This window comes from Ruoffia sp. FAM 20857, assembly GCF_045528645.1.
Taxonomy (GTDB): Bacteria; Bacillota; Bacilli; order Lactobacillales; family Aerococcaceae; genus Ruoffia; species Ruoffia halotolerans.
Window position 1 is genome coordinate 1 of the sequence record NZ_JBGQRB010000020.1, and the last position, 41,531, is coordinate 41,531.

Consider the following 41,531-nt stretch of genomic DNA (forward strand, 5'->3'; position numbering starts at 1 on the left):
TGCAACTGATGAAGAGATACAAGGTTGGGCAACGAAATTAAATACACGTCCCAAAAAATGTTTGAATTGGAAAACACCTTATGAAATCTTTTATAAAACTGTGTTGCACTTAATTTGACAATTTAAGATACAAAAAATAGGTAATAATAAATGAATATAAAAAAAGACTTCCATCCACCAGGATTTTCCATTAAAATGTTACAAAGCTTAAATAGAGACACAAAACGTGTATATATAATAGAAAGAAATATTATTTTGAAGTTTTTTTTAAAAAACTGCGAAAAAAGCTTGCTTCTAAGTGTTGTGTTCGTTATAATATTCGTTGTGTCATAAGTAGATATATTTCTGCTGAACGTAACACAGCCCCCTATATTATAAGGTGGCGAGCTATGAAGCGAGAGGTTGCGACACGCTAGGCTGAGTTGCCAATGACCAGTGTAGTCGGTAATTCTTGCGGAGCAAGTCAATTTAACAAATTTGACGGAGGAGGAAAAACAATGGCAAACCAAAAAATTCGTATTCGTCTGAAAGCTTATGAGCACCGCGCTCTTGATGTATCAGCGAACAAAATCGTAGAATCTGCACAAAGAACTGGAGCACAAACTGTAGGGCCAATCCCATTACCAACAGAACGTTCGGTATATACAGTTATCCGTTCACCGCATAAATATAAAGATTCACGTGAGCAATTTGAGATGCGCACACACAAACGTTTAATCGATATCGTTAACCCAACTGCTAAAACAGTTGATGCATTAATGAAATTAGATTTACCAAGTGGTGTAGACGTAGAAATTAAGTTATAAAATAAAAAATAAAATGGAGGTGTACTCATGACCAAAGGAATCTTAGGAACAAAAGTAGGAATGACGCAATTCTTTACGGAGAATGGTGAGTTAATCCCTGTAACAGTAGTGGAAGCTCAACCAAACGTTGTATTACAAGTGAAATCAAATGAAACAGATGGATATGAATCTGTGCAATTAGGTTTCCAAGACAAACGTGAAGTATTAGCAACAAAACCTCATAAAGGTCATGTAGCGAAAGCAAACGCTACTCCTAAGCGCTTCATTCGCGAATTTCGTGATGTCGAGCTAGGAGAATATGAAGTTGGGCAAGAAATCACTGTAGAAACATTCGCAGTCGGAGACATCATCGATGTAACAGGAACATCAAAAGGTAAAGGTTTCCAAGGGGTTATTAAACGTCACGGCCAATCTCGTGGACCAATGGCTCACGGATCTCGTTTCCACCGTCGCCCAGGTGCGATGGCAATGGCAGCTTCACCATCACGTGTTTTAAAAGGTAAAAAATTACCTGGACAAACCGGTAGTGAACAAGTAACGATCCAAAACTTAGAAATCGTTGCAGTAAATCCTGAAGATAACGTTATCTTAATTAAAGGTAATGTACCAGGTGCTAAAAAATCTTTAGTACAATTTAAAAAAGCAGTTAAATCTAACTAATTAAGAGGGGAGGAACGAGAATGACAAAAGTTACTTTATTTAAACAAGACGGATCGCAAGCTGGAGAAGTTGAGTTAAACGAATCGATCTTCGGTATCGAACCAAACGAAAGTGTTATGTTCGATGCAGTTATTATGCAACGTGCATCATTACGTCAAGGTACACACGCAGTTAAAAACCGTAACGCAGTTCGCGGTGGTGGACGTAAACCTTGGAGACAAAAAGGGACAGGTCGTGCACGTCAAGGATCTATCCGCTCACCACAATGGGTTGGGGGAGGAGTTGTCTTTGGTCCGACACCTCGTTCATACAGTTACAAATTACCAAGAAAAGTACGTCGTTTAGCAATTTTATCAGCATTATCACAAAAAGTTGTTGAAGATAAATTTGTAGTTGTTGATGGATTAAGCTTAGATGCACCAAAAACAAAAGACCTTAAAGGGATTTTATCTAACTTAAACTTAGACACTAAAACATTAATCGTTTTAGAAAATAACAACGATAACGCATACTTATCAGCTCGTAACATCGATAACGTTAAAGTTATTGACGAGAACAACATCAACGTATTAGACGTTGTTAACTATGACAAAGTATTAATCACTCAAGCAGCATTATCAACAGTAGAGGAGGCATTAGCATAATGGAATTTTCAGAAGTAATCCTACGTCCAGTAATTACTGAGCAATCTATGTATAACATTGACGATAACAAATACACTTTTGAAGTAGATCGTCGTGCTAACAAAAACCTTATTAAACAAGCTGTTGAAGCTATGTTTGAAGGCGTTAAAGTAGAGAAAGTAAATACTATCAACGTTGAAGGAAAAGCAAAACGTATGGGTCGTTACCAAGGATTCACACGTAAATACAAAAAAGCAATCATCACATTAAAAGCTGATTCAGCTAACATCGAATTATTCGAAACAGAAGAAGACGAAGAATAATTCACAAAATAAGATAAGTAGGAGGGAATTCGAGTGGCAATTAAACACTACAAACCGATAACTAACGGTCGTCGTAATATGACTGGTTATGACTTCTCAGAGATTACAACAAAAACTCCTGAAAAATCATTATTAGAATCGAAAAAACAAAGAGCTGGCCGTAATAGCCAAGGTAAAATCACAGTTCGTCACAACGGTGGTGGACACAAACGTGCTTACCGTGTTATCGACTTTAAACGTAACAAAGACAACGTTGTCGGAACAGTTAAAACTATCGAATATGATCCAAACCGTAGCGCGAATATCGCATTAATTAACTACGAAGATGGAATTAAAACATATATCATCGCACCAAAAGGACTTAAAGTAGGTCAAAAGATTGAATCAGGTGCTGAAGCAGATATCAAAGTAGGGAATGCATTACCATTAATCAATATCCCAGTTGGTACTGTAATTCACAATATTGAGTTAAAACCAGGTAAAGGTGGACAATTAGTTCGTTCTGCTGGAACAAGTGCTCAAGTATTAGGACAAGAAGGTAAATATACATTAGTACGTTTAGCTTCAGGTGAAGTTCGTATGATCTTATCAACTTGCCGTGCAACAATCGGAACTGTTGGTAACGAACAACACGAATTAATTAACATTGGTAAAGCAGGTCGTAAACGTTGGTTATCTAAACGTCCAACTGTTCGTGGATCTGTAATGAACCCTAACGATCACCCACACGGTGGTGGTGAAGGACGCGCTCCAATCGGACGTCCAAGTCCAATGTCACCTTGGGGTAAAAAGACTCTTGGTCTTAAAACTCGTAATGCTAAGAAAAAATCAAGTAAATTAATCGTTCGTGGACGTAAGAAATAATCGTATATAGATTAAATTTCCGAAGGGAGGCTACACTGTGAGTCGTAGTTTGAAAAAAGGGCCATTTATTGACGCACACTTAATGAAAAAAGTAGAAGCTCAAGAAGATGCTCAGAAAAAACAAGTTATTAAAACATGGTCGCGTCGTTCAACAATCTTCCCAAACTTCATTGGGCTAACAATTGCAGTATATGATGGACGTAAACATGTCCCAGTATACATCCAAGAAGATATGGTAGGACACAAATTGGGCGAATTCGCACCAACTCGTACATATAAAGGTCATGCAAATGACGATAAAAAAACAGGAAGACGTTAATAAAGGAGGGAAATTAGATGTCAGAACAAATTACATCTGCAACAGCAACAGCAAAAACAATCCGCATTGCCCCTCGTAAAGTTCGTCTAGTAACTGATTTAATTAGAGGAAAAAGCATAGGTGAAGCAATTTCTATTCTGAAATTCACACCAAGATCAGCATCACCTGCTGTCGAAAAAGTGTTAATGTCAGCTATTGCTAACGCGGAACACAACTATGATTTAGATTTAGAAAACTTATTCGTAAGTGAAGCTTTTGTTAACGAAGGACCAACTATGAAACGTTTCCGTCCTCGTGCTAAAGGATCAGCTTCACCAATCAATAAAAGAACAAGCCACATCACAATTGTGGTATCAGAGAAAGAGGAGGCATAATACATGGGTCAAAAAGTACATCCAATAGGTATGCGTGTTGGCGTAATCCGTGATTGGGATGCTAAATGGTATGCTGATAAAAAGTATGCCGACTTCCTACATGAAGATTTACGCATTCGTGAGTACATCTACGGTAAACTTTCAGACGCTTCAATTTCAACAATTCAAATTGAACGTGCTGCTAACCGTGTAATTGTTTCAGTTCATACTGCTAAACCAGGAATGGTTATTGGTAAAGGTGGATCTGAAGTTGATGCACTACGTGCACAGTTAAATAAATTAACTGGTAAAAAAGTACACATCAATATCGTGGAAATTAAACAAGCAAACTTAGACGCAAAATTAGTAGCAGAAGATATTGCTCGTCAATTAGAAAACCGTGTTGCATTCCGTCGTGCTCAAAAGCAAGCTATCCAACGTGTTATGCGTGCTGGTGCACAAGGAGTTAAAACACAAGTATCTGGTCGTTTAAACGGTGCTGATATGGCACGTACTGAACACTACAGTGAAGGTACAGTTCCATTACATACACTTCGCTCAGATATCGACTACGCTTGGGAAGAAGCAGACACTACATACGGTAAACTTGGAGTTAAAGTATGGATTTGTCGTGGAGAAATCCTTCCTGAAGTAAATGAAAACAACCAGAGAGGAGGAAATTAATCATGTTAGTACCTAAACGTGTAAAACACCGTCGTGAATTCCGTGGTAAAATGCGCGGAGAAGCTAAAGGTGGAAAAAACATCGACTTCGGAACATACGGATTAAGAGCCATTGAATCTAAATGGATCACAAACCGTCAAATCGAAGCAGCTCGTATAGCTATGACTCGTTATATGAAACGTGGTGGGAAAGTATGGATTAAAATCTTCCCTCACAAATCATACACATCTAAACCAATCGGTGTTCGTATGGGATCCGGTAAAGGTGCACCTGAAGGTTGGGTAGCTCCAGTTAAACGTGGTAAAATCTTGTTTGAAATCGATGGAGTTCCAGAAGAAGTAGCTCGTGAGGCTTTCCGTCTTGCATCAAACAAATTACCTATCAAAACAAAATTCGTAAAACGTGAAGAATATGGTGGTGAATCGAATGCAAATTAAAGAAATTAGAGAATTATCCGCTGCTGATATGGTTAACAAAGAAAAAGAATATAAAAAAGAATTATTCAATCTTCGATTCCAATTAGCAACAGGACAATTAGAAAACACTGCCCGTTTACGTCAAGTACGTAAAACAATCGCTCGTATTAAAACTGTCTTACGTGAACAAGAACTGACTAAATAATAAAAGGAGGCAGATGTTAAATGACTGAAGAACGTAACAAACGTAAAGTTTATCGTGGTCGTGTCGTTTCAGACAAAGGAGACAAAACAATCTCTGTTGTTGTTGAAACTCGTGTAGTACACCCTAAATACGGTAAACGTGTTAAATATTCAAAAAAATATACAGCACATGATGAAAATAACAGCGCAAAAGAAGGCGACATCGTCCGCATTATGGAAACTCGTCCATTATCTAAAACGAAACGCTTCCGTTTATTAGATATCGTTGAAGAAGCTGTAATTATCTAATACATAAAGAAGAAATCGGAAGGAGGACATCGGAATGATTCAACAAGAAAGTCGATTAAAAGTTGCCGACAACTCTGGTGCACGTGAAGTATTAACTATTAAAGTACTAGGTGGATCAGGTCGTAGAACAGCTAACATTGGTGATGTAATTGTTGCAACAGTTAAACATGCAACACCAGGTGGAGTTGTCAAAAAAGGTGACGTAGTAAAAGCAGTAATCGTACGCACAAAAACAGGAGCTCGCCGTAATGATGGGTCTTATATAAAATTTGACGAAAATGCATGTGTCATTATTCGTGATGATAAGACACCTCGTGGAACACGTATTTTTGGACCAGTTGCACGTGAATTACGTGACAACAACTTCATGCGTATCGTATCATTAGCTCCAGAAGTTCTTTAATCCAATTACGAAGGAGGAAACAATTCATGCGCATTAAATCAGGAGATACAGTAAAAATTATTGCTGGTAAAGATAAAGGCGAAACAGGAACAGTTCTTAAAACTTTACCTAAGCAAGATAAAGTGATCGTTGAAGGATTAAACATCCATAAACGTCACCAAAAACCTACTCAAATGGCGACAGGTGGAATCGAAGAATTCCCTGCTCCAATTCATGTATCAAACGTAAAATTAGTAGATTCTAACGGAGAAGCAACACGCGTTGGTTACCGTTTTGAAGATGGTAAAAAAGTACGTTTCTCTAAAAAATCAGATACAACACTTAACTAATCATTTTGGGAAGGAGGACAAAGTTTAATGGAAAGCCGTTTAAAACAAAGATATAATAACGAAATCACTAGCAAATTAGTTGAACAATTTAACTACTCTTCTGTTATGGAAGTACCAAAAATAGATAAAATTGTTGTTAACATGGGTGTTGGTGATGCAGTTTCAAATGCTAAAAACTTAGATAAAGCAGTTGCAGAATTAACATTATTAACTGGACAAAAACCAGTTATTACTAAAGCTAAGAAATCAATTGCAGGTTTCCGTCTTCGTGAGGGAATGCCAATTGGAGCTAAAGTTACTTTACGTGGACAAAGAATGTATGACTTCTTAGACAAATTGATCACAGTATCATTACCACGTGTACGTGACTTCCAAGGTATCTCAAACAAAGCCTTTGATGGTCGTGGAAACTACACTTTAGGTGTTAAAGAACAATTAATTTTCCCAGAAATTAACTACGATAACGTAGATAAAGTTCGTGGAATGGATATTGTAATCGTAACAACAGCAAACACTGACGAAGAATCACATGCCTTACTTAAAGAGTTAGGTATGCCGTTTAAAAAATAATAAAGGAGGCGAATCGTATTGGCTAAAAAATCAATGGTAGAAAAAAATCAACGTACACCAAAATATAAAGTAAGAGAATACACACGTTGTGAACGTTGTGGACGTCCGCATTCAGTTTACCGTAAGTTCAAACTTTGCCGTATTTGCTTCCGTGAACTTGCTTATAAAGGACAAATTCCTGGCGTTAAGAAAGCAAGCTGGTAATTCAAATACTTTTAAACTAAGGAGGTAAATACACATGGTAATGACAGATCCAATTGCAGATTTTCTAACAAGAATTCGTAATGCAAATGCACAAAAACATACATCTGTAACAGCACCATCTTCTAATACTAAAGTGGCAATTGCTGAAATCTTAAAAAACGAAGGTTTCATTAAAGGTTATGAAGTAACTGAAGATAACAAACAAAATGTAATTAAATTAAACTTAAAATACGGACGTAATAACGAAAAAGTTATTACAGGTCTAAAACGTATTTCTAAACCAGGTTTACGTGTTTACGCTAAATCTGAAGATATTCCTAAAGTTTTAAATGGCTTAGGAATCGCAATCGTCTCAACTTCTCGTGGCTTAGTAACTGATAAAGTTGCAAGAAATGAAAAAATCGGTGGAGAAATTTTAGCATACGTTTGGTAATTTGTAGATAAATATTATAAAATATAAGGAGGTGCGGTACTGTGAGTCGTATAGGTAAAAAACCTGTAGTAATTCCATCAGGAGTTACCGTAGAACTAAATGGTACTACAGCAACTGTTAAAGGCCCAAAAGGCGAATTAACTCGTGAACTATCGCCAGCAATTTCATTAGAAATCGCGGATAACGAAATCACTTTCACTCGTCCAAATGACAATAAAGCTAACCGCTCAATCCATGGTACAACTCGTTCATTAATTGCTAACATGATCGAAGGTGTGTCTACAGGATTTAAAAAAGAATTAGAATTAATCGGTGTAGGTTATCGTGCACAAAAACAAGGTAACAAACTTACATTGAGTGTTGGTTTATCACACCCAGTTGAATTCGAAGCTAGCGAAGGTGTAGATTTTGAAGTTCCTTCGAATACACAAATCATCGTTCAAGGATTCAACAAAGAAAAAGTTGGAGAATTAGCAGCAAACATTCGTGCAGTTCGTCCACCAGAGCCGTATAAAGGTAAAGGAATTCGCTATGTTGGTGAATTTGTTCGCCGTAAAGAAGGTAAAACTGGTAAATAATAAATAAAAAATTAAAGAGGTGACAAAATGATTTCAAAACCAGAAAGAAATAAATTACGTAAAAAAAGACATTTACGTATCCGTAATAGAATCTCTGGTACTGCAGAGTGCCCACGCTTAAGTGTATTCCGTTCGAATACTAACATCTACGCTCAATTAATTGATGACGTAGCGGGTGTGACGCTAGTCAGTGCCTCTTCACAAGACGAAGAAGTTAAATCAAATGGATCAAAAGTCGAACAAGCTGCATCAGTTGGTAAATTAGTTGCCGATCGCGCAACAGCTGCTGGACATAAAACAGTAGTATTTGACCGTGGTGGATATGTATATCACGGACGTGTACAAGCATTAGCTGAAGCTGCTCGTGAAAACGGCTTAGAATTTTAATAGAAAGGGGAACATTGTTTAATGGAATTTATTAATCCAGAAACATTAGGCGAAATTGAAGATCGCGTAGTTGCGATTAACCGCGTAACTAAAGTTGTTAAAGGTGGACGCCGTCTACGTTTCTCTGCTTTAGTAGTTGTTGGTGATAAGAATGGTCACGTTGGTTTTGCTACAGGTAAAGCTCAAGAAGTACCAGAAGCAATCCGTAAAGGTATCGAAAATGCTAAGAAAAACATGATTAAAGTCCCTACATCAGGAACAACTATTCCACATGAAATCGTTGGTGAATTCTGTGGAGGACAAGTATTACTTAAGCCTGCAACTGCCGGTTCTGGGGTTGCCGCTGGTGGACCAGTTCGTGCCGTTATTGAGTTAGCTGGTATTGCTGACGTAACAAGTAAATCACTTGGATCAAATACACCAATTAACATGATTTCTGCAACTGTTGAAGGTCTTAAAAATCTTAAAGAAGCCGATGAAGTTGCTGCATTACGTGGCAAATCAGTCGAAGAACTTTTAGGTTAGGAGGACATTCAATGGCCAACTTAGAAATCACATTAAAACGTAGCTTTATTGGACGTAAACAAAACCAAATTCAAACAGCTAAAGCGTTAGGCTTAACAAAACTTAATAAGAGTGTAGTGAAACCTGACAATGAATCTGTTCGTGGAATGGTTCGTACAATAAGCCATTTAGTAGAAGTCAAAGAAGCTTAAGTTTAAAATCTTATATAAGGAGGTGCCGAAGGAATGAAACTTCATACATTACAACCTGCTGAAGGATCACGCAAATTACGTAACCGTGTTGGGCGTGGACAAGGTTCAGGGAACGGAAAAACAGCTGGTCGTGGACAAAAAGGTCAAAAAGCACGTTCAGGCGGTGGAGTACGTTTAGGATTTGAAGGTGGACAAACACCTTTATTCCGTCGTTTACCAAAACGTGGTTTCACTAACATCAATCGTAAAGATTATGCTGTAGTGAACTTAGAAACATTAAATCGTTTTGAAGATGGCACAACAGTTACACCAGCTTTATTAATCGAAACTGGCGTTGTGAAAAACGAATTATCAGGAATTAAAATTTTAGGTGATGGTAAATTAGAGAAAACATTAACAGTTCAAGCTGCTAAATTCTCTAAATCTGCAGAAGAAGCTATCACTGGTGCTGGTGGATCGATTGAGGTGATTTAATGTTTTCCTTCTTGAAAAATGCATTCACTGTTAGAGATATTCGACGTAGAATTTTATATACATTATTTATCTTCGCAGTATTCCGTTTAGGGTCTCATATCCCAGTACCAGGTGTTAATGCTGGTGCTTTACAAACATTAGGCAACACTGGGGTATTAGGTTTATTGAATACTTTTGGTGGAGGTGCACTACAAAGATATTCTATCTTTGCTATGGGTGTATCGCCATACATTACTGCATCAATCATTATGCAATTATTGCAAATGGACTTAGTTCCTAAGTTTACCGAATGGGCCAAACAAGGTGAAGTCGGTAGACGTAAGCTTAATCAAGCTACTACTTACACAGCAATAGTTTTAGGTTTTATCCAATCTTTAGGATTATCATTTGGGTTTAACCAGTTATCTGGTTTAGGTTTAATTAATGACCCTACAATGGCAACTTATCTAACAATTGCTTTAATCTTAACGGCTGGAACAATGTTCTTAGTTTGGTTAGGTGAGCAAATCACGCGTAATGGTGTCGGAAACGGAGTATCTATGTTGATCTTCGCCGGTATTGTTGCAGAAGTGCCAAAAGATTTTTATGGATTTTTCCAATCATCTATATCAGGTGTGACAGGTAATGAACTGACCCAAAATTTACTGATTTTATTAGCCATCGTACTAGTAATCATCGTAAGTATTGTTATTGTTGTTCTAATGGAAAGAGCACAAAGACGTATTCCAATTCATCACTCTAAGAAAGCAACTGGTGCCCGTCATACAGCGCACTTACCATTAAAGATTAACTCTGCTGGTGTTATTCCTGTAATTTTCGCAACGTCGTTTATTACAACACCACAAACAATCTTTTCTTTCTTAAGTACTGACAACGCAGGTCCAGTGATGCAGTTTTTCGGAAACTTGTTTAACTTACAACATCCATTAGGAGCAGTATTCTATACTGTATTACTCATTGCCTTTACTTATTTCTATTCATTAGTACAGGTTAACCCTGAGAAAGTAGCAGAAAATTTACAGAAACAAGGCGCTTATATTCCAAGTGTACGTCCTGGTAATGATACCGAGACATTTATTACACAATTAATTAATCGCTTAAGTGGGGTCGGCGCATTATATCTAACATTAATCGCCGTATTACCGATCGTTGCTGGATTTATCTGGGAAATACCAATGAATATTTCATTAAGTGGAACAAGTATTTTGATTGTTGTAGGTGTTGCTATAGAAACAACTAAACAAATCGAAGGTAGAATGGTAAAACGTCGCTATAAAGGATTTCTTTATCAATAGTTCATCGATATTAAATAAGTAAGGACGATTTATATGAATATTTTATTAATGGGCCTTCCCGGAGCAGGGAAAGGAACACAAAGTGAACATATCTCCACAGATTATTCAATGGTACATATTGCAACAGGGGATATCTTCCGTGAAGCAATTAAGAATGAAACGAAATTGGGATTAGAAGCTAAATCATATACAGATGCTGGTAATCTTGTGCCGGATGATGTCACGAATAACTTAGTTCGTGAACGTTTATCACAATCAGATGTACAAGCAGATGGGTTTATGCTAGACGGGTACCCAAGAACGCTTCACCAAGCACATGCACTAGAAGAGAATTTAAAAGATATGAATTCTGATATTGACGCTGTTATTTATATCGATGTTGATTCAGATGTCCTTGAAAAACGTCTAAGCGGTAGAATTATTTGTCGTGATTGTGGAGCTACGTATCATAAAGTATACAATCCACCTTCAGTTGATGGTGTTTGTGATAACTGTGGTTCTCATGACTTCTATCAACGTGAAGACGACAAGCCAGAAAAAGTTAGACATCGTATTAACTTACAGATGGAATCAATTAAACCGATCTTAGAATTCTACGATGATAAAAACATACTACACCGCATTAGTGGTGAAAATCCGATTGAAGTAGTTTATCGTGAGATACGTAATATTCTTGGAGAATAGATACCAAAGCATTTCACTAACTGGTAAAAAAAGGAGGAAGTATTAATGGCTAAAGATGATGTTATTGAAGTAGAAGGAATTATATTAGAAACCTTGCCAAATGCAATGTTCAAAGTTGAATTAGAAAATGGCCACGAAATTTTAGCTCATGTTTCAGGTAAAATTCGTATGAACTATATCCGTATTTTGCCAGGAGATAAAGTAACAGTTGAAATGTCTCCTTATGATTTGACAAAAGGTCGAATTACATATCGCTTTAAATAGTCGATGGTTAAGAAGTTTAAGGAGGGAAAATGATGAAAGTTAGAGCATCAGTAAAACCAATTTGTGAGAAGTGCAAAGTTATCCGCCGTAATGGTAAAGTAATGGTAATTTGCGAAAATCCAAAACACAAACAACGTCAAGGTTAATTTTAAGAAAAAGGAGGAAACTAGTCTATGGCTCGTATAGCAGGAGTTGATATTCCACGTGACAAACGTATTGTTATTTCATTAACATATATCTTTGGAATCGGGAACACTACAGCAAAACAAATCTGTGCAGATGCTAATGTATCTGAAAACACTCGCGTACAAGATTTATCTAACGATGAATTAGACCGTTTACGTTCTATTGTTGACGGAATCAAAGTTGAAGGTGATTTACGTCGTGAAGTAAGTTTAGACATCAAACGTTTACAAGAAATCGGATCATACCGTGGTAACCGTCACCGTCGTAACTTACCAGTTCGCGGACAAAACACTAAAAACAACGCTCGTACCCGTAAAGGTCCTAAAAAAGCAGTTCAAGGTAAGAAATAATTAATTTAAAAGGGAGGTTAAGACTTCATGGCAAAAAGACAACAAGCTCGTAGACGTCGTCGCGACAGAAAAAATATTGAACGTGGAATCGCACATATTCGTTCAACATTCAATAATACAATCGTTATGATTACAGACGAGAATGGTAACGCACTTTCTTGGTCATCAGCAGGATCATTAGGATTCCGTGGATCAAAAAAATCTACTCCATTTGCTGCTCAAATGGCATCAGAAGTTGCTGCTAAAGGCGCAATGGAACATGGTATGAAATCTGTAGAGGTTGCAGTTAAAGGACCAGGATCTGGTCGTGAATCGGCAATCCGTTCATTACAGGCAGCTGGATTAGAGGTTTCAGCAATTCGTGACGTAACCCCAATCCCACATAACGGTGCTCGTCCACCAAAACGTCGTCGTGTTTAATGATAATTCCTATATTTAAAAACTTTTAATGTTGCTACAAAATTATCATTGAGACATAACGTATTGAAAGGGGAAAATTACTAATGATCGAGATTGAAAAACCAGAGATTACTACGGTTGAAGTCAGTGAAGATGAAAAATTTGGCAAGATCGTGATTGAACCATTAGAACGTGGATATGGAACAACTCTTGGAAACTCATTACGTCGTATTCTGCTATCTTCATTACCAGGTGCAGCAGTAACTAATATTCAAATTGATGGTGTGCTTCATGAGTTTGCTACAGTCGATGGTGTAGTGGAAGATGTTCCTACGATCATTTTAAACTTGAAGAAGTTAGCCCTTAAATTGCACACAGAAGAAAGCAAAGTAATTGAATTAAATGTTGCGGGTCCAAAAACAGTAACAGCTGCTGACATTATTCATGATAATGATGTACAAATTTTAAATCCTGATTTACATATTTGTACCTTAGCCGAAGATGCAGAATTGAACATGCGTATTAGCGTGTCCAACGGTCGAGGTTATGCACGTAGCGAATACAATAAGAGTGATGATATGCCAATTGGTGTATTACCAATCGATTCAATATATACACCAATTGAAAAAGTGAATTATCAAGTTGAAAATACACGTATTGGTCAAAAGAATATATTTGATAAATTGACTTTAGACATTTGGACAGACGGATCAATTAGTCCAGAAAAATCTTTAAGTTTAGCTGCAAAAATATTGACTGAACATTTAAATATCTTTGTTAACTTAAACGATGAAGCACGCGAAGCAGAAATCATGGTTGAAAAAGAAGAAGCAGAAAAAGAAAAAGTTCTTATCATGACAATTGAAGAATTAGACTTATCTGTTCGATCTTACAACTGCTTGAAACGTGCTGGAATTAATACAATTCAAGAACTTACAAATAAAACTGAAGCTGAAATGATGAAAGTTCGTAACTTAGGACGTAAATCATTATCAGAAGTTAAAGGCAAATTAGATGATCTAGGCCTAAGTCTGAAAGACGACGAATAATAGATCATTAGGGTTTATTTTACAAGAAATGGAGGAATCTTAATGGCATACCGTAAATTAGGACGTACAAGTACACAACGTAAAGCATTACTACGTGATTTAACGACTGATGTAATTATCAACGAACGTATCGAAACAACAGAAGCTCGTGCTAAAGAAGTTCGTAAAACTGTTGAAAAAATGATTACATTAGGTAAGAAAGGTGACTTAGCTTCTCGTCGTAAGGCAGCTTCATTCTTACGCCGCGAATTAGCTGATGCTCGTATTGAAGATGACGAAGTAATTATTGAATCAGTATTAGATCGTTTATTCGATAATTATGCTAACCGTTATGAAAACCGTAATGGAGGTTATACTCGTATCCTTAAAAAAGGACCACGACGTGGTGACGCTGCTCCAATGGTAATCTTAGAGTTAGTTTAATAATTTAATAAGAACCAATAGTTTAGTCACTTAATGATGGAGAGTGTTATGATCAATAATTTGGTCTAGCTCTAATGCACAAGCAATGTTTATTGCTTAGATTGGAGGGGATTTTCTCCTCCAATCCATGTGCTTCTATCGTAAGTGCTTTTTTTATAGTTAAGTATATGATTGTTTTGAGAAAAGAATCGAATTAAATGGTATATTTACCTATGAAAAAATCAGAAAGATGTGTCGCGAAAGGAAGATAATAATGAAAAGTCCTATCATCGAGTTAAAAGATATATCATTTCAATATCAAGGCGTAGAGTCTTTTGCTTTGACGAATGTTAATCTGACCATCAATAAAGGGGAATGGGTTGCATTAATCGGACCAAACGGATCAGGGAAGTCAACTTTAGCAAAAATTATGAATGGTCTTTTGGTGCCTGAAAGTGGAAAAGTATTTATCAATGGTAAATTACTAGATGAAGAAACCGTTTGGGAAGCTAGAAGATCTGTCGGAATGGTCTTTCAAAATCCTGATAACCAATTTGTTGGGGCAACGGTTGAAGACGATGTTGCTTTTGGTCTAGAAAACAATGGAGTTGAACGTCTAGAGATGATTCAACGTGTTGATGAAGCACTTCAACAAGTTAGAATGTCTGATCATAAAAAGAAAGAACCCGCTCGTTTATCTGGTGGGCAAAAACAAAGAGTGGCACTTGCAAGCGTCATTGCTTTACGACCAGATGTAATTTTACTAGATGAAGCAACGGCGATGTTAGATCCTTTGGGTCGCGAAGAAGTGATTGAAGCAATTGAGAAAGTAAAAGAACAATATGATTTAACTGTTATCTCTATCACACATGATATCGATGAAGCTTCCAAAGCAGATCGAATTATTGTGATGAAAGATGGCGAAAAGAAAAGTGAAGGTGTTCCTGCCGATATCTTTAATTTAGGTGAAGGTCTCATTGATATGGGACTAGATTTACCATTCACACAGAAGTTGAAACATGCTTTAATGGAGCGTGGAGTAGATATACCGGATGAATATTTTGATGAGGAGGCTTTATTACAATGGATAATCCAATCGTATTTAACAATGTAGATCATATTTATAATGCGGGTAGTCCATTTGCCGTTTCTGCATTAAAAAATGTGAACTTAAGTATTCCTAAAGGAAAGATTACTGCCATTATCGGACATACTGGGTCAGGAAAATCAACACTTATCCAACATCTAAACGTGTTGTTACGACCAACGCATGGTACTGTAAAGATTAATGATGTAGAAATTACTGCTGATTCAAAAAATAAAAATTTAAAAGCACTGAGAAAACAAGTCAGTGTTGTGTTTCAATTTCCAGAGTCTCAGTTATTTGAAGAAACCGTCTTAAAAGATGTCATGTTTGGACCTTTAAACTTTGATGTATCCGAAGAAGAAGCTGAACGCATTGCGCGTGAGAAACTGTCTTTAGTCGGTTTATCTGAGAATCTTTACGACCGATCTCCGTTTGACTTGAGTGGAGGTCAAATGAGACGTGTCGCTATTGCTGGTGTTCTAGCCTTGGAACCAAGCGTTCTCGTTCTTGATGAACCGACAGCTGGTTTAGATCCAGCGGGTCAGAAGTACATGCTAGAGATGTTTGTAAATTTACATCGCGAACAAAACATCACACTCGTTTTAGTAACACATCAAATGGAAGATGTGGCTTTATATGCCGATAATGTCATTGTGATGGAGAATGGAACAGTGGTTAAGACAGGAGAACCATTAGAAATTTTTAAAGATGAGGATAAACTAGACACATTACAATTATCTCTACCTCATTCGCTACAGTTTTTTAAAGATATTGATACTCAGTTAGAAACAACTTATATAAAAGAGACTCAACCGATTACAGTAGAGCAACTAGCAGATGAGATTGTAAAAATTAAACAATCTCGTACTCTAAAGAGTGAGGTGTCAGAAAATGTTTGATAAATTACTTTTAGGCCGCTATTTACAAGGTAATTCAATAATTCATGAATTAGATCCCCGCACTAAGTTATTAGGTAGTTTCTCTTTCATTGTGATTGTTTTTTTAGCAAATCATTGGCTAGCTTACTTACTCCTTGCAGCATTTGTATTTTTTGTCATCAAATTAAGTAATATTTCTATATCTTACTTTTTACGTGGAATTCGACCAATGTTGTGGATTATTATGTTTACCGTTATATTTCAGATGTTATTTACTGTGGGAGGAACGGTTTATTTCCAATTAGGTCCGATAACAATTACATCTTTAGGGGTAATCAATGCGATTTATATCTTTATGCGATTAGTCTTAATTATTATGATGTCAACCATCTTAACTCTTACAACAGCACCATTAGAATTAACAGATGGTATTGAACACTTATTAAGACCGTTGTCTCGTTTAGGTTTTCCATCACACGAAGTGGCGTTAATGCTCTCCATTGCTTTACGTTATGTTCCTACTTTGATGGATGAAGCGCAAAAGATTATGAATGCTCAAAGAGCTCGAGGGGTAGAATTCGATGAAGGTAGTTTCATTGACCGTGTTAAGGCTATGGTACCCATCTTAATTCCACTGTTCGTTAGCGCATTTAACCGGGCTGATGAGATGGCGATTGCCATGGAAGCTCGAGGTTATCGAGGTGGGGAAGGTCGGACAAAATATAGACAATTAAAATTCTCAAAAATAGATGCTTATGCACTCTTAACTTTATTATTAGTAACAACGGCGTTAATTGCGATTCGAATATTTATTTGATAATTTGTAATTGGAGGTAAACTGAATGACGACACGTTATGCGTTAAAAATTCAATATGACGGCACTAACTATGTCGGCTATCAAGTGCAACCAAATGGGCCATCGATACAAGAAGCTTTGCAAAAGGCCTTACATATAATGGCAAAGGCTAAACCCGGGGAATTAATTAAGAATTCAACATCGGGAAGAACTGACTCTGGTGTTCATGCACTCGGACAAGTCATCCATGTCGATTATCCAGCTAAAATACAGCCTAAATCAATGCGTAAGGCATTGAACAGTATCTTAGACCAATCTATTCGAATCGTCGATGTAGCGCAAGTATCGGATGAATTTCATGCTCGCTATCATGCCATCGGTAAAGAGTATCAGTATCGGATAGATATTAATGATTTTCCCGATCCGTTCAAGCGATTATACACGAGTCATCATCCGTATGCTTTTGATTTGGAACGAATTCAAGAGGCGCTTAAGATTATTGTTGGTGAACATGATTTTACAAGTTTTTGTTCTACGAAAACTGACATTGAGAATAAAGTGCGCCATGTGTTAGAAGCTGAAGCTTGGATAGATGAAGCGAAGAACGAATTAGTCTTCCGATTTTATGGAAAAGGTTTTTTATACAATATGGTTCGTATACTGGTTGGAACTCTCCTTCAAATTGGAGATGGCTTAAAGCCAGTGGATGAGATGCAAAGGCTATTAGAAGTAAAAGACCGAAATGAAGCGGGACCAACAGCGCCACCGAATGGCCTGTTCTTAATGCGTGTTGATTATGAAGTGGATCCATTTAAATAACTTTCAAACTGACCTATGAGTGAAGCTCATAGGTTTTTTTATTCACAAAAAAATACCTGACTGAAATATTAGCCAGGAACAAAATTATTTAGAATATTGAAAAACTTCTCTAGGTGTTCCGTCTTCAATGATAATATCACCGCAATGTTGAAAACCAAATTTTTCGATTAAAGCAATCATAGAAGTATTCTTTCGATGGGTATCGATTTTTATATTGTCGTAATGATCTATGACATACTGCATACAAAAGCTTCCGGCACCATTAATCTGTTGATTAGAAGCAATTCGGTGAATAGTAACATAAGGACGATCATTAAGCCACTCGCCATTGATCTCTTGATAGGTTGGATCTTCGCCACTTTGAATACACATTGTCGCAACAATTGTTTCCTCTGGTAAGTCCGTTTGGTCCTGATCGTCTATCACACAAACATAACTATGGTTATTTAAGATATCAGTTTCAATATCACTAGCTGCCGGATAATGATTTGGCCATTGAATATTGTTCCCATTCTTTCTTTGTAATTGTCTGCCGTATTCAATCACTTTCATAACTTCAGGAATTTCATTTTTCTTCGTTTGTCTTATGTACATTATTACCCTCTTTTCGATTTTTGTGGTATGTTTATAAAGTATTTAAATTAATTTAACCATTTAAACATTCAATTAATATTTATTAAATGGTATCATATGAGTAGCTAATTATTAGTATAATTAAGGAGAGAAATTAATGCAATATATTACTGAGAACCAAGCAATCCGTTTAGCCGCTGATTATATCAAAGATCCAGCCCAAAAATATATCGTTTATAATATCCGTCGTCGTAATTACTTATTACACGATTATTATAAATTCTTCTTCCGTTTTAGCCGTCGTGAATCGGTTTGGAATACACCATTGTTTAATATTGAAGACATTGCATCTGATTTAACCAATGAAGAAACAGTTGCGAAAGAAATCTTTGCAACTATCAACAAAAATGTGGATGATACGTTAAGTTTAAAACATAAGAAAGATTTTTCACTTAGAGATTGTGAAGTATTATTAAACTATTACTTTAATGGTAAAACTTATATCGCATTCTACGATTATTATTTAGGTCGCGTTGTATTAATTAAAGAACGTGATAAATCGAATGATTTCGGTGAATTAATTGGAAGTCGATACCAATTAATCGGTAACTTGCATACCATTATTAATAAATCAATTGAACTTTCGGATGGCTTACTAGAAAGATTCATGAGTGAGTTAATCAATGATTTTACACCAATTAGAGAAATTGATGGTTTTGAAGAGTTAAACACAACGCTTCATGCATATATCGTTGAAGAGATTAGTAAAATTGACTCATGGGTTAAAGAAGAAAAAACAAAAGCATAATCATATAAGAAAAGGCAGAAGAACATGAAGTACTTCTGCCTTTTGTGTATCTACGATTACTTATTTTGCAATATTTCGAACAAATTCGCGCATGTCAGAAACCTCTATAGTAGTATCGTGTAATCTTTCTGCCTCTAGTAAACCTTCAATTGCTGGTGGATACGGGATATTTGATAATTCATTTAATTTATCTAAAAGTTCTCGATCTGTTAACGTTTCAGCTTCAACACCAAGCGCAACTAAAACAGCCTCAGGAAATTTGTAAGGGCTGGCAGTTGAAACAATAACAGCAGGGTTCGTTGAAAGTCCTTCTTGGTTGAGATTGCGCCATGCTCTAGAAGCCACTGCTGTGTGGGTATCCATAATATAGCCGGTTTTTCTGTAAACAATATTAATTTCCTCTTTAGTTTGAGCTTCGGTCACATAGTCAGATAGGAAACTTGAAAAATGCGCCTGCTCCTCGTCTGTTAAAGTATAGTGACCCTTAGTGTCTAATTGTTCCATTAAGTCGCTTAAACGCTCGCTATCTTCATTTACAGCATGATAGACGAGACGTTCTAAATTACTAGAAACTAGAATGTCCATTGAAGGAGAAATCGTTAATATAAAGTCACGTTGACGGTTATATTCACCGTCTTGGAAGAAATCATAAAGCACTTTATTATCATTTGAAGCACACAGTAGTTTACCAATTGGTAGACCTGAACGTTTAGCGTAGTAACCAGCGAGTATATTACCAAAATTCCCTGTGGGTACACTAAAATCAATTTCACTGCCTGCATCAATCTTCCCTTGCTTCACAAGTTGAGCGTATGCATAAAAATAATACACAATTTGTGGGACTAAACGGCCGATATTCATAGAATTTGCTGAAGAAAATTGGCTGTCAGACGATTGAAGTTCATCACGCAGAACTGAATCATTAAATAAGTTTTTCACTTCAGTTTGGGCATCATCAAAGTTTCCAACGATAGAAACTACGTGTGTATTATCTCCTGTTTGCGTAAGCATCTGTTGCTCCTGAATGGAACTCACACCACCCTTAGGATAGAAGACGATGATTTTAGTTCCGGGAACATCTGAGAATCCAGCCATTGCTGCTTTACCAGTATCACCAGAGGTCGCCGTTAAGATTAGGATATCATTGTAATTATTATTAATCTCAGCAGAAGTTTTCATTAAGTGGGGTAATATCGATAAGGCCATATCTTTAAAAGCAATCGTTGATCCATGGAATAATTCCAGGTGATAATGCTTCTCATCAATGTCTACTACCGGTGCAATCACTTCTGTGTCAAATTTATTATCATAGGCTAATTCAATACAACGTTTTAGCTGCTTGTCCGAAAAGTCGGATAGAAATGGTTTTAAAATAAAGTGAGCCATTTCTTGATAAGTATATTGACTGAGTATTTCCCAATTTAAGTCAAAACTTGGGAAGGATTCTGGAACGTATAAACCACCATCGGTAGCAAGTCCTTGGAGTATAGCTTGAGAGGGTGTTACGATGTTCTTCGAGTTACGGGTACTTTTATAATTCATATTCTCACCTTTTTCTCATTTTATATCATTCAAATTATACTGAAAAAGTTTACTTTCAGCAATGTTTAAGTAAAAATTCAATAGAATTATATAAAGGTACATAATTAAGTTTGGAAATACAACCGATTACAAAGTCAGTGAAATAGTTTTTTCAACGAGTGTGTATATTAGAACTTAATGTGGAATAATGCTAAAATGTACGAAATAAGAAAGGATGATTGCCATGTTAGTGTCAACAACTGGAAAAGTAAAAAGAGACTTTAAACAAAATATTTTGACAGATAATAAAGATAAAGTCATCACTGTTTGGAATGTAAGTTATGAGATTAGAAGCAAGGAAATTACGGGAACGATTGAAGCTAATTACCTAACACATCAATCAGAAGCCGACGTTACTCCAGAATTAATTCGTGGTTTTGCTGAATTTCAAGGCACCATCGATGGTAAGCAGGGAAGCTTCACAGCTCAGGAAGATGGTCGGGTACAAAATAATATATTGAAAATCAACGGTAGAATTATTGATGCGAGTGAAGAACTAAGTATGTTAGTCGGTCGTTACGACTATGATGGTATTCTTTCGGAAAGTGTTTATGAAATTAATTTTGATATTGAGTTTTAAGTAGGAAAGTTGGCACTTTTGTAACAATCAACTTAATTTTTTGGACTAAGTATCATGAAAGGAAGAGGAAAGTGTATGTTAAAAAAATATGATTTCGATGATATTGATGATCGCTATGACAATTTTAAACGGTCGAATCTAGGGGAAGAAATTGATAAGTTACAAAGAATCGTCCAAAGATTAAAGATACCTGTGCTCATCCTAGTGGATGGTTGGGAGAGCTCAGGGAAGGGCGACATTATTAATGATTTAACAAGAGAATTAGACCCGCGTTATGTCAAAGTTGAACTATTTGACAGTCGGTCTGATGTTGATTATCTACATCCAAGCGTGTGGCGTTTTTGGCAAAAACTACCAAGTCACGAAGAAGTCGTCGTATTTGATCAAAGTTTTTACTCACAGGTTATGAACAAAGATGAACGATCGAGTGATAAATTAAAGCAAAGAACTGAAGAATTATTAAACTTAGAACATATGCTTCTGGATGATGGCACTATTGTTATTAAATTCTTTTTACATATTAAAGAAAAAACCCAAAGTAAAAATATAGAAGCTTTAGAAGATTCTAAATTCCGTCAATTTTTACTATCAGATAATGATTATAAACAAAACAAAAACTATGAAGAATATTTAGAATGGTTTGATAAAGTCTTAAAGAAAACAGATGTGCCTGAAAGTCCATGGAATATAATTAATGCAGAAGACAGAAAGTTAGCAGCTAAGACTGTTTTAGGTATTACGCTCGAAGAAATCACATCAGGGATTGAACGAGTGACTTTAGCAAGAGAGCGAGCAGATAAATCGGATCGTAAATATTATATAGAAGATACCCAGTTAGATGAGTTTGATTTATCTAAGACAATCTCAGATAAAGAGTACGACAAAGAATTAGAAATTTTACAAAAGGAAGCTGCTGATTTAGTTTATGATTGTTATACGAAAGATATTGCTATTATTACTGCTTTTGAAGGGGTAGATGCGGCTGGTAAGGGTGGAGCAATCCAAAGATTGACGCGCCATATTGATCCTCGAAGTTATACGATTCATGGAATTAAAGCACCGACAGATTTAGAAAACAGCTATCATTATTTATGGCGTTTTTGGACCAAATTCCCCAAAGATGGAGACATGGCCATCTTTGACCGAAGCTGGTATGGTCGTGTTCTCGTTGAACGAATCGAAGGGTTTGCTTCAGAGTCAGAATGGGAACGCGCTTATGATGAGATTAATCATACGGAAAAAGTATTAACAGATCACGGAAGTATTGTGATGAAATTCTTTATGTATATTGATGAAGATGAGCAAAAAGAGCGTTTTGAAGATCGCCAAGAAGAACCAGATAAGAATTATAAAATTACCGAAGATGATTGGCGCAATCGAAGCCAGTGGGATGAATATATTGCTGCTTATGAAGAGATGCTAGATCGTACCCATACGGCTAACGCTCCGTGGTATATTGTTGCGACTAATCAAAAGAAATTTGCCAGAATTGAAGTATTAAAGCACTTTATTAATCATATTAAAGAGCATTTAAGTGAGTTACCAGAGTCATAAGCATCAAAATTATAACTTAATATTAATTTAAAATGAGAAAAGTGTTGTCTTTTCTCATTTTATTGTATAGAATATAATTTAGAATACAAATTTTATAAGAAGAGGAGGATAATAATGGGAGATACAGAAAGCAACTTACAATTAGATAACGACAGTCGATTAATGGTGGCAGGCCTATTATTACTCGGCCTGCCGGAAAAATTTAACTTATAAAATTTGGAGGAAATTATGAATATTAAAATTAAACAAATAGGGAAACACATTATTACAGGAGTCACTATAGCATCTGCACTTCTATCACCAGTCTTAACTTCAGCACAAGATACCGTAAAAATTGGTGCTAACTATGAATTATCCGGGGACGCTGCGTCTTATGGGACTCAAATGTTAGAAGGTTTAGAGTTAGCTGTTGAAGAAGTGAATGCCAATGGTGGAGTACTTGATGGTCAAGAAATTGAGATTGTGAGTTATGATAATCAAAGTAACGTGACTGAGTCTGCATCTGTTGCTCAAAGGTTAGTAGCTGAAGGAGTTGTTGGAGTGGTCGGACCGGCAACAACAGGAAACACAGAGGCGCAACTGCCAATTTTCACAGAGGCGAACATTCCAATGGTATCTCCATCAGCAACCGATGATGACATTACTTTTGATTCAGCGGGAGATGTATTAGAATATTTCTTTAGAGTATGCTTCAATAACTCATATCAAGGTAGTGCCGGTGCAACTTTTGCTGCTGAAGATTTAAGTGCAACAAATGCAATCGTATTTGTCGATCAATCTTCGGATTATTCTCGCGGATTAGCTGATAACTTTAATTCTGAATTTGAAAGTAGTGGTGGAACAATTGTTAATGAAGATTCATTTACAGCTGGAGACACAGACTTTTCTGCCATTCTAACAACAGCGTTGACACAAGACTTTGATGTTATTTATATTCCAGCATATTATACTGAAGCAGGATTAATTATTAAACAAGCCCGCGAGATGGGGATTGAGCAACCAATTATTGGACCTGACGGATTCTCAAGTGAAGTTTTATTAGACCTTGCTGGAACAGAGAACGCAAACGATATCTACTATACTGACCACTTCTCAAACGAAAGTGAAGAAGAGTCGGTTCAAGATTTCCTTACTGCCTTTGAAGAGAAGTACGGCAAAGAGGGGGGAACATGGAATGCGCTAGGTTATGATGCAGCAATGCTAATTATTGATGCAATCGAGCGTAGCGGTTCAACAGATCCCCAAGCGATTACAGATGCAATTGCTGATACAACAGAATTTGCAGGAGTGACAGGAACATTCGCGATTGATGAAAACCATAACCCAGTTAAACCAGCGGTTATGATTGAACTACAAGAAGGCGAAATTGTATCGGCTGAGAACGTATCAGCAGAATAATAAGTATTATATACACGCAGAAGGCATTGTCCTTCTGCTTTTTTAGTGTAAAAATATAATATTCAATACAAAAAAGCTGAGATGTAATTACCTCTCAGCCGGAATAGTTAATGATTATAGTAATGATTCTGCTAAATCAATCGAAGCACGAATACTTTCAGCTGAGACATTTAATTTCTCAGTTTCCCATTCATTTAATGGCACTTCAAATCGTTTAGTCCAACCTTGACGTGTAATCACCGTAGGTGTACTAAATGCCACAGGTCGTTCTGTATTGTATTCTCCCTCGAGTAACGGTGTACTAATCGGATAAATTGAATGTTCATCCAAGAGAATTGCCCGAGCTAGTTCAATCGATGATTGCGCCACTGCCGCGTTTGTTACTCCAAATTTGTTATCGAATACTTCATAAGCTGCTTGAACAACTTTTTCTTGAACTTCATCAGCAGTTAACGGTTCAATATCAGGGAAATGCTTTGATAATTGGTCATAAGGAATACCAGCAACACTTAAACGGCTTAAGATTGGTACAGCACTATAACCATGCTCACCCATCATGTATCCATTGACTGATTTAGGATCAACGTTGTAATGCTTACCGATGATATAACGTAATCTTGCAGAATCTAACATGCATCCAGTACTCATCATACGTTCTTTTGGATATGAGAATTCATTCGCAGCCATATAAATGACAGTATCAGCTGGATTCGTAATAAAGATAATAATTGCTTCCTGAGTGACTTCACTAATGTTTTTCATAATTGAACGAATAATTGAAGCATTGTTCGTTATTAATTGTTGACGGTCCGCTGGCACTTCACCTTTGGGATAGACGTGTGTTGCTGATACGATGATAACATCCGCATCACTTAAATCATTATAAGCATTTGATGAGTAGATGTTGACGTTTGGACGAGAAAGTAATCCAGTTGCATGATCTTGGTCTAAAGCTTCACCGAAAGCTAGTTCTTCTCTAGAATCTATAACGACAATTTCTCCAAATAAGTTAGAAGAACTTGCGTATGCTAAGACATGCTCTCCTACGTGCCCAACTCCGATAATCCCTAATTTTTGTGACTTCATTTTCAAGCTCCTTTAAATTAAAATTTTAATAATATTCTTATTTAAACATATAAAAACTGTTTTTTAAAGAAATAATTAATATAAAGTATACTATATGAGTATAACTCAGCAAATTTCACTATTATATGAAAAGTGAATGAGATTATAGTTAAAAAAATGTTGACTTAATCTAATTAATCGTTTATTATAAATCTAACAACAAAAGATAAGAGGGAATCACATGAAGAAAAGTGTATTAAACGTTCAAAATATTATTATTAGCATTATCATTAGATAGTGTTTGTAGCTAGATGATTAGGTGCAAACACGGCTTCGGTTGTTTGTGTCTATGAGGTGCTAGTTATTTTGATGCCCACATAGATTGATATCTAGAGTGAGTATATTTGATGCACTTTTTTAAAGTGACCCAAGAAACCTGACCTAGATAATCTGTCTAGGTCAGGTTTTTTGTTGAAAAATTATTCTTGAGGAGGAGTACAAAATGAAATTAAGAAAATTAGCGTTGTCTTTATTAACAGGATTAGCAGTCGGGTCGAGTTTGTTAGGAGCAGGTCAAGTATTAGCGCAAGATACTGTAAAAATCGGTGGAAACTTTGAATTAACTGGAGATGCAGCGGCTTACGGAACACCCATGTCAGAGGCGGCAAAATTAGCAGTTAAAGAAGTAAATGAAAATGGTGGAGTATTAGGTGGTGAGGTTGAATACGTAGAGTATGATAATACATCAGATTTAACTGAAGCTGCTTCAGTTGCTCAGCGATTAGCATCTGAAGACGTTGTCGGAATTGTAGGACCAGCAACAACAGGTGACTCTAACGCACAAATTCCAGTCATTCAAGAAGCAGCAGTTCCAGCAATTTTACCAGCAGCAACGGGGAATGGTATGACATTAGACGATAATGGAGATGTGTTTGAGTATTTATTCCGTGTAGCATTTGAAGATGCATTCCAAGGCCGTGCGGCAGCAACATATGTTACTGAAACATTAGGTGCACAAACAGCAGCATTATTCGTTGACCAATCTACGGACTATGCGACAGGGCTAGAGCAGGCATTTACTGAAGAGTTTGAAGCTTTAGGAGGACAAGTTGTTACAACTGAATCATTCCAATCAGGCGATAATGATTTTACAGCATCGTTAACATCATTACTATCTCAAGAGTTTGATGTACTTTATGTACCTGGTTACTATACAGAAGTTGGTTTATTAATTAAACAAGCACGTGAATTAGGAATTACACAACCGATTGTCGGAGGGGACGGTTTAGGTAACCAAACTTTAGTTGACTTAGCAGGTGCAAGTAACGTTAATGATGTTTATTACACAGCTCACTATTCTCCCTTAAGTGACGACGAAGATTTACAAGATTTTTTAACAAAGTTCGAAGAAGAATATGGTAAACAAGCGGATCAATTCGCAGTGTTAAGTTATGATGCGACAATGTTATTATTAGATGCTGTTGAGCGTGCTGGATCAGCTGATCGTCAAGCAGTTACAGATGCTTTAGCAGCGACGGAAACATTTGATGGGTTAACGGGTACGTTCTCAATTGACGAAGATCATAACCCAGTTAAAGAAGTTTTAATGTTGCAATTAACAAATGGTGAAGTTGAAAACGTAGAAGCTGTTAATGTTGGTGAATAGTAACGTGTTTTAAGACATAGACTGTAAGCTATTAACATGCTTGTTATTAGCCTACAGTCTTTTTATTAGAATTAAATTAGAAACATTCAATAAAATATATAATTTGTAGAAGTGTAGCGTAAAAAGGATAAAGACAGAAAAATGAAACGGTTACATTTGTTTTTGATTGGAATTATTAGAGAAAAGCTAATTTATTTAAGAAAACCGGTTGTAAAATTAGAAAGTCTATATTATACTCTTATAAATTATTAAATTTTAACAAGAAAGGAATTTTATTATGCAACTATTTTTGCAGCAACTAGTAAATGGTGTTGCTTTAGGTAGTATATACGCATTGATGGCCTTAGGTTATACAATGGTATATGGTACGATTAAATTAATTAACTTTGCACATGCCGATATATTTATGATGGGTGCCTTTGTAGGGTATTACTTAGTCACAGTTTTAGAGATGAACTTATTCTTAGCAATGTTAATTGCTATGATATTTTGTGCAATTTTAGGAGTCGTAATTGAACGTGTTGCATATAAGCCTTTACGTAATTCAACTCGTGTAGCTTCTCTGATTACAGCAATTGGGGTATCGTATTTTCTACAGAATATTATGATTTATTTCTTAGGTCCGGAAGTTAGAGCTTTTCCATCGCCACTTGAGACTTCAATCTATCGTATAGGTAATATTGTAATTAACTCAAAACAAATTTTAGTATTTGCTATTACAGTGATTTTAATGATCTTACTGTATACGATTGTTCAACGATCAAAAATGGGGAAAGCAATGCGAGCTGTTGCCGTCGATTCAGAAGCGTCACAGTTAATGGGGATTGACGTGAACCGCGTTATTTCCTTTACATTCGCCTTAGGTTCAGGACTTGCAGGTATTGCAGGTGTCCTAGTTGGTGTTTATTATAATTCAATTTCTCCTGGTATGGGTACAGCTTTAGGTCTAAAAGCCTTCGTAGCTGCCGTAGTTGGTGGGGTTGGGTCAATTCCTGGAGCAATGGTTGGTGGATATGTCATTGGTATCCTAGAAACAATCGTTACTTTCATGGGTGGGTCAATGTATAAAGACGCCGTAGTTTATGGTTTATTAATTGTAATCTTACTTGTACTTCCTTCAGGGTTGTTCGGTAAGAATGTTAAAGAGAAAGTTTAGGTGATAACATGCAGAGAATACATTTACGAAGTATATCATGGTTAGCGCTAGCGCTCTTTGGTTTTGCGGCAATCTACTTTCTAACTTCAACAGGCGTTATTAATCCATTCTACCGAATTACATTAATGACAATTATGTTGAACGTTATTTATGCAGCAGGTTTAAACCTTATCTTAGGAGTGGCCGGTCAATTCTCATTAGGACATGCCGGTTTTATTGCTATTGGAGCTTATTCAGCTGCCATCTTTACAAAAGAAATGGACAATAGTACATTAGGTTTATTTGTTGGGATTGCAGTCGGAATGGTCATTGCAATGATCATGGCATTATTAGTTGGTGTCCCTACTTTAAGACTGAAGGGTGATTACTTAGCTATCGCAACACTTGGTGTTAGTGAGATTATCCGTGTTCTAATTAATAATTTACGTGATATTACAAATGGTCCAGCAGGTATCAGTGGTATTCCATTAGTAACAACTTGGGAGTTAGTTTATATCTTCTTAATTATCATTGTAACGATTATTGTATGTTATACATATAGTAGTAGTGGACGTGCCACTTTAGCAATCAATCAAAACGAAATTGCTGCTGAGGCCATGGGAGTGAGTGTTACTAAATATAAAGTTATGGCTTTTGTTATTGGAGCAATGACGGCAGCTGTTGGTGGGTCACTTCAAGCGACATTCATTGGTATCGTAACGCCAAGTGATTATACATTTAACCGTTCAATTGATGTATTAATCATTGTCGTATTTGGTGGTATTGGTAGTTACACTGGTACTTTCATTGCTGCGATATTATTAGGATTACTTAACTTATTCCTTCAAGACTATGGTCAATTGCGTATGGTTATTTATGCCGTTGCCTTAGTGCTAATTATGATTTTCCGCCCAGGAGGGTTATTAGGAACTTGGGAATTCAAATTTGGTAGTATCGTGGACAGATTATTTGGAAGTAAAGATAAGGAGGCAGTTTCATGAGTCTATTAGAAGTCGATAAATTAACAAAAAACTTCGGTGGATTAGCAGCCGTATCAAATGTTTCCTTAGAGTTGAACGAGGGTGAATTAGTTGGATTAATTGGCCCTAACGGAGCAGGGAAGACAACATTCTTCAACCTTTTAACTGGCGTATATAAACCAACAGAAGGAACAATTAAATTAAAAGTTGATGACGAAATGAAAGAACTAAATGGTAAGCGACCAGATAAAATTAACGGAATGGGCCTAGCAAGAACATTCCAAAACATTCGCTTATTCACAGATATGACTGTACTTGAAAATGTTCAAGTAGCGATGCACCGAGAAGATGGGAATTCTATGTTCTCAAGTATTTTTAGAACATCTGCTTATTATGAAACAGAAAAAAATATGCGTGAGGAAGCTTTTGAGTTACTTTCAATCTTTGATTTGGCTAAACATGCTAATGATAAAGCGAGAAACTTAGCTTATGGGCAACAAAGACGTTTAGAAATTGTCCGTGCGTTAGCAACTAAACCCAAAATCTTATTCTTAGATGAGCCAGCAGCCGGAATGAATCCGAATGAAACCGCAGATTTAACATCATTAATTGCGCAAATCCGTGAGCAATTTAACTTGACGATTGTGTTAATAGAACACGATATGTCTCTAGTTATGGATATTTGCCAAAGAATTTATGTACTGGAATATGGACGATTGATTGCTGAAGGTACACCGAAAGAAATTCAATCAAACGAAGATGTTGTTCGTGCATACTTAGGAGGGGATAGTTAATGTTAAAAGTAAATAATCTCCAAGTAAACTATGGAATGATTAACGCGGTTCGTAACGTGAGTTTTGAAGTTAATGAAGGTGAAATCGTTACTTTAATTGGAGCCAATGGAGCAGGTAAATCGACGATTCTTAGAACAATTTCTGGTTTAGTTAAAGCTGCTGGTGGATCGGTTGAATATGAAGGTAAAAACTTAGAAAGATATTCACCAAAAAAGATTGTTGAAGCAGGAATCTCTCAAGTGCCTGAAGGCCGCCACGTATTTAAAGGCTTAAGTGTTAAAGAGAATTTAGAATTAGGCGCGTTTTTACGTAAAGATAAGGATCAAATTGAAGAAGACTTACAAAACGTTTATAAACGATTCCCAGTATTAAGTGAACGACTGAAACAAGATGCTTCAACTTTATCTGGTGGAGAGCAACAAATGTTAGCTATGGGTCGTGCACTGATGTCTAAACCTAGATTATTATTATTAGATGAACCATCAATGGGACTCGCACCAATCTTTATTAAAGAAATCTTTAGTATTATTGAATCCATCCAAAAACAGGGAACAACCGTGCTTTTAATTGAACAAAATGCTAAAATGGCATTGCAGATAGCTACACGAGGCTACGTGTTAGAGACTGGTAAAGTTGTTTTGTCTGGATCTGGTGAAGAGTTATTAGCAAGTGATGAAGTTCATAAAGCATATTTAGGAGGATAAAAATGTACGTAAAAGATTATATGACAGCAGAATTAATTACGATTACTCCTCAGACTTCTGTGACTGAGGCTCAAGATTTATTACGTAAACATGATATTAATCGTCTACCAGTTTTAAAAAATGACAAGCTTGTTGGTTTAGTAACTAAAGATTTAATTAATCGTAACTTACCATCGAACGCGACAAGTTTAAGTCGTAATGAAATTAACTATTTATTAGAGAAAACAACTGCAGAAGATATTATGGCTACAAAATTACACTCAGCAAATCCAGATACACTATTGGATCATGCAGCGACAATTATGTCTGAAAATAATTTAGGTGTCTTAGTTGTCTTAGAGAACGAAAGATTAGTCGGAGTCATTACAGACAAAGATATCTTTAATGCATTCGTGGATATATCAGGAACGCGCGAACCTGGGACGACTATAGTTGTTGAGTTAGACAAAGACCGTGAAGGTGTGATTGAAGAAATTGGTGATGCCTTAGTTGAGTCAGATAATAACCTAACTCATATGATTGTTTACTATCATCTTGAGAATTCAATTCGAATTGTCATCAGTGTGAATACAGATAGAGTGGATAATTTAGTTCAAGCTATTGAAAAGCGTGGTTATGAAGTTAAATCAGTAACAAAAAAACCAAATTAAGATATAGAGAAAGGCCGTTCCAAACGAAGTTGTTTGAGACGGCCTTTTAAATATTTATAACAGTTCTTGAATATCTTTTTTGAAACTTATAGGTTTAGTTGTTGGTGGATATCTTTTTACTACCTTACCTTGACGGTCAATTAAAAATTTTGTGAAATTCCATTTAATATCATTGTTAAGTAAGCCGCCTTTTTCCTGTTTTAACCATTGGAACACAGGCTCAGCGTTCTTCCCATTGACATTCACTAATTCATTCAATGGAAACGTCACACCAAAATTAATCTCACAACTTTCTGCCATAGAATCATTGGTTTGATCTTCTTGTTTAAATTGATTGCTCGGAAAGCCAATGACGGTAAAATCTTGTTCTTTGAATTCTTGGTAAAGTGCTTCTAGCTCTTCGAATTGAGAATTGAGACCACATTGTGTGGCAGTATTCACAATCAATAAAACGTGATTATTGTAATCATTCAATCGATAGGGATCACCATTGCTTCGAATAAGTGAAAAGTCAGGTAGTGGCATAATATCTCCTTCTCTAATTAAAGTTATCTTATAGATCTACGTTATGATAAACCTTCTGAACATCCTCGTCATCTTCAAGTGCATCAATGAGTTTTTCAAACTGAACTAAATCATCTTCCCCAAGTGATACTTCTGATTTAGGAAGCATTTCTAATTCAGCAACTTCGAACTTATCAATTCCAAATGCTTCAAGTGCGTCTTTAATATGGCTGAAATCTGTTGGTTCACCATAAACAACGACTTGGTCATCTTCTTGTTGAACGTCACGGACGTCAACATCAGCTTCGAGTAAAGCCATCATTATTTCTTCAGCATCTTGATTAGCAATTACAAATACAGCTGTGTTATCAAATAAATAACTAACTGAACCACTGACACCCATGTTACCGCCGTTTTTACCATATAAAGAGCGGACATTTCCAGCAGTACGATTTACATTATTCGTTAAGGCATCTACGATAACCATTGAACCACTTGGACCGAAGCCTTCGTAACGTAATTCTTGGAATTGCTCATCATCTGACCCTTTTGCTTTATCTACAGCGCGATCGATAATATGTTTAGGTACATCATAAGTCTTTGCACGTTCAATCGCAAATTTTAGTTTTTGGTTTAAATCGGGATCAGGTTCACCTGATTTTGCTGCTGCATAGATTTCAATACCAAATTTCGCATAGACACAGGAAGTGTCTTGGTCTTGTTTCGCTTTCTTTTCTCTGATATTCATCCATTTACGTCCCATTAACTTCACTTCTCTTTCTTAGTTTATCTTATATTATTATAACCATAGTTTCTTAAATTGTTAAATAATAAATTGATGAGTATAATTAAGATAAAAGTATACACCTAGAATGCGATGATGACAAGTTTGAGAGTCAGTGGGTCAAGAACGAATTTTTAATATAAAATGCATATTTATATTAAAATAATGAGGTATATAAAGTAGCAGTAAAAATTAAAAGTAGGTGGATTGTTTTCTCTCTCTTAATTATCAATCTTTAATTGATAACTATAATGCTGAATTTAATGCACTTTACCAAAATGAATCTTGATTATCAAGTGGTTCTAGGGGCGGGGGTAGCCGGGGCACGTCATTATTAGCCAGTCGAGTAAATAAAGCGATTAAGTTATAAGGAGTGCCCAAAGAGGCGATTATCCTAGAGAATCAGGCGACGAATACAGAAGAGGACATCTTATGTTCATATGCTAAGATGACGTCGCAAAAGCTCAAATTTTCGGTTGTAACGAGTGCTTATCATGTCTTTAGGGCTTTATTAATTATTTATAGTTTAACGACACATGTATGTAAAAATAATCATCACTTTTGCAGTGATATACATATTGATAAATACGGTAATTTTGTTGCTGTTATAAGTTAATACAAAAAGGATGTTAAATGAGTCTTGAAACTCAACTAACATCCTTTTTTGTTTATAGGGCGAAGTAATTATCTGTCACCGTTATAAATAGTATTACGAACTAAAACATAATCAACGTGACGAATCGCTTCCAATTTGTTACCACCGGCATAAGAGATGGCTGATTGTAAGTCTTGTTGCATTTCTACTAATGTATCAATTAATTTTCCGCGTGCACGGATCATTTCGATTTTTCCTTCGACGTTTTTGTGTTCACCTTTTTGATGTTCAGATGCACTACCGAAGTATTCTTTGTACATTTTACCATCGATTTCGCGAGATTTTCCTGGGCTTTCTTCGTGTGCTGCAAATAATGATCCAATCATTACCATTGAAGCACCGAAACGTACAGCTTTAGCAATATCACCATTGTGACGGATACCACCATCAGCAATAATTGGTTTTGTTGCAGCTTTCGCACAAGCACGAACAGCAGCTAATTGCCATCCACCTGTACCAAAACCAGTTTTTAACTTAGTAATACATACACGACCAGGTCCAACGCCGACTTTAGTAGCGTCTGCACCAGCGTTTTCTAATTCACGAACAGCTTCAGGTGTACCCACATTACCAGCAATTAGGAAAGTCTCAGGTAAGTATTCTTTAACAAAACGAATCATATCGATAACATATTCTGAATGACCGTGAGCAACATCAATTGTGATATACTCAGGAACAATTTTTTCTTCAGCAAGTTGACGAACAAAGTCATATTCATAGTCTTTGATACCAACACTTATTGAAGCAAAGAGTTCTTTTTCGTGCATCATTTTAACGAATGGAATACGTCCTTCTTCGTCAAAACGGTGCATAATATAAAAGTAATCATTCTCAGCGAACCAAACTGCAAGTTCTCCATTCATGACTGTTTGCATATTTGCAGGTACTACCGGAATTTTAAATTCACGTGGACCAAACTTGATAGATGTATCACACTCAGAACGACTTTGTACGATACTTTTGTTAGGAATCATTTGAACATCTTCGAAATCAAAAACTTCCATTATATTAATTAAGTCTCCTTTTAATCTGTTTTAGGCGTTGTATAAAGTTTCCAGACGATTTTGTACATCTTGATCATTAACATATTCTTCATATGTTGAGTTGACACGATCAAATGAACCGTTTGAAGTGACTTCAATCACTCGGTTACATGTTGTATTTAATACTTCAAAGTCATGTGAAGCCATTAAAATGGCACCTTTAAATTTAATTAAACCTTCGTTTAATGCAGTGATTGACTCTAAGTCTAAGTGATTTGTCGGTTGATCTAAGACTAATACGTTTGCTTTAGAAAGCATCATCTTAGAAAGTAGACAACGGACTTTTTCACCACCAGATAATACATTCACTGGTTTCATAACATCTTCACCACTAAACAACATTCTACCTAAGAAACTGCGTAAGAAAGTATTGTCTTGTTCTTCTTTTGAAGCGTACTGTCTTAACCAATCAACAATAGTTAATTCTACACCATCAAATTCATCACCAGAGTTACGTGGTAAGTAAGTTTGAGAAGTTGTTACTCCCCATTCAACTGTTCCGGTATCTGGTTCCATGTTCCCCATAAGAATTTCAAATAGGGCAGTTGTTGCGTTGTCATTACGACTTGAAAAGGCAACTTTATCTTCACGGCTAAGTGTAAAAGTAATGTTGTCTAATACTTTTTCTCCATCAATGGTTTTTGAAACACCTTCAACGCGTAACAAGTCATTACCAATTTCGCGCTCCGGTGAGAAGCCAACAAATGGATAGCGACGTGAAGAAGGTTGGATATCATCTAAAGTGATTTTATCTAACATTTTTTTACGTGATGTCGCTTGTTTAGACTTAGATGCGTTCGCAGAGAAACGAGCGATAAAGTCTTGTAATTCTTTAATTTTCTCTTCTTTTTTAGCGTTTTGGTCAGCTTGCATTCTTGCAGCTAGTTGGCTTGATTGTAACCAGAAATCATAGTTACCTACGAATAGTTTAATCTTACCAAAGTCTACATCCGCCATGTGTGTACAAACTGTATTTAAGAAGTGACGGTCATGGGAAACAACAATCACTGTGTTAGGGAAGTCCATAATGAAATCACTCAACCAGTCAATGGCTTGTGCGTCTAAACCGTTAGTCGGCTCGTCCAGTAATAAGTTATCTGGTTTACCGAATAATGCTTGAGCAAGTAAAACTTTGATTTTATCCGCTTCATTTAATTCACGCATTAATTGATTATGCATGCTTGTATCGATACCTAAACCTTGAAGCATATCACTCGCTTCAGATTCAGCTTCCCATCCGCGCATTTCTGCGAATAGTCCTTCTAATTCACCTGCTCGAATACCATCTTCATCTGTGAAGTCTGGCTTCATATAGATAGCATCTTTTTCTTTCATTGTTTCGTATAATTCTTTATAACCCATCATGACAGTTTCAATCACCGTATGGTCTTCGAAGCCATAATGGTTTTGGCTTAATACAGCCAGACGTTCTTCTGGGTCCATACTAACGTTTCCGGTAGTTGGTGTAACGTCACCAGATAAAATTTTAAGAAATGTTGATTTTCCAGCCCCATTCGCACCGATAACTCCGTAGCAGTTTCCAGGCGTAAACGTAATATTTACTTCATCAAAAAGCTTACGATCTGGGAATTGTAAACTGACGTTAGATACATTTATCATTCTTTTTCCTCCCATTGGAATACTCATTCGTGCCCTTAATACTTTTTGGCACCACCAGATATATTAACACAAAAACTAAATAAATAAACCATAAATATACAAAAATTCAAAAAAAGCTTTGATTATTATCGGAATTTATTTTAAACACTTTAAAATAGCTTATACTCAGCCTAATCAAGCACTATTTTACACAGAAAAAAGTGCCAGCGAAATAACTCTCACCAACACTTTTCGTTTAAGAAAATTAGTTATTAAAGCGACGTAAAATACGGGTAAACCAATTATCTTTTTTCTTACTTTCAATTGTCATTGTCTGAATCGCTTCAGTAGCAGCATTCGCACGTTTCATTAATTCATTTTGAGAATTTAAATGAGTGGCAGTTCGATCTGGACGAACATAGTCTCCGTCATATTGCAAGACGCGCGCTTTCATTGTATCTGCTAATTGCAATTCAAGAATATCAAGTACTTCCGCTTCGATATCTTGATCTAAAATTGGAAACTCAATTTCAACACGTTTTGTCATATTACGTGTCATCATATCTGCAGAAGATAGGAATAGGTGTTTTTTGCCATTACGGTTAAAGTGATAAACACGACTATGCTCTAAGAATCGCCCAACGATACTGCGTACGTGGATATTCTCTGAGATACCTGGTATACCAGGACGCAAACAACAAATACCTCGGACAATTAAGTCGACTTTCACACCAGCTTGACTTGCTTCATACAATTTTTGAATCAAAGGTTTATCAGTTAATGAATTCATTTTCGTAATAATACGCCCATTGCCATATTGTTTTTGATAATCAATCTCTTCATTAATGTAATCAATTAAGGAATCACGAATCTCAAAGGGGGAGACGTGAAGATGCTTGTAAGTCGGTCTTTCTGTATAACCACTTAAGTAGTTAAAGAAACTAGATGCATCGCTAGCTAATTCATCGTGAGAAGAGATGACACCCATATCTGTATAAGTATTTGCTGTTTTGTCATTATAATTTCCAGTACCTAAATGAATATATCTTTTAATCTTATTGTCGTCTTTGCGAATAATTAGCGTGATTTTACTATGTGTCTTTAACTCGCTCACACCATATAGAACGTGACAACCAGCTTCTTCTAGTTCACGAGCCCAATAAACGTTATTTTGTTCATCAAATCGCGCTTTTAATTCAACCAAAACAGTCACTTCTTTACCATTCTCAGCGGCTTTTTTCAAAGCAGAAATAATGGGGGAATTTTTTGATACACGATAAAGCGTTTGTTTAATCGCAATCGTATTCTCATCTTCAGCTGCTTGTTCCACAAAGGATACAACCGGTTTGAAGGAGTCGAATGGGTGATTTAAGAAGATATCTTTTTTATCAGCCTCATCGAATAAGCTCTCACCTAAATGTTTTGGATTTAAATGCGGTGTAAATGGTTTATATAACTGATCAGGGTGTTCCTCACCAATTTGGTCAACAAGTGAGAACAGATAAGTAAGATCAAGCGGACCATCAACTAAGTAGATATCTTGGTCAGCTAATTCAAGAATATTTTGTAAAAATGTATGATGGTCTGAATTATAATTTTCTACACCACGTGTATCGATTTCTAAACGGACAGCCATTCCTTTTTTTCTACTTTTAACATAATCTTCAATCAGTGCTAATAAGTCTGCGGCACTGTCTTCAATGATGTCGAAGTCAGCATTTCGTGTAATACGGAATGGGTAAGTGTACTTAATTGTGTAACCAGTAAATAAAGCACTAATAAAATGAACAATAATATCTTCTGTTAATATAATTGTACGTTTTTTCCCCACTTCAAGTGTTGTATAGCGATTTAATAATGAAGGGATAGGAACGATGGCAGTTAATTCTTCCTTTTTCTGTTCAAGTTGAACAAGAATATTCAAACTCTTATTCGATAAGTGAGGGAAGGGTTTATATGCATCGACTCCCAATGGTGATAAAGTTGGAAGAATCAAGTCTGTAAAATATCTTTCTGCTTGAGCCAATTCTTCTTCATTTAACTCATTCATTCGCTTAATTGAATAATTTAAGGAATCCAAAGTTGGAATGATTTCGTTATATCGTTTGTACTGTACGGTGACATTTTCATGATTTTTCTCACTGATACCTTGTAATAAATCTCTAGGTGTCATTTGAGTTTTGTTTTCAGCGACTTTTACACCGGCTAAAAATTGATCATAAACTCCAGCCACGCGAACCATGACAAACTCATCTAAGTTTGAAGAGCCTATAGCTAAGAAGTTTAATTGCTCAAGTAAAGGATTCTCTTTATCAAAGGCTTCATCAATACAACGACGATTAAAATCTAACCAACTTAATTCTCGGTTAAAGTAGTAATTAGGATTATCTAAGTTAATCGTTGTCTTTGATGCATTCGCTTGATTTGAAGAATCATGATTCCAGACGTTATCCACCATTTTATTATCTTCCGTTTGTTTATTCACAAAATGCTCCTTTCTCACTACAGACTAATTATTTTTGAATGAATTCTATTTCTAAATCACCATCTAATGCTCTTTCAAAATGCTTGGCATGGCGCATACTCCGGTATTTTTCTGCAATCACTGGAGCTGAGTGATAAATATCAAGTTTGTAATTTTTATCTTTGGTACGATATAGTTTTAAATCCTCTATCGGACCAGTTTTTGAGTCGTTTAAAGCAGAGCTAAATTTTAAGACGCCACCTAAAACTTCTAAGTTACTAATTTCTTCATCTGTTAACCAATTCTCATAGTTTGTTAGATATTGCTTAAATAGTGATCGGTTACGGTAACTTGCTAGTAATGCAAGACACAGACGTTTTCGATGCGAGAAACCGAGTAAGTTCATATTAGATAATAGGTAGAACGTATGCTGAGAATCGGCTTCTGGACTAATAAAACCACCAAAACGGTAAATATAAGCTGCAAATTCAATTTCTTCTTGAGTTTCATAACTGTATGTCAATAAGCCAAGTTTACAAAGTTGTTGATATAAGCTAATAATAATATCAACGATAATTTGAGCCCCAACAGTGTTAATAGGAAAATCACGAACAACTTGACGAATCGATCGCACGCGAATGAGTTGGTTATCTAATGGATAATTGTATGTATGATTAATATATTTGAGAATAATCCCTTCACGTAAACCTTGTGATGACAGTAGGAATTCTTTTGCTTTTACTATTTTAAAAAGCTCTAGAAAAACGATATTAGCAGGAATAATCAAATCTTTACGGTCGGCACTAAGTCCTTCAATGTCAGTCATATCATCAATATCTGTTGATATAAATAAATCTAGTGTTTCTTTAATATCATCTTCATCCATAGAATAGCCATGGACTCCGGCCATTTGGTAATCAACTAAACGTTGATGAACATTCGCAATGTTACGGGCTGACCCACCAATTGCCACAATCGGTAGCTTCGCTTTTTTAATCCAATCAAACTGTTTAAATTGCTTGCGGACATATTCTTGAACTGCCTCAATGGCTTCGGAATCATTATGATCTTTGTCTTGGAAGAATTGTTTGCTTAAACTTACAGCACCAAAAGGAAAACTGTGGTATTGAACCATGTTTTTATCTTCATAATAAGTAATCTCACAACTTCCACCACCGATATCGATTGTAATCGCATCATTAACGACTGTCGAATGAGTGATAGCGTATTGACCGTAACTTGCCTCATCTTCTTCAGAAACAAGATTAATTTCTAAACCAGTGCCCTCTTTTACTTGTTCAAGAATATCTGCTTTATTAACAGATTGACGCACGGCTGCGGTTGCCATAGGAAGGATTTGAGCTACATTAAATGATTCAGCTACGGCTCTAAAACTGATTAAAGTTTCAATTAATTTATCAATACCGTCTTGAGACATCTGAGGGTTTTCACCATCTTTATCAGTAATTAAATACTGCGAAAGACGGGCAGGTGTTTTAATATTTTGGATTTCGATATAGTTGTATTGCTCATCCAACCCGAATATCACAAGTCGAATGGTGTTGGAACCAATATCGATAACTCCGATAACTTCTTTATACATAAAAGGATCCTTTCATTTATATGTAATTTGAAATACGTTCGATTAATTCTTGGGATGTATTGACGATTTCTCCGTTTAATTTTATTAATCCAACTGTATACAGATTAACATAAGGGAACTGAGATTCGGCAACATTTTGCAGTGCATCTAATTTTTCTTGGTTATCCGCACCTTGGTGACGTTGGTCAGAGTGAAGGCCAATGACAGGTATTCCTGCTTGGTAAGCAATGCCAATTTCTGAAGCAACACCTGGGTCAATGACTAACCCGTCTAGTATCGCAACAACTAAATCACTTTTTAACACAGCCTCTGTATCAGCTTTAGCAATCATCATTGAATCTGCATAACTTTGTTTATCATTAATATCACCTTGTTCTTGAGGTAAGAACACAGTGCTTTCTGTATATTTTTCTCTAATTTGTTTAACTAATTGAGCGTTATAATTTAATTCCATTTCACTAAATAATGGGCTTGCAAAATAAATTTGTGACATATAAATAATTCCCCTCTCGTTTATATATTTATTATAACTGAGGAGGTCAGAATGCTCAATTGAGAAGGTGAAGTTATTACTTTTTAAGTGCAGGTTTATCAAGCATATAAATTGATATTATAAAAATCTCACGTTAAAATAATTATATAATTTATAATGAAAGAGGTGGTTTCATTGTCAAAAACTGAGAATGGATTTAATTGGTGGTCACTTATTGTTGGAATTATTTATATTATTTTAGGGATACTTGCATTTAACAACCCACTTGGAAGTGCCAGTTTTGTCATATATTTATTTGCTTTTGCGGTAGCGTTTAAGGGGATTACGCAAATTATAATTCGTAATCGCTTAAAAGAATACACAGGGATGACGAATAATTGGCTGATTGTGATTGGTATCATCGATATTATTATTGGTGTATTCTTATTCTTTAACATCACTGCCGGTGTTATTGCTTTACCAATCGTATTTGCGATTTGGTTTATCATTGATTCAGTTATTGCCTTGGTATCAGCAAGAGCGATTAGAAAATATAGTAAAAGAAATTTCTGGTTAATTGTGTTTTTATCTATTATAAGTATCATCATTGGAATCATATTAATCTTTAATCCAATCGCATCAATTCTGACAGTTGCTTATTTAGTTGGGATTTACTTCACGCTAAACGGCTTATCATTTGTAATCCAAGCTTTTTAATATGTTGAATTGCAATAAGTATTGCGACAATTTTTTATTTACTCAATTAATAAGAGTTCGTGTAAAAATACTTCCAAGGGTGTTTGGTAATCTAAGCATTTCCTAGGACGATTATTCATTAACCACAAAGCTTGATTGAGTTCTTGGTAAATCACTCTAGCGAGGTCTGTTTTCTTAGGAAAAAAATCACGCAGTAAACCGTTAGAGTTCTCATTGGTTCCTCTTTGCCAAGCACTATAAGCATCGGCAAAATAAAAATCAATCCCTGCTGCTTCGACCTCAGGATAACAAGCAAATTCTTTTCCTCGATCTGAGGTAAAGGACTTTAAAGCTTCCTTAGGTAAGTTTTCTCTCAAAT

56 protein-coding genes and 1 pseudogene are annotated in these 41,531 nt (G+C 36.0%); 46 read left to right on the plus strand and 11 right to left on the minus strand.

Annotated elements, in window-relative coordinates; all coding sequences use genetic code 11:
- The 34 genes and pseudogenes from ACEN4N_RS05980 to truA form a co-directional block, all read left to right on the plus strand.
- Positions 1-118: pseudogene (locus ACEN4N_RS05980) on the plus strand (IS30 family transposase); the annotation flags it as partial.
- 379 nt (positions 119-497) lie between these two features.
- On the plus strand, positions 498-806 hold the full coding sequence (gene rpsJ, locus ACEN4N_RS05985) for a 30S ribosomal protein S10 (protein ID WP_138404402.1): 309 nt from the start codon (positions 498-500) through the stop codon (positions 804-806).
- Positions 807-833: 27 nt separating this feature from the next.
- On the plus strand, positions 834-1,466 hold the full coding sequence (gene rplC, locus ACEN4N_RS05990) for a 50S ribosomal protein L3 (RefSeq protein ID WP_407093894.1): 633 nt from the start codon (positions 834-836) through the stop codon (positions 1,464-1,466).
- A 20-nt stretch (positions 1,467-1,486) separates the two neighbouring features.
- Positions 1,487-2,110 carry a 50S ribosomal protein L4 gene (rplD, locus tag ACEN4N_RS05995; protein ID WP_138404400.1) on the plus strand — a complete coding sequence of 208 codons (624 nt, stop codon included), beginning with the start codon at positions 1,487-1,489 and terminating at the stop codon, positions 2,108-2,110.
- Positions 2,110-2,412 (plus strand): 50S ribosomal protein L23, encoded by a 303-nt coding sequence (gene rplW, locus ACEN4N_RS06000; RefSeq protein ID WP_138404399.1) that lies wholly within the window; start codon positions 2,110-2,112, stop codon positions 2,410-2,412. The genes rplD and rplW overlap by 1 nt, the downstream gene beginning before the upstream one ends.
- A gap of 33 nt (positions 2,413-2,445) precedes the next feature.
- Positions 2,446-3,276 carry a 50S ribosomal protein L2 gene (rplB, locus tag ACEN4N_RS06005; protein WP_138404398.1) on the plus strand — a complete coding sequence of 277 codons (831 nt, stop codon included), beginning with the start codon at positions 2,446-2,448 and terminating at the stop codon, positions 3,274-3,276.
- Positions 3,277-3,313: 37 nt separating this feature from the next.
- Positions 3,314-3,595 carry a 30S ribosomal protein S19 gene (gene rpsS, locus ACEN4N_RS06010; RefSeq protein WP_138404397.1) on the plus strand — a complete coding sequence of 94 codons (282 nt, stop codon included), beginning with the start codon at positions 3,314-3,316 and terminating at the stop codon, positions 3,593-3,595.
- A 17-nt stretch (positions 3,596-3,612) separates the two neighbouring features.
- On the plus strand, positions 3,613-3,969 hold the full coding sequence (gene rplV, locus ACEN4N_RS06015; RefSeq protein ID WP_138404396.1) for a 50S ribosomal protein L22: 357 nt from the start codon (positions 3,613-3,615) through the stop codon (positions 3,967-3,969).
- Between the two features lie 3 nt (positions 3,970-3,972).
- Positions 3,973-4,632 carry a 30S ribosomal protein S3 gene (gene rpsC, locus ACEN4N_RS06020; protein WP_138404395.1) on the plus strand — a complete coding sequence of 220 codons (660 nt, stop codon included), beginning with the start codon at positions 3,973-3,975 and terminating at the stop codon, positions 4,630-4,632.
- A gap of 2 nt (positions 4,633-4,634) precedes the next feature.
- Positions 4,635-5,069: a 50S ribosomal protein L16 gene (gene rplP, locus ACEN4N_RS06025; RefSeq protein WP_138404394.1), complete on the plus strand. Its 435-nt coding sequence runs from the start codon at positions 4,635-4,637 to the stop codon at positions 5,067-5,069.
- The gene (gene rpmC / locus ACEN4N_RS06030) at positions 5,059-5,253 is read left to right on the plus strand and encodes a 50S ribosomal protein L29 (protein WP_138404393.1); all 195 of its coding nucleotides are present in this window, start codon (positions 5,059-5,061) and stop codon (positions 5,251-5,253) included. The genes rplP and rpmC overlap by 11 nt, the downstream gene beginning before the upstream one ends.
- A gap of 20 nt (positions 5,254-5,273) precedes the next feature.
- Positions 5,274-5,540: a 30S ribosomal protein S17 gene (gene rpsQ, locus ACEN4N_RS06035; RefSeq protein WP_138404392.1), complete on the plus strand. Its 267-nt coding sequence runs from the start codon at positions 5,274-5,276 to the stop codon at positions 5,538-5,540.
- Between the two features lie 34 nt (positions 5,541-5,574).
- Positions 5,575-5,943 (plus strand): 50S ribosomal protein L14, encoded by a 369-nt coding sequence (gene rplN / locus ACEN4N_RS06040; protein ID WP_138404391.1) that lies wholly within the window; start codon positions 5,575-5,577, stop codon positions 5,941-5,943.
- Positions 5,944-5,969: 26 nt separating this feature from the next.
- Positions 5,970-6,272 (plus strand): 50S ribosomal protein L24, encoded by a 303-nt coding sequence (gene rplX / locus ACEN4N_RS06045; protein WP_138404390.1) that lies wholly within the window; start codon positions 5,970-5,972, stop codon positions 6,270-6,272.
- 27 nt (positions 6,273-6,299) lie between these two features.
- Positions 6,300-6,842, plus strand: coding sequence for a 50S ribosomal protein L5 (rplE, locus tag ACEN4N_RS06050; protein WP_138404389.1), 543 nt, complete (start codon positions 6,300-6,302; stop codon positions 6,840-6,842).
- Positions 6,843-6,860: 18 nt separating this feature from the next.
- Entirely contained in the window at positions 6,861-7,046 is a 186-nt protein-coding gene (locus ACEN4N_RS06055) for a type Z 30S ribosomal protein S14 (protein ID WP_138404388.1), read from the plus strand.
- 34 nt (positions 7,047-7,080) lie between these two features.
- Entirely contained in the window at positions 7,081-7,479 is a 399-nt protein-coding gene (rpsH, locus tag ACEN4N_RS06060; protein ID WP_138404387.1) for a 30S ribosomal protein S8, read from the plus strand.
- Positions 7,480-7,520: 41 nt separating this feature from the next.
- Complete coding sequence (rplF, locus tag ACEN4N_RS06065; RefSeq protein ID WP_138404386.1) at positions 7,521-8,057, plus strand: 50S ribosomal protein L6; 537 nt, start codon at positions 7,521-7,523, stop codon at positions 8,055-8,057.
- Between the two features lie 27 nt (positions 8,058-8,084).
- Entirely contained in the window at positions 8,085-8,444 is a 360-nt protein-coding gene (rplR, locus tag ACEN4N_RS06070; RefSeq protein ID WP_138404385.1) for a 50S ribosomal protein L18, read from the plus strand.
- A gap of 21 nt (positions 8,445-8,465) precedes the next feature.
- The gene (rpsE, locus tag ACEN4N_RS06075; protein WP_138404384.1) at positions 8,466-8,969 is read left to right on the plus strand and encodes a 30S ribosomal protein S5; all 504 of its coding nucleotides are present in this window, start codon (positions 8,466-8,468) and stop codon (positions 8,967-8,969) included.
- Between the two features lie 11 nt (positions 8,970-8,980).
- A complete protein-coding gene (rpmD, locus tag ACEN4N_RS06080; protein ID WP_138404383.1) occupies positions 8,981-9,160 on the plus strand; it encodes a 50S ribosomal protein L30 in 180 nt (59 codons plus the stop codon).
- Between the two features lie 33 nt (positions 9,161-9,193).
- Positions 9,194-9,634, plus strand: a complete 441-nt coding sequence (gene rplO, locus ACEN4N_RS06085) for a 50S ribosomal protein L15 (protein WP_407090543.1) — start codon at positions 9,194-9,196, stop codon at positions 9,632-9,634.
- Complete coding sequence (secY, locus tag ACEN4N_RS06090; RefSeq protein ID WP_407090542.1) at positions 9,634-10,929, plus strand: preprotein translocase subunit SecY; 1,296 nt, start codon at positions 9,634-9,636, stop codon at positions 10,927-10,929. Before rplO ends, secY begins: the two co-directional genes overlap by 1 nt.
- Before the next feature lie 33 nt (positions 10,930-10,962).
- Positions 10,963-11,613: an adenylate kinase gene (locus ACEN4N_RS06095; RefSeq protein ID WP_407090541.1), complete on the plus strand. Its 651-nt coding sequence runs from the start codon at positions 10,963-10,965 to the stop codon at positions 11,611-11,613.
- Between the two features lie 45 nt (positions 11,614-11,658).
- Positions 11,659-11,877, plus strand: coding sequence for a translation initiation factor IF-1 (gene infA, locus ACEN4N_RS06100; protein WP_138404379.1), 219 nt, complete (start codon positions 11,659-11,661; stop codon positions 11,875-11,877).
- Positions 11,878-11,909: 32 nt separating this feature from the next.
- The gene (rpmJ, locus tag ACEN4N_RS06105) at positions 11,910-12,023 is read left to right on the plus strand and encodes a 50S ribosomal protein L36 (RefSeq protein ID WP_124058139.1); all 114 of its coding nucleotides are present in this window, start codon (positions 11,910-11,912) and stop codon (positions 12,021-12,023) included.
- A 27-nt stretch (positions 12,024-12,050) separates the two neighbouring features.
- The gene (gene rpsM, locus ACEN4N_RS06110) at positions 12,051-12,413 is read left to right on the plus strand and encodes a 30S ribosomal protein S13 (protein ID WP_138404378.1); all 363 of its coding nucleotides are present in this window, start codon (positions 12,051-12,053) and stop codon (positions 12,411-12,413) included.
- A gap of 27 nt (positions 12,414-12,440) precedes the next feature.
- Positions 12,441-12,833, plus strand: coding sequence for a 30S ribosomal protein S11 (gene rpsK, locus ACEN4N_RS06115; protein WP_138404377.1), 393 nt, complete (start codon positions 12,441-12,443; stop codon positions 12,831-12,833).
- A gap of 83 nt (positions 12,834-12,916) precedes the next feature.
- Positions 12,917-13,861, plus strand: coding sequence for a DNA-directed RNA polymerase subunit alpha (locus tag ACEN4N_RS06120; RefSeq protein ID WP_218931539.1), 945 nt, complete (start codon positions 12,917-12,919; stop codon positions 13,859-13,861).
- 42 nt (positions 13,862-13,903) lie between these two features.
- The gene (rplQ, locus tag ACEN4N_RS06125) at positions 13,904-14,284 is read left to right on the plus strand and encodes a 50S ribosomal protein L17 (protein ID WP_138404375.1); all 381 of its coding nucleotides are present in this window, start codon (positions 13,904-13,906) and stop codon (positions 14,282-14,284) included.
- A 253-nt stretch (positions 14,285-14,537) separates the two neighbouring features.
- Positions 14,538-15,377 (plus strand): energy-coupling factor ABC transporter ATP-binding protein, encoded by an 840-nt coding sequence (locus ACEN4N_RS06130; RefSeq protein ID WP_407090540.1) that lies wholly within the window; start codon positions 14,538-14,540, stop codon positions 15,375-15,377.
- Positions 15,347-16,249 (plus strand): energy-coupling factor ABC transporter ATP-binding protein, encoded by a 903-nt coding sequence (locus ACEN4N_RS06135; protein WP_407090539.1) that lies wholly within the window; start codon positions 15,347-15,349, stop codon positions 16,247-16,249. Before ACEN4N_RS06130 ends, ACEN4N_RS06135 begins: the two co-directional genes overlap by 31 nt.
- Entirely contained in the window at positions 16,242-17,045 is an 804-nt protein-coding gene (locus tag ACEN4N_RS06140) for an energy-coupling factor transporter transmembrane component T (protein WP_338489924.1), read from the plus strand. The genes ACEN4N_RS06135 and ACEN4N_RS06140 overlap by 8 nt, the downstream gene beginning before the upstream one ends.
- A 25-nt stretch (positions 17,046-17,070) precedes the next feature.
- A complete protein-coding gene (truA, locus tag ACEN4N_RS06145; RefSeq protein ID WP_407090538.1) occupies positions 17,071-17,844 on the plus strand; it encodes a tRNA pseudouridine(38-40) synthase TruA in 774 nt (257 codons plus the stop codon).
- An 84-nt stretch (positions 17,845-17,928) separates the two neighbouring features.
- On the opposite strand, the gene ACEN4N_RS06150 is transcribed toward truA, so the two are convergent.
- The gene (locus tag ACEN4N_RS06150) at positions 17,929-18,438 is read right to left on the minus strand and encodes a hypothetical protein (RefSeq protein ID WP_407090537.1); all 510 of its coding nucleotides are present in this window, start codon (positions 18,436-18,438) and stop codon (positions 17,929-17,931) included.
- A gap of 136 nt (positions 18,439-18,574) precedes the next feature.
- Between ACEN4N_RS06150 and ACEN4N_RS06155 the strand changes: the two genes are divergently transcribed.
- Positions 18,575-19,225, plus strand: a complete 651-nt coding sequence (locus ACEN4N_RS06155; protein ID WP_407090536.1) for a hypothetical protein — start codon at positions 18,575-18,577, stop codon at positions 19,223-19,225.
- A 60-nt stretch (positions 19,226-19,285) separates the two neighbouring features.
- Here ACEN4N_RS06155 and thrC read toward each other — a convergent pair whose 3' ends face one another.
- Positions 19,286-20,767: a threonine synthase gene (gene thrC, locus ACEN4N_RS06160; protein ID WP_407090535.1), complete on the minus strand. Its 1,482-nt coding sequence runs from the start codon at positions 20,765-20,767 to the stop codon at positions 19,286-19,288.
- 223 nt (positions 20,768-20,990) lie between these two features.
- Between thrC and ACEN4N_RS06165 the strand changes: the two genes are divergently transcribed.
- The 3 genes from ACEN4N_RS06165 (at position 20,991) to ACEN4N_RS06175 (ending at position 24,338) form a co-directional block, all read left to right on the plus strand.
- A complete protein-coding gene (locus tag ACEN4N_RS06165) occupies positions 20,991-21,386 on the plus strand; it encodes a DUF3224 domain-containing protein (protein WP_197103552.1) in 396 nt (131 codons plus the stop codon).
- Between the two features lie 75 nt (positions 21,387-21,461).
- The gene (locus tag ACEN4N_RS06170; RefSeq protein WP_407090559.1) at positions 21,462-22,940 is read left to right on the plus strand and encodes a phosphate:AMP phosphotransferase; all 1,479 of its coding nucleotides are present in this window, start codon (positions 21,462-21,464) and stop codon (positions 22,938-22,940) included.
- 228 nt (positions 22,941-23,168) lie between these two features.
- The gene (locus ACEN4N_RS06175; protein WP_407090558.1) at positions 23,169-24,338 is read left to right on the plus strand and encodes an ABC transporter substrate-binding protein; all 1,170 of its coding nucleotides are present in this window, start codon (positions 23,169-23,171) and stop codon (positions 24,336-24,338) included.
- Positions 24,339-24,452: 114 nt separating this feature from the next.
- Here ACEN4N_RS06175 and ACEN4N_RS06180 read toward each other — a convergent pair whose 3' ends face one another.
- The gene (locus tag ACEN4N_RS06180) at positions 24,453-25,424 is read right to left on the minus strand and encodes a lactate/malate family dehydrogenase (RefSeq protein WP_407090557.1); all 972 of its coding nucleotides are present in this window, start codon (positions 25,422-25,424) and stop codon (positions 24,453-24,455) included.
- A gap of 481 nt (positions 25,425-25,905) precedes the next feature.
- Here ACEN4N_RS06180 and ACEN4N_RS06185 point away from each other — a divergent pair, with 481 nt between their 5' ends.
- From ACEN4N_RS06185 to ACEN4N_RS06210, 6 genes are all read left to right on the plus strand, one after another.
- Entirely contained in the window at positions 25,906-27,069 is a 1,164-nt protein-coding gene (locus ACEN4N_RS06185) for an ABC transporter substrate-binding protein (RefSeq protein ID WP_407090556.1), read from the plus strand.
- Between the two features lie 277 nt (positions 27,070-27,346).
- Positions 27,347-28,225, plus strand: coding sequence for a branched-chain amino acid ABC transporter permease (locus tag ACEN4N_RS06190; RefSeq protein ID WP_407090555.1), 879 nt, complete (start codon positions 27,347-27,349; stop codon positions 28,223-28,225).
- 8 nt (positions 28,226-28,233) lie between these two features.
- Complete coding sequence (locus ACEN4N_RS06195; RefSeq protein WP_407090554.1) at positions 28,234-29,205, plus strand: branched-chain amino acid ABC transporter permease; 972 nt, start codon at positions 28,234-28,236, stop codon at positions 29,203-29,205.
- Complete coding sequence (locus ACEN4N_RS06200; protein ID WP_407093895.1) at positions 29,202-29,978, plus strand: ABC transporter ATP-binding protein; 777 nt, start codon at positions 29,202-29,204, stop codon at positions 29,976-29,978. The genes ACEN4N_RS06195 and ACEN4N_RS06200 overlap by 4 nt, the downstream gene beginning before the upstream one ends.
- Positions 29,978-30,682 (plus strand): ABC transporter ATP-binding protein, encoded by a 705-nt coding sequence (locus ACEN4N_RS06205; RefSeq protein WP_407090552.1) that lies wholly within the window; start codon positions 29,978-29,980, stop codon positions 30,680-30,682. Before ACEN4N_RS06200 ends, ACEN4N_RS06205 begins: the two co-directional genes overlap by 1 nt.
- A gap of 2 nt (positions 30,683-30,684) precedes the next feature.
- Positions 30,685-31,332, plus strand: a complete 648-nt coding sequence (locus ACEN4N_RS06210) for a CBS domain-containing protein (protein ID WP_197103538.1) — start codon at positions 30,685-30,687, stop codon at positions 31,330-31,332.
- Positions 31,333-31,386: 54 nt separating this feature from the next.
- On the opposite strand, the gene ACEN4N_RS06215 is transcribed toward ACEN4N_RS06210, so the two are convergent.
- The gene (locus tag ACEN4N_RS06215) at positions 31,387-31,857 is read right to left on the minus strand and encodes a glutathione peroxidase (RefSeq protein ID WP_338489894.1); all 471 of its coding nucleotides are present in this window, start codon (positions 31,855-31,857) and stop codon (positions 31,387-31,389) included.
- A 28-nt stretch (positions 31,858-31,885) separates the two neighbouring features.
- Positions 31,886-32,599, minus strand: a complete 714-nt coding sequence (locus ACEN4N_RS06220) for a YebC/PmpR family DNA-binding transcriptional regulator (protein ID WP_407090551.1) — start codon at positions 32,597-32,599, stop codon at positions 31,886-31,888.
- 394 nt (positions 32,600-32,993) lie between these two features.
- Between ACEN4N_RS06220 and ACEN4N_RS06225 the strand changes: the two genes are divergently transcribed.
- Complete coding sequence (locus ACEN4N_RS06225) at positions 32,994-33,236, plus strand: YdcF family protein (protein WP_407090550.1); 243 nt, start codon at positions 32,994-32,996, stop codon at positions 33,234-33,236.
- Between the two features lie 68 nt (positions 33,237-33,304).
- On the opposite strand, the gene guaC is transcribed toward ACEN4N_RS06225, so the two are convergent.
- The 5 genes from guaC to ACEN4N_RS06250 form a co-directional block, all read right to left on the minus strand.
- Entirely contained in the window at positions 33,305-34,279 is a 975-nt protein-coding gene (gene guaC, locus ACEN4N_RS06230; RefSeq protein WP_407090549.1) for a GMP reductase, read from the minus strand.
- 30 nt (positions 34,280-34,309) lie between these two features.
- Positions 34,310-35,938 (minus strand): ABC-F family ATP-binding cassette domain-containing protein, encoded by a 1,629-nt coding sequence (locus tag ACEN4N_RS06235; protein WP_407090548.1) that lies wholly within the window; start codon positions 35,936-35,938, stop codon positions 34,310-34,312.
- 244 nt (positions 35,939-36,182) lie between these two features.
- A complete protein-coding gene (locus ACEN4N_RS06240) occupies positions 36,183-38,375 on the minus strand; it encodes an RNA degradosome polyphosphate kinase (protein WP_407090560.1) in 2,193 nt (730 codons plus the stop codon).
- A 55-nt stretch (positions 38,376-38,430) separates the two neighbouring features.
- Positions 38,431-39,984 (minus strand): Ppx/GppA family phosphatase, encoded by a 1,554-nt coding sequence (locus ACEN4N_RS06245; protein ID WP_407093896.1) that lies wholly within the window; start codon positions 39,982-39,984, stop codon positions 38,431-38,433.
- A 16-nt stretch (positions 39,985-40,000) separates the two neighbouring features.
- Positions 40,001-40,477 carry a nucleoside 2-deoxyribosyltransferase gene (locus tag ACEN4N_RS06250; protein ID WP_407090546.1) on the minus strand — a complete coding sequence of 159 codons (477 nt, stop codon included), beginning with the start codon at positions 40,475-40,477 and terminating at the stop codon, positions 40,001-40,003.
- Between the two features lie 174 nt (positions 40,478-40,651).
- Between ACEN4N_RS06250 and ACEN4N_RS06255 the strand changes: the two genes are divergently transcribed.
- Positions 40,652-41,173, plus strand: a complete 522-nt coding sequence (locus ACEN4N_RS06255; protein WP_407090545.1) for a DUF308 domain-containing protein — start codon at positions 40,652-40,654, stop codon at positions 41,171-41,173.
- A 38-nt stretch (positions 41,174-41,211) separates the two neighbouring features.
- Here ACEN4N_RS06255 and ACEN4N_RS06260 read toward each other — a convergent pair.
- The coding region (locus ACEN4N_RS06260; RefSeq protein WP_407090544.1) for an IS30 family transposase at positions 41,212-41,531 on the minus strand (320 nt) is incomplete at its 5' end.

Bases quoted from the DNA above. Each gene is read 5' to 3' on its own strand.
- rpsJ (WP_138404402.1), top strand. From the start codon at position 498: ATGGCAAACCAAAAAATTCGTATTCGTCTGAAAGCTTATGAGCACCGC.
- rplC (WP_407093894.1), top strand. From the start codon at position 834: ATGACCAAAGGAATCTTAGGAACAAAAGTAGGAATGACGCAATTCTTT.
- rplD (WP_138404400.1), top strand. From the start codon at position 1,487: ATGACAAAAGTTACTTTATTTAAACAAGACGGATCGCAAGCTGGAGAA.
- rplW (WP_138404399.1), top strand. From the start codon at position 2,110: ATGGAATTTTCAGAAGTAATCCTACGTCCAGTAATTACTGAGCAATCT.
- rplV (WP_138404396.1), top strand. From the start codon at position 3,613: ATGTCAGAACAAATTACATCTGCAACAGCAACAGCAAAAACAATCCGC.
- rpsC (WP_138404395.1), top strand. From the start codon at position 3,973: ATGGGTCAAAAAGTACATCCAATAGGTATGCGTGTTGGCGTAATCCGT.
- rplP (WP_138404394.1), top strand. From the start codon at position 4,635: ATGTTAGTACCTAAACGTGTAAAACACCGTCGTGAATTCCGTGGTAAA.
- rpmC (WP_138404393.1), top strand. From the start codon at position 5,059: ATGCAAATTAAAGAAATTAGAGAATTATCCGCTGCTGATATGGTTAAC.
- rpsQ (WP_138404392.1), top strand. From the start codon at position 5,274: ATGACTGAAGAACGTAACAAACGTAAAGTTTATCGTGGTCGTGTCGTT.
- rplN (WP_138404391.1), top strand. From the start codon at position 5,575: ATGATTCAACAAGAAAGTCGATTAAAAGTTGCCGACAACTCTGGTGCA.
- rplX (WP_138404390.1), top strand. From the start codon at position 5,970: ATGCGCATTAAATCAGGAGATACAGTAAAAATTATTGCTGGTAAAGAT.
- rplE (WP_138404389.1), top strand. From the start codon at position 6,300: ATGGAAAGCCGTTTAAAACAAAGATATAATAACGAAATCACTAGCAAA.
- rpsH (WP_138404387.1), top strand. From the start codon at position 7,081: ATGGTAATGACAGATCCAATTGCAGATTTTCTAACAAGAATTCGTAAT.
- rplR (WP_138404385.1), top strand. From the start codon at position 8,085: ATGATTTCAAAACCAGAAAGAAATAAATTACGTAAAAAAAGACATTTA.
- rpsE (WP_138404384.1), top strand. From the start codon at position 8,466: ATGGAATTTATTAATCCAGAAACATTAGGCGAAATTGAAGATCGCGTA.
- rpmD (WP_138404383.1), top strand. From the start codon at position 8,981: ATGGCCAACTTAGAAATCACATTAAAACGTAGCTTTATTGGACGTAAA.
- rplO (WP_407090543.1), top strand. From the start codon at position 9,194: ATGAAACTTCATACATTACAACCTGCTGAAGGATCACGCAAATTACGT.
- secY (WP_407090542.1), top strand. From the start codon at position 9,634: ATGTTTTCCTTCTTGAAAAATGCATTCACTGTTAGAGATATTCGACGT.
- ACEN4N_RS06095 (WP_407090541.1), top strand. From the start codon at position 10,963: ATGAATATTTTATTAATGGGCCTTCCCGGAGCAGGGAAAGGAACACAA.
- infA (WP_138404379.1), top strand. From the start codon at position 11,659: ATGGCTAAAGATGATGTTATTGAAGTAGAAGGAATTATATTAGAAACC.
- rpmJ (WP_124058139.1), top strand. From the start codon at position 11,910: ATGAAAGTTAGAGCATCAGTAAAACCAATTTGTGAGAAGTGCAAAGTT.
- rpsM (WP_138404378.1), top strand. From the start codon at position 12,051: ATGGCTCGTATAGCAGGAGTTGATATTCCACGTGACAAACGTATTGTT.
- rpsK (WP_138404377.1), top strand. From the start codon at position 12,441: ATGGCAAAAAGACAACAAGCTCGTAGACGTCGTCGCGACAGAAAAAAT.
- ACEN4N_RS06120 (WP_218931539.1), top strand. From the start codon at position 12,917: ATGATCGAGATTGAAAAACCAGAGATTACTACGGTTGAAGTCAGTGAA.
- rplQ (WP_138404375.1), top strand. From the start codon at position 13,904: ATGGCATACCGTAAATTAGGACGTACAAGTACACAACGTAAAGCATTA.
- ACEN4N_RS06130 (WP_407090540.1), top strand. From the start codon at position 14,538: ATGAAAAGTCCTATCATCGAGTTAAAAGATATATCATTTCAATATCAA.
- ACEN4N_RS06135 (WP_407090539.1), top strand. From the start codon at position 15,347: ATGGATAATCCAATCGTATTTAACAATGTAGATCATATTTATAATGCG.
- ACEN4N_RS06140 (WP_338489924.1), top strand. From the start codon at position 16,242: ATGTTTGATAAATTACTTTTAGGCCGCTATTTACAAGGTAATTCAATA.
- truA (WP_407090538.1), top strand. From the start codon at position 17,071: ATGACGACACGTTATGCGTTAAAAATTCAATATGACGGCACTAACTAT.
- ACEN4N_RS06150 (WP_407090537.1), bottom strand. From the start codon at position 18,438: ATGTACATAAGACAAACGAAGAAAAATGAAATTCCTGAAGTTATGAAA.
- ACEN4N_RS06155 (WP_407090536.1), top strand. From the start codon at position 18,575: ATGCAATATATTACTGAGAACCAAGCAATCCGTTTAGCCGCTGATTAT.
- thrC (WP_407090535.1), bottom strand. From the start codon at position 20,767: ATGAATTATAAAAGTACCCGTAACTCGAAGAACATCGTAACACCCTCT.
- ACEN4N_RS06165 (WP_197103552.1), top strand. From the start codon at position 20,991: ATGTTAGTGTCAACAACTGGAAAAGTAAAAAGAGACTTTAAACAAAAT.
- ACEN4N_RS06170 (WP_407090559.1), top strand. From the start codon at position 21,462: ATGTTAAAAAAATATGATTTCGATGATATTGATGATCGCTATGACAAT.
- ACEN4N_RS06175 (WP_407090558.1), top strand. From the start codon at position 23,169: ATGAATATTAAAATTAAACAAATAGGGAAACACATTATTACAGGAGTC.
- ACEN4N_RS06180 (WP_407090557.1), bottom strand. From the start codon at position 25,424: ATGAAGTCACAAAAATTAGGGATTATCGGAGTTGGGCACGTAGGAGAG.
- ACEN4N_RS06185 (WP_407090556.1), top strand. From the start codon at position 25,906: ATGAAATTAAGAAAATTAGCGTTGTCTTTATTAACAGGATTAGCAGTC.
- ACEN4N_RS06190 (WP_407090555.1), top strand. From the start codon at position 27,347: ATGCAACTATTTTTGCAGCAACTAGTAAATGGTGTTGCTTTAGGTAGT.
- ACEN4N_RS06195 (WP_407090554.1), top strand. From the start codon at position 28,234: ATGCAGAGAATACATTTACGAAGTATATCATGGTTAGCGCTAGCGCTC.
- ACEN4N_RS06200 (WP_407093895.1), top strand. From the start codon at position 29,202: ATGAGTCTATTAGAAGTCGATAAATTAACAAAAAACTTCGGTGGATTA.
- ACEN4N_RS06205 (WP_407090552.1), top strand. From the start codon at position 29,978: ATGTTAAAAGTAAATAATCTCCAAGTAAACTATGGAATGATTAACGCG.
- ACEN4N_RS06210 (WP_197103538.1), top strand. From the start codon at position 30,685: ATGTACGTAAAAGATTATATGACAGCAGAATTAATTACGATTACTCCT.
- ACEN4N_RS06215 (WP_338489894.1), bottom strand. From the start codon at position 31,857: ATGCCACTACCTGACTTTTCACTTATTCGAAGCAATGGTGATCCCTAT.
- ACEN4N_RS06220 (WP_407090551.1), bottom strand. From the start codon at position 32,599: ATGGGACGTAAATGGATGAATATCAGAGAAAAGAAAGCGAAACAAGAC.
- guaC (WP_407090549.1), bottom strand. From the start codon at position 34,279: ATGGAAGTTTTTGATTTCGAAGATGTTCAAATGATTCCTAACAAAAGT.
- ACEN4N_RS06235 (WP_407090548.1), bottom strand. From the start codon at position 35,938: ATGATAAATGTATCTAACGTCAGTTTACAATTCCCAGATCGTAAGCTT.
- ACEN4N_RS06240 (WP_407090560.1), bottom strand. From the start codon at position 38,375: ATGGTGGATAACGTCTGGAATCATGATTCTTCAAATCAAGCGAATGCA.
- ACEN4N_RS06245 (WP_407093896.1), bottom strand. From the start codon at position 39,984: ATGTATAAAGAAGTTATCGGAGTTATCGATATTGGTTCCAACACCATT.
- ACEN4N_RS06250 (WP_407090546.1), bottom strand. From the start codon at position 40,477: ATGTCACAAATTTATTTTGCAAGCCCATTATTTAGTGAAATGGAATTA.